Source organism: Alteromonas sp. G4i13 (assembly GCF_054960505.1).
In genome coordinates this window covers 115,344-173,014 of sequence record NZ_JBHNYX010000002.1, presented here as the reverse complement: position 1 = coordinate 173,014, position 57,671 = coordinate 115,344, and the positions used below count along the sequence as shown (strand labels likewise).

General features: G+C 45.4%; 46 protein-coding genes, 1 pseudogene and 1 riboswitch (2 of these 48 cut by a window edge). Of the genes and pseudogenes, 19 read left to right on the top strand and 28 right to left on the bottom strand.

Features of this window, described 5'->3' with window-relative positions; all coding sequences use genetic code 11:
- A protein-coding gene (gene lldD, locus ACFI6J_RS01735; protein WP_014950695.1) for an FMN-dependent L-lactate dehydrogenase LldD crosses the window boundary here: on the bottom strand, positions 1-1,133 show its 5' portion. 1 nt of this gene lie to the left of the window's left edge; the window shows 1,133 of its 1,134 coding nt (coding positions 1-1,133); the start codon lies at positions 1,131-1,133; the stop codon is cut by the window's left edge — 2 of its three bases fall inside, at positions 1-2.
- A gap of 103 nt (positions 1,134-1,236) precedes the next feature.
- Here lldD and ACFI6J_RS01730 point away from each other — a divergent pair, with 103 nt between their 5' ends.
- A complete protein-coding gene (locus ACFI6J_RS01730) occupies positions 1,237-2,136 on the top strand; it encodes a LysR family transcriptional regulator (RefSeq protein WP_014950694.1) in 900 nt (299 codons plus the stop codon).
- A 61-nt stretch (positions 2,137-2,197) separates the two neighbouring features.
- On the opposite strand, the gene ACFI6J_RS01725 is transcribed toward ACFI6J_RS01730, so the two are convergent.
- The 4 genes from ACFI6J_RS01725 to ACFI6J_RS01710 all read right to left on the bottom strand — a co-directional run bounded on the left by ACFI6J_RS01725 (position 2,198) and on the right by ACFI6J_RS01710 (position 8,087).
- A complete protein-coding gene (locus ACFI6J_RS01725) occupies positions 2,198-3,658 on the bottom strand; it encodes a purple acid phosphatase family protein (RefSeq protein ID WP_171338534.1) in 1,461 nt (486 codons plus the stop codon).
- A gap of 52 nt (positions 3,659-3,710) precedes the next feature.
- Entirely contained in the window at positions 3,711-6,221 is a 2,511-nt protein-coding gene (locus ACFI6J_RS01720; RefSeq protein ID WP_015068027.1) for a TonB-dependent receptor, read from the bottom strand.
- A 192-nt stretch (positions 6,222-6,413) separates the two neighbouring features.
- On the bottom strand, positions 6,414-7,442 hold the full coding sequence (locus tag ACFI6J_RS01715; RefSeq protein ID WP_171338533.1) for a FecR family protein: 1,029 nt from the start codon (positions 7,440-7,442) through the stop codon (positions 6,414-6,416).
- Positions 7,443-7,478: 36 nt separating this feature from the next.
- Entirely contained in the window at positions 7,479-8,087 is a 609-nt protein-coding gene (locus ACFI6J_RS01710; protein ID WP_069944938.1) for an RNA polymerase sigma factor, read from the bottom strand.
- A gap of 335 nt (positions 8,088-8,422) precedes the next feature.
- On the opposite strand from ACFI6J_RS01710, the gene ACFI6J_RS01705 reads away from it, so the two are divergent.
- Positions 8,423-10,453, top strand: a complete 2,031-nt coding sequence (locus tag ACFI6J_RS01705; protein ID WP_014950693.1) for a BCCT family transporter — start codon at positions 8,423-8,425, stop codon at positions 10,451-10,453.
- Positions 10,454-10,527: 74 nt separating this feature from the next.
- Here ACFI6J_RS01705 and ACFI6J_RS01700 read toward each other — a convergent pair whose 3' ends face one another.
- The 4 genes from ACFI6J_RS01700 to ACFI6J_RS01685 form a co-directional block, all read right to left on the bottom strand.
- Positions 10,528-11,292: a zinc-dependent metalloprotease family protein gene (locus ACFI6J_RS01700; RefSeq protein WP_014950692.1), complete on the bottom strand. Its 765-nt coding sequence runs from the start codon at positions 11,290-11,292 to the stop codon at positions 10,528-10,530.
- 70 nt (positions 11,293-11,362) lie between these two features.
- Positions 11,363-12,085: a lipocalin/fatty-acid binding family protein gene (locus tag ACFI6J_RS01695; RefSeq protein WP_101565834.1), complete on the bottom strand. Its 723-nt coding sequence runs from the start codon at positions 12,083-12,085 to the stop codon at positions 11,363-11,365.
- A 528-nt stretch (positions 12,086-12,613) separates the two neighbouring features.
- On the bottom strand, positions 12,614-13,489 hold the full coding sequence (gene mmsB / locus ACFI6J_RS01690; RefSeq protein ID WP_258364582.1) for a 3-hydroxyisobutyrate dehydrogenase: 876 nt from the start codon (positions 13,487-13,489) through the stop codon (positions 12,614-12,616).
- A 14-nt stretch (positions 13,490-13,503) separates the two neighbouring features.
- Entirely contained in the window at positions 13,504-15,003 is a 1,500-nt protein-coding gene (locus ACFI6J_RS01685; RefSeq protein WP_020744244.1) for a CoA-acylating methylmalonate-semialdehyde dehydrogenase, read from the bottom strand.
- Positions 15,004-15,101: 98 nt separating this feature from the next.
- On the opposite strand from ACFI6J_RS01685, the gene ACFI6J_RS01680 reads away from it, so the two are divergent.
- The 8 genes from ACFI6J_RS01680 (at position 15,102) to ACFI6J_RS01645 (ending at position 27,150) form a co-directional block, all read left to right on the top strand.
- Positions 15,102-15,986, top strand: a complete 885-nt coding sequence (locus ACFI6J_RS01680; RefSeq protein ID WP_348670568.1) for a LysR family transcriptional regulator — start codon at positions 15,102-15,104, stop codon at positions 15,984-15,986.
- A gap of 277 nt (positions 15,987-16,263) precedes the next feature.
- Entirely contained in the window at positions 16,264-17,580 is a 1,317-nt protein-coding gene (locus ACFI6J_RS01675; protein ID WP_348670569.1) for a methyl-accepting chemotaxis protein, read from the top strand.
- A gap of 180 nt (positions 17,581-17,760) precedes the next feature.
- Positions 17,761-19,020, top strand: a complete 1,260-nt coding sequence (locus tag ACFI6J_RS01670; protein WP_014950686.1) for a sensor histidine kinase — start codon at positions 17,761-17,763, stop codon at positions 19,018-19,020.
- The gene (locus ACFI6J_RS01665; protein ID WP_014950685.1) at positions 19,017-19,694 is read left to right on the top strand and encodes a response regulator transcription factor; all 678 of its coding nucleotides are present in this window, start codon (positions 19,017-19,019) and stop codon (positions 19,692-19,694) included. Before ACFI6J_RS01670 ends, ACFI6J_RS01665 begins: the two co-directional genes overlap by 4 nt.
- Before the next feature lie 142 nt (positions 19,695-19,836).
- Complete coding sequence (exaC, locus tag ACFI6J_RS01660; RefSeq protein ID WP_014950684.1) at positions 19,837-21,354, top strand: acetaldehyde dehydrogenase ExaC; 1,518 nt, start codon at positions 19,837-19,839, stop codon at positions 21,352-21,354.
- A 40-nt stretch (positions 21,355-21,394) separates the two neighbouring features.
- Entirely contained in the window at positions 21,395-23,491 is a 2,097-nt protein-coding gene (locus tag ACFI6J_RS01655; protein WP_287498214.1) for a 4Fe-4S binding protein, read from the top strand.
- Positions 23,460-24,650, top strand: coding sequence for a nitric oxide-sensing protein NosP (gene nosP / locus ACFI6J_RS01650; RefSeq protein WP_014980253.1), 1,191 nt, complete (start codon positions 23,460-23,462; stop codon positions 24,648-24,650). The genes ACFI6J_RS01655 and nosP overlap by 32 nt, the downstream gene beginning before the upstream one ends.
- Entirely contained in the window at positions 24,637-27,150 is a 2,514-nt protein-coding gene (locus tag ACFI6J_RS01645) for a hybrid sensor histidine kinase/response regulator (protein ID WP_014977373.1), read from the top strand. Before nosP ends, ACFI6J_RS01645 begins: the two co-directional genes overlap by 14 nt.
- Positions 27,151-27,206: 56 nt before the next feature.
- On the opposite strand, the gene ACFI6J_RS01640 is transcribed toward ACFI6J_RS01645, so the two are convergent.
- The 15 genes from ACFI6J_RS01640 to ACFI6J_RS01570 all read right to left on the bottom strand — a co-directional run bounded on the left by ACFI6J_RS01640 (position 27,207) and on the right by ACFI6J_RS01570 (position 44,437).
- Positions 27,207-27,866, bottom strand: a complete 660-nt coding sequence (locus ACFI6J_RS01640) for a response regulator transcription factor (RefSeq protein ID WP_287498212.1) — start codon at positions 27,864-27,866, stop codon at positions 27,207-27,209.
- 272 nt (positions 27,867-28,138) lie between these two features.
- Entirely contained in the window at positions 28,139-28,999 is an 861-nt protein-coding gene (locus ACFI6J_RS01635; RefSeq protein ID WP_287498211.1) for a hypothetical protein, read from the bottom strand.
- A gap of 198 nt (positions 29,000-29,197) precedes the next feature.
- Entirely contained in the window at positions 29,198-30,427 is a 1,230-nt protein-coding gene (locus ACFI6J_RS01630; RefSeq protein ID WP_014980250.1) for a porin family protein, read from the bottom strand.
- A gap of 281 nt (positions 30,428-30,708) precedes the next feature.
- Positions 30,709-33,210, bottom strand: a complete 2,502-nt coding sequence (locus ACFI6J_RS01625; protein ID WP_061486521.1) for a TonB-dependent receptor — start codon at positions 33,208-33,210, stop codon at positions 30,709-30,711.
- A 120-nt stretch (positions 33,211-33,330) separates the two neighbouring features.
- Positions 33,331-35,187 (bottom strand): insulinase family protein, encoded by a 1,857-nt coding sequence (locus ACFI6J_RS01620; protein WP_462585623.1) that lies wholly within the window; start codon positions 35,185-35,187, stop codon positions 33,331-33,333.
- An 88-nt stretch (positions 35,188-35,275) separates the two neighbouring features.
- Entirely contained in the window at positions 35,276-36,436 is a 1,161-nt protein-coding gene (pqqE, locus tag ACFI6J_RS01615) for a pyrroloquinoline quinone biosynthesis protein PqqE (protein ID WP_061486519.1), read from the bottom strand.
- Positions 36,426-36,830, bottom strand: coding sequence for a pyrroloquinoline quinone biosynthesis peptide chaperone PqqD (gene pqqD / locus ACFI6J_RS01610; RefSeq protein WP_462585622.1), 405 nt, complete (start codon positions 36,828-36,830; stop codon positions 36,426-36,428). The genes pqqE and pqqD overlap by 11 nt, the downstream gene beginning before the upstream one ends.
- Positions 36,830-37,585, bottom strand: coding sequence for a pyrroloquinoline-quinone synthase PqqC (gene pqqC / locus ACFI6J_RS01605; RefSeq protein ID WP_049588479.1), 756 nt, complete (start codon positions 37,583-37,585; stop codon positions 36,830-36,832). The genes pqqD and pqqC overlap by 1 nt, the downstream gene beginning before the upstream one ends.
- Before the next feature lie 2 nt (positions 37,586-37,587).
- Positions 37,588-38,508: a pyrroloquinoline quinone biosynthesis protein PqqB gene (gene pqqB, locus ACFI6J_RS01600; RefSeq protein WP_014950672.1), complete on the bottom strand. Its 921-nt coding sequence runs from the start codon at positions 38,506-38,508 to the stop codon at positions 37,588-37,590.
- Positions 38,509-38,580: 72 nt separating this feature from the next.
- Positions 38,581-38,652 (bottom strand): pyrroloquinoline quinone precursor peptide PqqA, encoded by a 72-nt coding sequence (gene pqqA / locus ACFI6J_RS01595; RefSeq protein ID WP_071953288.1) that lies wholly within the window; start codon positions 38,650-38,652, stop codon positions 38,581-38,583.
- Positions 38,653-38,756: 104 nt separating this feature from the next.
- The gene (locus ACFI6J_RS01590; protein WP_348670571.1) at positions 38,757-40,616 is read right to left on the bottom strand and encodes a leucyl aminopeptidase; all 1,860 of its coding nucleotides are present in this window, start codon (positions 40,614-40,616) and stop codon (positions 38,757-38,759) included.
- Positions 40,613-41,395 carry an ABC transporter permease gene (locus ACFI6J_RS01585; protein ID WP_348670572.1) on the bottom strand — a complete coding sequence of 261 codons (783 nt, stop codon included), beginning with the start codon at positions 41,393-41,395 and terminating at the stop codon, positions 40,613-40,615. Before ACFI6J_RS01585 ends, ACFI6J_RS01590 begins: the two co-directional genes overlap by 4 nt.
- On the bottom strand, positions 41,395-42,117 hold the full coding sequence (locus tag ACFI6J_RS01580) for an ATP-binding cassette domain-containing protein (RefSeq protein ID WP_348670573.1): 723 nt from the start codon (positions 42,115-42,117) through the stop codon (positions 41,395-41,397). Before ACFI6J_RS01580 ends, ACFI6J_RS01585 begins: the two co-directional genes overlap by 1 nt.
- Complete coding sequence (locus ACFI6J_RS01575; protein WP_348670574.1) at positions 42,108-43,091, bottom strand: PQQ-dependent catabolism-associated beta-propeller protein; 984 nt, start codon at positions 43,089-43,091, stop codon at positions 42,108-42,110. The genes ACFI6J_RS01580 and ACFI6J_RS01575 overlap by 10 nt, the downstream gene beginning before the upstream one ends.
- Positions 43,088-44,437, bottom strand: coding sequence for a type 1 periplasmic-binding domain-containing protein (locus ACFI6J_RS01570; RefSeq protein WP_348670575.1), 1,350 nt, complete (start codon positions 44,435-44,437; stop codon positions 43,088-43,090). Before ACFI6J_RS01570 ends, ACFI6J_RS01575 begins: the two co-directional genes overlap by 4 nt.
- A 184-nt stretch (positions 44,438-44,621) precedes the next feature.
- On the opposite strand from ACFI6J_RS01570, the gene ACFI6J_RS01565 reads away from it, so the two are divergent.
- The 3 genes from ACFI6J_RS01565 (at position 44,622) to pedF (ending at position 48,405) form a co-directional block, all read left to right on the top strand.
- The gene (locus ACFI6J_RS01565) at positions 44,622-45,530 is read left to right on the top strand and encodes a substrate-binding periplasmic protein (RefSeq protein WP_239246627.1); all 909 of its coding nucleotides are present in this window, start codon (positions 44,622-44,624) and stop codon (positions 45,528-45,530) included.
- Between the two features lie 294 nt (positions 45,531-45,824).
- Entirely contained in the window at positions 45,825-47,612 is a 1,788-nt protein-coding gene (locus tag ACFI6J_RS01560; protein WP_348670576.1) for a PQQ-dependent methanol/ethanol family dehydrogenase, read from the top strand.
- A 295-nt stretch (positions 47,613-47,907) separates the two neighbouring features.
- A complete protein-coding gene (gene pedF, locus ACFI6J_RS01555) occupies positions 47,908-48,405 on the top strand; it encodes a cytochrome c-550 PedF (protein WP_014950662.1) in 498 nt (165 codons plus the stop codon).
- 144 nt (positions 48,406-48,549) lie between these two features.
- On the opposite strand, the gene ACFI6J_RS01550 is transcribed toward pedF, so the two are convergent.
- On the bottom strand, positions 48,550-49,482 hold the full coding sequence (locus ACFI6J_RS01550; protein WP_014950661.1) for an AEC family transporter: 933 nt from the start codon (positions 49,480-49,482) through the stop codon (positions 48,550-48,552).
- A 184-nt stretch (positions 49,483-49,666) separates the two neighbouring features.
- Between ACFI6J_RS01550 and ACFI6J_RS01545 the strand changes: the two genes are divergently transcribed.
- The 4 genes from ACFI6J_RS01545 (at position 49,667) to ACFI6J_RS01530 (ending at position 52,921) form a co-directional block, all read left to right on the top strand.
- Complete coding sequence (locus ACFI6J_RS01545) at positions 49,667-49,927, top strand: hypothetical protein (protein ID WP_287498533.1); 261 nt, start codon at positions 49,667-49,669, stop codon at positions 49,925-49,927.
- Positions 49,890-50,294 (top strand): GGDEF domain-containing protein, encoded by a 405-nt coding sequence (locus ACFI6J_RS01540; RefSeq protein ID WP_278346719.1) that lies wholly within the window; start codon positions 49,890-49,892, stop codon positions 50,292-50,294. The genes ACFI6J_RS01545 and ACFI6J_RS01540 overlap by 38 nt, the downstream gene beginning before the upstream one ends.
- Positions 50,295-50,399: 105 nt before the next feature.
- A complete protein-coding gene (locus ACFI6J_RS01535; RefSeq protein ID WP_458726391.1) occupies positions 50,400-51,518 on the top strand; it encodes an adenosylhomocysteinase in 1,119 nt (372 codons plus the stop codon).
- Between the two features lie 197 nt (positions 51,519-51,715).
- Positions 51,716-52,921, top strand: a complete 1,206-nt coding sequence (locus ACFI6J_RS01530) for a M24 family metallopeptidase (RefSeq protein ID WP_342341258.1) — start codon at positions 51,716-51,718, stop codon at positions 52,919-52,921.
- A gap of 26 nt (positions 52,922-52,947) precedes the next feature.
- Here the strand turns inward: ACFI6J_RS01530 and ACFI6J_RS01525 are convergent, their stop codons facing one another.
- Together ACFI6J_RS01525 and ACFI6J_RS01520 are read right to left on the bottom strand one after the other, a co-directional pair.
- Complete coding sequence (locus ACFI6J_RS01525) at positions 52,948-54,651, bottom strand: protein adenylyltransferase SelO family protein (protein WP_348671011.1); 1,704 nt, start codon at positions 54,649-54,651, stop codon at positions 52,948-52,950.
- A 113-nt stretch (positions 54,652-54,764) separates the two neighbouring features.
- A complete protein-coding gene (locus ACFI6J_RS01520; protein ID WP_156086915.1) occupies positions 54,765-55,322 on the bottom strand; it encodes a DUF1439 domain-containing protein in 558 nt (185 codons plus the stop codon).
- Positions 55,323-55,673: 351 nt separating this feature from the next.
- Positions 55,674-55,801, top strand: a riboswitch (yybP-ykoY riboswitch).
- Positions 55,802-55,853: 52 nt separating this feature from the next.
- On the opposite strand from ACFI6J_RS01520, the gene ACFI6J_RS01515 reads away from it, so the two are divergent.
- A complete protein-coding gene (locus ACFI6J_RS01515; RefSeq protein WP_014950655.1) occupies positions 55,854-56,411 on the top strand; it encodes a manganese efflux pump MntP in 558 nt (185 codons plus the stop codon).
- 8 nt (positions 56,412-56,419) lie between these two features.
- Here ACFI6J_RS01515 and ACFI6J_RS01510 read toward each other — a convergent pair.
- Positions 56,420-56,632, bottom strand: a pseudogene (locus tag ACFI6J_RS01510) (TonB-dependent receptor plug domain-containing protein); the annotation flags it as partial.
- Between the two features lie 310 nt (positions 56,633-56,942).
- Here ACFI6J_RS01510 and ACFI6J_RS01505 point away from each other — a divergent pair.
- Positions 56,943-57,671 carry the 5' portion of a TonB-dependent receptor plug domain-containing protein gene (locus tag ACFI6J_RS01505; protein ID WP_239246607.1) on the top strand. 1,158 nt of this gene lie beyond the right edge of the window, so only the first 729 of its 1,887 coding nucleotides appear in the window; its start codon is at positions 56,943-56,945; its stop codon lies beyond the right edge, outside the window.

The window sequence follows — 57,671 nt, the reverse complement described above, 5'->3', positions numbered from 1 at the left end:
TAAGAAGCGAGAGAGTCGAGGTTAAGTTCACTGACTGATTTTGCACCGCATAGTGTCATCGCGACATGCATTTCCTGTTTGTACAGATCGAGTAAGTTCTCTACTCCTTGTTGGCCTTCAGCAGCAAGTGCATAAATAAAAGAGCGCCCTAGTAAAGTACAATCGGCACCTAGTGCCAGCATTCTCACCACGTCCAAGCCGTTACGAATACCTGAGTCTACGAAGATACTTAGATCGCCTTTCACCGCGCTAGCAATCGCTGGAAGAGCCTTAGCGGTAGAAAGCACGCCATCTAGCTGACGACCGCCGTGATTGGATACTACAATGCCTTCTGCGCCAAAACTCAGCGCATCTTTGGCATCTTGTTCAGTTAAAATGCCTTTGATAATCATTGGGCCGTCCCAAAACTCTCTGATCCATTCTAAGTCTTTCCAACTGATAGACGGATCGAAATTGGCGCCCAACCAGCCAATATAGTCTTCCAACTGGGTCGGTTCGCCACGATAAGTAGAAATGTTGCCAAGATCATGAGGCTTACCGAATACGCCTACATCAAATGCCCAACGAGGATGGGTCATCGCTTGCAGTACGCGACGGCTTGCAGCAAATGGCCCACTCATACCGGAGTGTTTATCGCGATAGCGAGCCCCTGGTACAGGCATATCTACGGTAAAAACCAACGTTGTTACACCCGCTGCTTTGGCGCGCTCCAGAACATTCTTCATAAAGCCGCGATCGCGAAGCACATAGAGCTGAAACCACATTGGACGTTCAATGGCTGGTGCGACTTCTTCAATAGGACATACTGACACCGTCGACATGGTAAACGGGATGCCTTTGTTTGCTGCCGCTTTAGCGGCTTGCACTTCACCACGTCGCGCATACATTCCGGTTAATCCCACGGGAGCAAGGGCAATAGGTAAAGCCAATTGTTCACCAAAGACCGTTGTAGAAAGGTCAAGCGACGACATATTTCTCAGCACTTGCTGCTTTAATGCAATGTCAGCCAAGTCAGTTTCATTGCGTTTAAGTGTATGCTCTCGATAGGCACCACCATCAATGTAGTGAAATAGGAACGGCGGTAATATTTTTTGCGCAGCGCGTCGATAATCAGTCGGCGATGAAATAATCATGTCTTTAATCGATTGTAATTAACTTGATAAAAATATAACGTTTCTCGCCTTAGGGATATACGGCAACAATGAAATTTATCTTTTCCAAAAGTGAAGTAATAACGTGAGAGCAGACGATTTAATTCTCTTTGCACAAATTGCGGAGATGGGCAGTTTTAGCAAAGTGGCAGAGGCGAACAACATTACCAACTCGGTAGTCAGTAAGCGAATAGCAAAGCTTGAAAAAGAGCTGGGAACGCAGCTTTTGTATCGCACTACTCGCAAACTCACGCTTACCGAAGCGGGTCAAGCTTTGAAGCAAGGCGCCATGAATGTAAAGGCGTCCACGCAGGAAGCTATCGACACAATTTCTGGATACAGTGAACAAATATCCGGACACATTAAAATGTCGGTTCCAACGATTTCGGGCGACTTACTGTTAGCAGATGCGGTAGCTGAGTTTTGTACACTTCATCCAGGGCTAAGCGTTGATATGTCTCTTGATAATCGATTTGTAAATTTAGTCGAGGAAGGGTTTGATCTTGTTATTCGAACGGGATATTTGGAAGACTCAAGTCTGATCGCGCGGCACTTTTTAGATTCCCATTGGGTGGTTTGCACATCGCCGGATTACATTAGACGAAAGGGCAGGCCCAAAGCACCTGAGGACTTGAGCTTTCACAACTGTTTGTTGTATTCCTACCACACATCCGGTGCAAGGGAGTGGGAGTTTACGTCGTCTCAAGGCAGTTACACCATCACCGTAGATGGCGCATTTTCAAGTGATAATGCAGGGGCGCTTCGCAAAGCAGCTCTTGCTGGTAGAGGTATTGCCTACGTACCTAAATGTTTGGTATTCGAAGATTTATGTAATGGAACACTGGTCGATTTGTTTCCAGAGCGGGTAGGTAAGGTGTTAGGCGTTTATGCCGTTTATCCTTACAGCCGCCAGCCATCTCGAAAAATTAAGCTGTTAATTGAACATATCAGGCAGCGCTATTTATCTATGTCTGATTATTTTTGATAAGCCAACGCTATTGAGTGTTGGCGTTAAAGTAAAATTAGTCTCTAAATTAAATAACCAACTAGTAGAGTGAATTGTGGTGTTTATAGGGCTCGGTATTACTGAAAAGCCTTTCTTTCATAAGGTCATAGGGATATGTCATCACATTACCAGGTTGTGTTTTTGTAATGTCGAAAGCGTCGTAGAGTTCTCCAGTCAAGGTATATGAACGATATGAAAGAGTGTTCTCGTGTACTTTTATAGCTTGGTAAGTCGGCGTATTTTCTCCGACTCTTTCTAACGTAACATTGAATTCTTCGTATTCATCCCATCGCGTTTTCTTTAGTGGATAAGCTTTAGGACTGCTACTTGCCGTAACAAAAACACTATTTACATGCGTGCCCGGCTCGTTTTTTATACTCCCTCTAGAGTAAGCATGATCGTGTCCTTGTAAAACCAGATCAACATTGAATTCTGTTATTAATGGCAATAAAGCACTGCGAACTGCGGGCTCGTCTTGCCCCGGACTATTTAGTGGCATTCCACAGTTTGAAAATATTGGGTGATGAAAGGCGATAATTTTCCATTTTGCTTTACTTTCACTAAGTGTCTGTCTTAGCCATTTTGTTTGCATTGCGAATGCCGTCTCATTGTGCCTGATTTCCGTATTAACAATGAATACGTCGGTATTAGGGTAATGCAAAGTATAAGCTGTCTCTTGTAATTGATTTGATAACTCCGGAGAGGTTGGAAGCTTAAACTGATCTTGCCAAAAGCGGCTTAAAACCCACTGTTTTCCGCCATCGGTTAAATGCTGATGGGCATATTCATGGTTTCCAACCACGGGGACTACTGGAATTTCTGCGTGTATGAACTGCCCTGCAGAAAACCACTGCGCCCATTCTAAGTCCCTAGCTCCATGGTCTACAAGATCGCCAGTATAAAGAGCAAAGTCTGCATCGGGCATCGCCTTAAAGCCCTTTCTCAAGAGTGCTGGAAATTGTTCGCGCATGCCATTTTGTGCGTCTGAAAAGTACAGAAATCGTGTAGTTGAAGAGGAGGGTAGACCGGCCGTTTTCGTCATATACCATTCAGACCATTTACCTAAGCCTCCTCGTACTCTATACGCGTAACGCGTATTTGGTTTTAAGTTTTTAAATGTAACTTCGTGATATGCAACGTCGGCGAGGTGCGTGTTGTAGTGATATTGAGCTCTCTCTTGATTAACATTGTCTCTCGATTGCTCATGAACGTTAGAAGGTATTGAGTTACCTCTGCGCAATTCAGCGCGCTGTGTTTCTGCTTTGTAGGTTTTTGCACCCAAATCGAATCTGGCGGCTGATGTAACAGGTGCAATTTGGGCAACCGTAATTTCAACTTCTTCCGACGTGCGCCAATTAACAGAAAAGCTTTCACTAGGAAGTTGGGTAGGATTAAGTATAACCCTGTCAGGGTATTCGCTTGCTTGCTGCCAAATTGGTGTGCTAGCAAGTGCTATAGTAGGTATGCAACTAAGTAATAGTATAAGCACGAGATGCTTCATATCAATGCCTCTTGTGGGCAGACATCTGCAACCTGCAGATGCCTGCATTAGACTAGAAGGTAGTGCGAACGCCTACGCCGTATGTTGCTGGAGCACCAACGAGACGAGCACCTGCATTGAGTTCTAGAAAATATTCTTCATCAGTAATGTTTCGACCATATGCAAATGCGGTAAACCCGTTACCCAACTCAAGGTCCATATTGATATTAAGCAAGCCGTAATCAGGCACCGTATTGCCAGCACCTGCATTCAATCGGTTAGTTTCTTCGTCGTGGTAGGTATAGGTCAGACGAGTAGAAAGTAACCGGTTAGTTGCAACGAAAATGCTATGATTGAGCGAGATTGAATATGAAAGCTCGGGTGAGCCAGGTAACGGGTCTCCAACTGTATTTTGCACATCATCGACACGGTTAGATGAAAACTCCGTAATTTCTGTATCGAGATAGGTAACAGATGAATTGAACGTTAATTGTTGTTCGCCATTGTTTAACAGCTGGGCGTTGAAGGAAGCTTCTGCACCACGAACTTCAGCCGCTCCAACATTTGTTCGTCCATTGGTGTCATTTGAAAGTCGAGTAGTTGCTTGCATTTCTTCAAAATCGTAAGCAAATAAGTCGACGCTAGCACTCAAGCTCTCGTCGGTATAACGCAACCCCAGTTCAAATGAGTCTACGGTTTCAGAGTCAAATGGCTCAGTCTCTTCTAAAGAGAATATTGATGTACCATCAAACCCCCCTGCTCTGTATCCGTTGCCAATAGAGGCAAAAATATTCAGGTTATCAGAAAGGTAGTATTGGGCGGTTAGCTTACCTGAGACATTATTGTCGTCAAAATCTCTGTCCCAAGAAAACAGGCCAGGGGAGTTGAATACTTCCTCATATATAGAAGTTCCCCAAGGGTCTAAGTCTTGGTTGTAGCCTGAAAACTTAGCAGTATCTTGGGTATAACGAACGCCCGCAGATAATTTCAGGTCGTTGTTTACAAACCAATCAACGTTGGCAAACGTAGCAAAGCTGTTTCGAGTCTGACTATACGGAGAAGTGTACTGGGAGCGAACTGCGAAGCTTGTCCAATCGCTTACGAAGTCCACCGAGTCGCTGACATAGAAGACACCTGCGATCCAATCAATGTCTCCTCCTTGACTATCACTGAAGCGAATTTCTAAAGAGGACTGGTCAAGTGTTTCATCAAATGCATATTTGTAGCGAGGAAATGAGGTTCCGTCACCATTTCCCCCCATATTACGCTCACTTTCTTGGTAGCCAAATAGCACGTTTACGTTCAAATCAGTGTCTATTTGATGAGCTAATTCTCCGTTTACACCTTCGATATCTATAGTGTGTCTATAGTACTCATCCGCGTAAAACGCATATGGGTCGTCGTTTTCGCCTGCATTTCTGCTTATACCAGAGCCTGTCTCATTTTCCAAAGCGATACGATCGTATTGAAGTGTGTCGCCATTATCAGAGCTCATAAAGTAGCGCAAAGTTAAGTCAGTATTGGCCTGGAAGGTATAAACCCCGGTTGCACGAAAGGCAAATAGGTCTTTATCACCAAACCCGTCTCGCTCTCCCGGATCGGTTACGGCTGGAATTACCCCCTCAAAACCTTCTGGCACATAACCAGCGAACAGGCCCGCGCCTTTGCCGTCCATGTAACCACCACCTTGTTCAAATTTCGTAGCGATACGTACCTTTAAATTATCAGAAACGCTTCCGCCAAATGCAGCTTCACCCTGCGTATACTCGTAACTTCCATACTCTACGCTGGCATAGCCTTCGAATTCATCTGTGGGACGCTTTGTGATGGCGTTAATGACTCCTGCTGTTGTATTACGTCCGTAAAGTGTTCCTTGAGGGCCCTTGAGGACTTCAATTCGCTCTAAGTCGAACAAAGGCATGCCAAGATAAGCATTAGACGTTTGGTAGATACCATCAACATGTAATGCGACAGAGGGGTTGCCATTTGGTTTGTAGTCATCAGCCCCACCAATACCACGAATTGTAATGAAACTATTGTTGGCTCCGCCAAATGCAGAGTTAATTGATATGCCCGGCAGTGCATCTACCAATCCTTTGAAATCAGTGACCCCTGCATCTTGAATCTGCTGTGTATTCAAGACAGAAACAGCCGCCGATACATCCATTAGGTTGGTGTCACGTTTTGTAGCTGAAACTACTATTTCGTCGATAGGTGCTCCATTGACAGCAGTGTCCTTTGGGGTAAGAGACATCTGGGGCCCACGTTTCTTTATTACAAACGCCCCATTCGTTTGCTTGACGGCCTCTAACCCAGAATTGAAAAGCAATTTTTCAAGCGCTTCATCTATTTCATAGTTCCCATTTAGCGCAGGAGCTTTAATATTATTGACCAGTCGCCCAGGTGCGATGATCACAATGCCCGACTTGAATGAAAGTTGGTTTAATGCCGATGCCAAAGGAGCTGGCTCAAGTTCAACGCTTATGCTTTCTTGGGCAGCCGCAATTGCAGCGGTATTTAGTGACAAAGCTGTACAAATGGAAAAAGCTAACAAGTGTTTCTTTACACAACGCGACGATGTCATTTTACATTCTCCGGTACGGTCAGTGGTTTACTGCCGATTGAGTTCAAATTAAGTGTGTTGCAGTCGACTGTCGTGAACAAAGAGGCAAAGAGAGGAAATCTTTTTCAAAACTATGTCAGGTTTCATAAAACCTTCATGAATGTAACTAAATTGATTGCGGCACTTTTGCATTCAAAAAAGTACCGCTAACTGCTAATTTTCAGAATAGGTGAATGTAATTGTGCTACTTGTTCTCACCATTTCCAGTGGATAAGCCGCAGGCAAAGAATCGAGCAGTGTGTGAACATTGGAAGGGGTAACTATCGTGTTTATCGTAACAGCATCAGAACTAAAACCTTCAAGAGAGAGGGTTTGCTCTACATAAGGTTGTATTCGATACAAGAACTCTGTAATAGGGGTATTATTAAAAATAAGTTTATTGTCCATCCAAGCGAGTGTTTCTTTATCTGAGAAAGTCGTTATGCTCGTCATCGGTCCCCCAGTTAGTGGTGCAGAAACTCGTTCTCCTTGAGATAGGAACACAGGTGCTTCGCCTTTACCTGAAACTTTAACACTGCCCTCCACAACACTTACTCGAGTGGTTTTTTTGAAGTTATTTACATCTACTTCAAATTCAGTGCCTGTCACTTCTATAGTATTAACACCACTATTTACTATGAAAGGTTTATTGGTCATCGAGACTACATCAAAAAATGCTCTTCCTTGACTCAGTTCAATAGAACGGGTTGTGTCTAGCTCCGTATACGAAACACTACTTGTAGGACCTAGAGTGAGTTTGCTGCCATCAGGCAACGTAATATTCTTTATCTGTGCTGTTGTCGTAGAGTAAGCAAAGACTTGGCTGGGTTGAGAAAATGATTGGTCCTGTTTATTTAGTAGAGTAATAACTGTAATAACTAAAGTCGCAGCGAACGCTACGAGCGCACCAACTTTCTTGTACAGGTCTTTATATTTGAGTTGGGTTGATTTGCCTGTTTCTAGTGTTGAATTTTTTTCGGTCTCATATGCAATAATGTCATCAGTAAAACCTGTTTTATCCCACATTTTAGCAATAGTTTTAAACGCGTTGCGATGACGTAGGGAATGGGTGTACCACTTGGTAAATGCTTCCTGATACTGATGTGCTAAGTCTTCATCGTTCATTAAAGTAAACCAATGAATGGCTTGTTCATTGATAGACTTTTCAGCATTAAGATGGGTGACGTTTGAATTCTGTTTCACGTTCAATCTCTTTGTTCGTTTTTCCCTAAGGCACAATCAATCATTTGCATCTACTGAGCTTGCGAGGATAACCAGTGCACTGTTAAGTTGCCGACATACATCGGCTATACTCCATCCAGTATCGTCAGAAATCTGTTGATAGGTTTTGCCTTCAAGTCGGCTTGCACTTACGATGTATTTTTGCTTTTCTGACAAAGTGCAAAACAAAGCCCCTAGTTGCTGCAAAGCTTGCTGTGAATGCAAAATTTTATCGGGCTCAGATAGTGACAGTAACTCTGATTCAAACGACTCGTCGTTACCGGGTACAACGTTCGCAATCCATCTATCTGATTTCAAAGAACGCAGTGTCAGGTTAATTGAAATCTTGTATAGAAACGCCTTAGGGTTTTCAATATGCTCGCGAGATTTCATCTTTGCCAGCTGGTAAAACGCGTCTTGCGCTACATCCTCAGGGTCTGGAGGACCTGAACCAAAGGTTTTTCTTAAGAAAGCGCATAATCCCTCCCAATGCATATGATAAAACGAAGAAAAATCTGACTTTTTAGTGGGAACTTTCGCCTTTGGTAATCCTTTGCGAGGGGAGGCTATTTCATTTTCTTGTTCACCAACAAAACCAACAGCGTGTACTTTAGATAACGTATTCACATTAATCCCAAACAAATATCTTTCGAAAAGCGGTGTATTTTGGAAAGGAGACTATGTTAATTACTAATTATTACAGAATTAGTGTATGTCCCTAGACAAGCAAACAGTATGTTATTTGAGAGCGTTCAAATGTCGCTGGAAGATAGATAAATAAAACACTACGAACGCTCGCTATATGAAGAAATTGCTTAGTTAGCGCAGTCGGAATCTGAACGTTCCGACTTTATATGCTTACACCAAGCTTGAACCGATTCAAACCTTCACAAGTAGAAAATATAAAGTTTGTTCGCATTACACAGGGTTTCAACTTTCCTGTCAGTGAAAAGGGATTTGCTATGAAAGGCCAAGTAAACAACTCCACCATTCTTCTTCCTGTATTTCTCCCCGCCGTCGTCATTATTTTGCTTCTGGTGATCGGAACCATCAGCAACCCCGAACTTGCCGGCGAGGCCTTCGATAGTACATTGGCATGGATTACAGAAACCTTTGGTTGGTTTTACATGTTGTCGGTCGCTATCTTTTTGGTATTCATTGTATCGGTAGCATCATCTAGCTGGGGAAACATAAAGTTGGGGCCCGATCATGCAGAGCCTCAATATAGCTTTCCCGAATGGTTTTCTATGTTGTTCTCAGCAGGCTACGGCGTAGCGCTGCTCTACTTTGGCGTAGCAGAGCCTGTTCTACACTATTCTTCACCGCCTGCAGGAGCAGCTGAAACTGTTGATGCGGCGAAACAAGCCATGCAAATCGCATTTTTTCATTGGGGCTTTCACATCTGGGCGATCTACGGGCTAGTCGGTTTGGTTCTTGCCTATTTTGCTTTTCGACATGGCTTGCCCTTGTCTATCCGTTCGGCTTTGTATCCGCTGATAGGGGATAAAATTTATGGCCCTATGGGTCATGCGGTAGATGTATTCGCCATTCTCGGTACATTATTTGGTATCGCCACTACACTCGGACTATCCGTTACACAGATCAATGCGGGGCTTAACTATCTTTCTGGCGATATCCCCATTGATATCATGGTGCAGGTAGGCACCATTGCTATCGTAACCATGGCCGCAACAATATCGGTTATCGCGGGCATGGATAAGGGCATTAAAAGGCTATCAATTCTTAATATGGTTCTGGCTGTATCGCTTATGAGTACCGTTTTTATCTTCGGAGAAACGGTTCATATTTTAGAAACCTTTTTACAGAACACAGGAAGTTATATCAACGGCATCATTGAACGTACCTTTAATCTTCAGGCCTACAGTCGCAGCGATTGGATTGGGAACTGGACGCTGTTTATTTTTGGCTGGACCATCGCTTGGGCGCCGTTTGTAGGCATGTTTATCGCCAAAATAAGTCGAGGCAGAACCATTAGGCAGTTTGTTTTTGGTGTAATGCTTGTGCCTACCATGTTCACTTTCCTTTGGTTTTCCGTGTTTGGCGACACCGCGCTAAATGCCATTATGAACCAAGGTGTTACCACACTCATTAGCGATGTGCAGGAAAACGAAGCGGTTGCGTTGTTCAAACTTTATGATTTGCTACCTGGCGCGTCAATCATGTCAGGCTTGACCGTGTTATTGATCATTACGTTCTTCGTGACGTCATCAGATTCTGGGTCGTTGGTTATCGATTCTCTTGCTTCTGGTGGTAAAGAAGAAAGCCCGGTTTGGCAGCGTATCTTCTGGGCGTGTCTGGAAGGAACCGTTGCTGCAGTGTTGCTGTTGGCTGGCGGGCTGAATGCCCTGCAAACGATGACCATTGCGAGCGCCTTACCATTCGCCTTCATTATGCTAGCGTCTGTAGCAGGTCTATGGCGTGCGCTAGTCATTGAAGGCTACCGAAACAACAGTTTGAAGGCGAATACGCTTAATAGAAACCACGGTCGCTCGACTAGCCTAAAAGGCCGACTCGCAGCAATGGTAGATTACCCAAGCCGAAATGAGGTGCATGAGTTTATTGATAAAACTGTGATTGCAGCGATGAAAGACGTACAGGCTGCTTTGAAAGCGCGAGAGTGGGAGGCGTTTGTTAAGCTTGATGAGGAAACGGGAAGGGCCACCTTCACTGTTGAGCGTCACGATCACATGGACTTTATCTACGATATTCGTATGACTGAATATTTAGTGCCAGGGTTTAGCTACGCAGAGCTGCGTTCAGAAGAAGACGAGTCGGAAAAATATTTTCGCGCTGAAGTGTTCCTTCGCCGCGGAGGGCAAGCTTACGATATTTACGGATATGACAAAGAGAGTATTACTAAGGACATCTTAGATCAGTTCGAAAGTTATCTGCACTTCCTCGATACCAGCCCAGGCGAACTGCCTTGGGAAATGGATGCGTATGATGACATGTTGACGCAGCCTAAAGAGTAAACAATCCGCAGGGGGTTAGGTAGAAGGGAAAGCAAGGCTGCTTTCCCTTATTTATCCCCTAATTAATTACTTACTTAGAAGTAGTTAGCAATTTGGTTAATAACCGCATTTACTGCGCGGTAAGCATTAGATTCGTTTTCAACGCCACAGGCTTGGCCATTACAGCCTGACCAGTAAGGGTCAGAGAAATAGTCTAGCTGGGTGGCACTACCGAATGCCTGAGGATAGGCCATGATAGTTGAGAAGTTATTATCAACGCCGTGACCGATACCATCATTATATACACCGCCTACTGAACCTTGGCGAACAGAGTGGCCTAAGCCCATGTTGTGACCGAGTTCATGAACAAATGTGGACAGACCGCAATCAACGGCGCTAATGCTGTACATGCGGCTTTGCGAGCTAGAATACAGTGTACCGTTGTTGCCTTGACCTACCCAGCCAATGCCGCACACGTAACCCACTAGCTGACCGCCTTCATAAATGTTTTCACGATTACCTAAAAGCACAACCATGTCTGCGCCGTTTGAAGATCGTGCGTTTTGCACACCACTGCTATCAGTTAACAAGTCTAGCGCACTTTCGGTAGGTTGAAGGTCGCTAGATGTAGCAGCAGATGACTGAGCGCCCACTAAACGCAACTGTAGATCTACCGCATTATTTTGATAAACACGGTTGGCGTGTGAGATGTATTGGTTAATTTTAGTGTCGATATTAGACACATTGTTTGCAGCAGGTTGGGTGTAAAGCACCATTACATCGATGGTGGCTGCTGTTACTGATGTTGCACAAAGCAGTGAAACTGCCATTGCCGTTAAACACTTAAATGTGTGTTTCATTTTTATTTCCTTCTTGTTGTTTTATTTGAGCTTGTTGAATTTCCTGTGAAGCTCAACAGGCACTAGGGGATTAGTTTTGGCCGAGATCAAAGACTTCTTCAGCGTTGTCGTCGCTAAGCGGGCGTTCGCTGTCGGGTTCACGTTCGATGTGGTTTTGCATCATTGAAGACTTTGGTGCGATCCACGCGTATTTATCATTGCCTTCAAGCACGAACACGTCGCGAGGCGTGGCTAAGTTTCCGTAGGTGGCGTTTTCGCCAAGCGTTATAACGGCGGCGTAGAGAGAACCCGCACCTGGGATGTGGGCCTCTACGGTACGATCGCCGTTTGGATGAGTGACAACGTGGTCAACTTCACCGGTGTAACTGCCGCCGAACTGTGGGATGTATAAATCGAGATACTCGCCAACTTCTACCGTCATTAATTCTTCACGATCAAGCTCAATGTAAGCTTCATCGGTTACGTCAGCGGGAATATAGCCTTCTGCTTCAAGTACCTTTTTGCCATCTTCTGATGTTGTCCAGACGATGGTGTCTTTCTCTGATTTACCGTTAGTAGTAGTTGTAGCCTGAGCTTTTAGCTCGGCTTCATTTTTTGGTTTGAAGTTATCGACACCTGTCGATAACACTTTGCCGTTTCGTTGCCTTTCAACAGCGTTTTCTTTACCAACAGGTTTTGTCTCAGCATTCGCCGCTGCTACCTCTTTTTTGCCCGAGGGGGCTGTATCGATAAAGGCGAAAATACAACCAATAGCTACAATTGCCGTCGAAGCGGCAACAATACGCTTTTTCATAGTGTGTTCCTTTTATTTTTACTTACTGAATTTAGGAAATTGAACGTTAGAAATTAGCGACACTCTGCTTCTCAAAGCGCGCTCTAAGTGAGCGATATAGAGAACCAATGTGTTTAGTGAAATTGCTTAGTGAATTAAGTAAGTCATTAAAACGTATAATATTTTCACGGTTATAAAAGTATCGCTTTGCATAAGGGTGTATAAAATTTAGCCCTTTAATGCAGTGTAAATTTCTTAGGCTAAATATGGGACTGCAAGATGTAGACCGAACGCCGAATTGGCTCGTTTTGACCATGTGAGTGAGAACGAATAGCCACCTAAAAATGGCTTCTGGATGATGAAAAGGGAACACCAAATAACAAAGGAACAATTCCGCTTGGTAAGGGAGCTTGCGAGGTAACAACAGCGCAAAAACAAGCGGGATAGGAGGGAAAAGATAAAAAAGAGCGAGTAAAATCCTTTACTCGCTCAGTAAGAAGGCCACCTCTTCTGAGGGAAAGTAGCCGTAGGAGAACTGTTGGTTTTCTCTTATGCTAGTCGGTTGATTATTGAAGAGAAATCCATCCCTGCATTGCCTTCTTCGCAATGCATTTCAAACCACTTTGCAGCAAGCTCACCCATAGGTACTTGCGCGTTGACGCCCTTCGCGCCCTGCATGGCCAGCCCCAAGTCTTTGAGCATAAGCGCCGAAGCGAAACCGCCAGCAAAATCGTTATCAGCAGGGCTTTGTGGCCCTACACCTTTTACAGGGCAGTAGGTGGTCATTGACCATGTCTGTCCCGAGGCATTTGACGCGATATCGAAGAACACTTGCGCATCTAAGCCAAGTTTTTGTGCCAGCTGGAAGCTTTCACACGTCGCAATCATGGTCGCGCCAAGTAACATGTTGTTACAAATCTTTGCTGCTTGCCCCGCACCATGGCCGCCCGCATGGACGATTTTTTTGCCCATTGCGCTAAGTACACCATGGGCTTTGTCAAAGGCATCAGCGTCGCCACCCACCATAAACGTGAGTGTGCCGCCTGCAGCCGCTGCAACACCACCAGAAACTGGCGCATCCAGCATTTTAAGGCCTTTTTTCTCAGCTAATTCTGACACACTCTTCGCCGTTTCTACGTCGATGGTGGAGCAATCAATAAGCAAGGTGCCTTCGCGGACAGAAGCCAAGATCTGATTTGAATAGATATCTTTTACGTGCTTGCCTGCTGGTAACATAGTAATAACGATGTCGGCCTCAGCAGCAGCTTGCTCGGTACTTTGCGCAATAGTGCAGCCTGCTTCTTTGGCTTTGGACAGTGCCGCTTCGCTTAAGTCAAAAGCCAATACGTTGTAATCGTTCTTAACTAGGTTATCTGCCATCCCTGAGCCCATATTACCTAGGCCAATAAATGCAACTGTGGTCATAATAGTCTCCTCACTTAGCCCATGGTTGGAATAACAAAGGCGTTGTCGTTCGTATCTGAGCCATCAGGCCAGCGCTGCGTAATGGTCTTAACCTTGGTCCAGAATTTCACCCCTTCCATACCGTGCTGGTTGGTATCACCAAATGCAGAGCGCTTCCAGCCCCCAAAAGTGTGGTAAGCAACTGGCACTGGAATAGGTACATTAATCCCTACCATGCCCACGTTTACACGTTGCGCAAATTCGCGCGCAGCATGGCCGTTACGGGTGTACATAGCAACACCGTTACCGTATTGATGATCACTTGCTAAGTTAACCGCTTCGTTGAAATCTTTCGCGCGCACCATTTGAAGCACTGGACCAAAAATCTCCTCTTGGTATGAGCGCATGTCTTTGGTCACGTGGTCGAAGAACGTTGGGCCGATGAAGTAGCCTTGACTGTCGTCTGGGATCTGACTGGTTCTGCCGTCGTAAACAAGCTCAGCACCTTCTTCTATGCAAAGGTCGATATAGCCTTCAACGCGCTCTTTGTGAGCAGCAGTAACCACAGGGCCATAATGAGCGTTAGGATCTTCACTATGACTTACCATAATGTCTTTAATAGCCGGAATAAGCTTGGCTTTCAGTTTTTCAGCGGTTTCATCGCCCACTGGAACAACAACTGGCAGCGCCATACAGCGTTCACCGGCACTGCCGTACGCAGCACCAACTAAGTCGGTTACCACCTGATCCAAATCAGCATCAGGCATTACGATGCCGTGGTTTTTCGCGCCGCCCATGGCTTGAACGCGCTTACCAGCACGCGCGCCACGCTCGTATACGTAGTTAGCAATATCAGAAGAGCCTACAAAGCTCACTGCCTTAATAGTTTGATGGTCTAAAATACCATCGACCACTTCTTTGTTACCGTGTACAACGTTAAGCACACCTGCAGGAAGGCCAGCTTCAATCATAAGCTTTGCCAGTTCAACAGGTACTGACGGATCGCGCTCTGATGGCTTTAAAATGAACGCGTTACCGCAGGCAATTGCCACACCGAACATCCACATTGGGATCATTGCCGGGAAGTTAAATGGCGTAATACCTGCCACTACACCAAGTGCTTGGCGCATGGAGTACACATCGATTCCTGGGCCTGCGCCTTCGGTATACTCACCTTTTTGCGCATGAGGGATACCACAGGCAAACTCGATAACTTCAAGGCCACGCTGAATATCACCTTGCGCATCAACCAATACTTTTCCGTGCTCGCTTGATAATAGTGCCGCTAAGCGATCGCGGTTTGCTTCAACCAACTCTTTAAACTTGAACATAACACGAGCGCGTCGTTGAGGATTTGTTGCTGCCCACTCAACCTGTGCAGCTTGAGCTGTTTCAATCGCATAGGCCAAGGTTGAAGTATTAGCTAAGCTTACTTCAGCCTGTACTTCACCGGTGTTAGGCGCAAATACCGACGCGGTATTCTCGCTGCTATCCTCAAAATCTTTACCTGCAATAAAGTGAACAATCTTTCTCATGACATAGCTCCTGTAATTTTTAACAATATTGAAACCTTGTGTTTGCAAAGGCAATACATATACTTGCAGTATGGTGCTGTAAAAATGCAGGTGTTTAAGTGAATTGGGACGACATGCGTTTGTTTCTTGGTTTGGCAAGAAATGGTCGTGTAGCTATTGCAGCTAAAGGCTTGAAGGTAGACCCTACAACATTAATTCGTCGTGTAAAAAAACTGGAAGACTCATTAAATTGTAAGTTGTTCGAGCTAACAAAAAAAGGGTATGTGCTAACCACCCATGGTAGTGAGTTAGTCACGTATATCGAAAAAGCAGAACATTATTTCTTAGAGGCACAAAATGAATTAGGTGATGAACGCTCGCATTTGGCAGGTACGATAAGGGTGAGTGTTTCGGAAGGTTTCGGCAGTTGGTTTTTGGCGCCGTTATTACCCGATTTCAAAAAGCAGTATCCGGGAATAAGTATTGAGCTTGTTGCTACCAGCGGCTTTTTAAATCTGAATAAACGAGAAGCCGATATGGCTATCTTGCTTGAAAAACCTAGTAAAGGCTTACTGGTTACACAGAAACTAACCGACTATAACCTTTATCTTTATACCCATCAGTCCCTTATCAGCGACAACAAACCAAGAACATTAAAAGACCTCACCGCGTTTAATTTAGTGAGCTATGTGCCCGATTTGGTTTACGCCCCCCAGTTGAAGTTCATTGAAGAGACCGCGCTGTCACAGTTAAGTGCCCTTCGCAGCACCAGTATTAATGCGCAGTATCAAATGCTTGTAAATGGCGCGGGGGTAGGCATTTTGCCTAAGTTTATGGCTGAAACTCAGCCAGGCTTAGTTAGACTCATTGAAAACGAGATTCATATTAAGCGTACGTTCTGGCTTGCTACACACAAAGAGACTCATTCTCAAGCACGCTTTCAGGTATTTACAAAATGGCTTACAGATAAAGTTACACAATACCATTCAAAATTTCTCGACTAAAAAATTAGACATTTATCTACTGTCTTTTGCAGGGTAAATATGTAAAAAATAGCGTAGCAGCGTCGAAAAACTCTCCACGCTTTAATGCAAGTGGCTGAATGTGGTCTAGGCTTTACATAGTACATACCAAAACTAGGACAGCACCCCCTGGCGAACAGGCACATTTTAGCGTGACGATTGCTTAACCTTGTATGCATTTATCAATTTATCGTTAAGGCAAGGTTGGTTACTGCCGATATACGGCATATTACTGTAATTCTCTGTCAGGGAAGGCCCTATGTTCAATAAACATTTAGTGAAAGAAAATCAAGCGCTTCGCGAGGAGCTACACATACTCAAGCAAGTGCGTGACGGCTTGCGCGAAGACATGATCTTTCTTCGTCTTAACGAGCGCGGTGAGATTGAGGCCGTCAACGAGATGTTTGAAAGAGAGCTTGGTTACTCACTTTCTCAAGTTAAAGGGCATCGCTTCTTTGAATTTGTTCCCGAGATTGCCAGAAACACGCCACACTTCAAAAAACTAAAAGATTCAATTGAGCAGCGCGTCCATTACTGGGGGGCGATTGAATTTCTTCGTGAAAACGGCGAGGAAGCGTGGTTAAGGGGTGTGGTAGAGCCGATTTTTGACATTAACGGCAATATTTACAAATTCTCGGTAAACCTGAATGACCTTACGCGAACCATTGCTAAGTCGAAAGAACACGAAGATTTAGTTGCCGCGTTACACAAGTCAAATGCGGTGATTGAATTCGATTTAAACGGAAATATTCAGGACGCAAACGAAGCTTTCCTGAAAGCCGTTAAGTACCGCCTTAATGACATTAAAGGTCAGCATCATAGAATCTTCTGTGATACGGAGTATGCGAATTCCCGCGAATATAAAACGTTTTGGGAACGACTTACTCAGGGAGAATTCGTAGCAGGAAGATTCGAACGTTTCGATGCTCACGGCAACACTATTTGGCTGGAAGCCACCTATAACCCGATTTGTGATTCTCACGGTCGTATGTATAAAGTGGTTAAGCTGGCTACTGATATTACTGAGCAGGTGGCACGAGAAAATGCCGTGTCCAGTGCCGCTGATATCGCCTACCGTTCTTCAAACACAACGGATCAAATCGCCGCGCGAGGAAAGGAAGTCATTAGCGAACTGCTTTCTGAAATGTCTTCGCTGTCGCAACAAATGGATAGGGCAAAAGAAGGAATTAACGCGTTGGACGCTCAATCTCAACAAATTGCCACGATTATCGGAAGTATCAGTGCGATTGCCGAGCAAACCAACCTACTTGCTCTAAATGCTGCGATTGAGGCGGCACGTGCTGGCGATCAGGGACGAGGTTTCGCTGTAGTTGCTGACGAGGTGCGTCAGTTAGCATCGCGTACAACCGAAGCCACAGAAGAAATCATCAATGTGGTTAAACACAACCAGACATTGGCCACCGACGCAGTAAATTTGGTTAATGAAGGTGATGAAAAGGCGCAATCAGGGCTCAACTACGCCAGAGAGGCGGGTGAAGTTATCGAACAAATTCAAGACGGTGCAAAAGAAGTCGTTGATGCAGTCGGCCAATTCAGCAGTCGACTGGGAAGCTAGTAGCACACAGAAACAGACCTACCAATAAGTGTAAAACAGTCTACATTCTTACCAAGAAACACATCTTTAAAATTTAATTCATCCTACCTTGGTAGGATGAATTCACCTCTAATGCAGGATGTGCTTTTTAACACAGCCTGTATAGCATAACCCTGTAATAAAAGGCTTGCAGGGGCGGTTATGTCAGGTTTTACGAAAATATCTACAGCTATAGTGGCCGTATTCATTGGCTGCTTTTTGGTTTTTACCTGTCTGGTCTACTTCCATATACAAGATAACATTGAGGAAGAGATGACGGGCGCGCTTAATCAAGTGCGAGAAATGGTCAACCTCAATATCCCTGTTGCTGATATCGAAGCGATTGTAGAGCCTAGCCCTCACTTATCCGCCCATTATTTCACGGGGCGCCTTCAGGCAGAGCAGACCTCAGTGATGCCGACAACCGAACGTACTGCACTCACACCTGTTATCATCCCAATTCAGGAAAATCAGTATCTTATTGTTACGCCTTTTGATGCTACTGAACTCACCCAGAATCTCACTTTTTTTGCCTTGGTGGCGGGACTGTTTTTCGCAACTTTTGTCCTGTTGCTGTTTACGTTAAAAGTGGCGGTTAAGCAAAGGTTAGTGCCGCTAAATCAGCTCGCTGACGCGTTATCTGAGCTACGAGAAGGCAAGGAATCACAGCCCCTGCCACATTCAGATATCACCGAAATGAACAGGGTATTAGACCAATTTAAGCATCTGCAAAATGCACTTAAATCAAAAGAAAAGCAGCTCATAAAAATAGATAAGCAGTTAGCCCTTCTTCAAGAGCAAGAGCGTAATTACCTTGCCAGAGAGCTCCACGATAATGTGGGGCAGTTGCTGACCACGATAAAAGCCCACGCCTATATTTTGGTTAACGCAAAAGAGCGATCTGTTGTTGAACTGTCGGCGCAGAAGGTTCAAGTGATGTCACATCAAATAAGCGATGCAATTAGAAAACTCACTGCTCACCTACACCCGCTTGTTTTAGATAGAGTCTCTCTTCAGTCGTCGCTTGAGCGACTGGTGTACGAACAAGAAGTAGCACAGCCCGATACGCAGTGGGACGTGTCAATTAATCTAAAGCGCTATCAAGAAGATAATGAGCGAGATATTCATCTTTACCGATTTGCTCAAGAAGCCATTAACAACGTGATTAAGCATGCGAAGGCCACCAAGGTTAGCATTCAAATTTATGGCGATACTCACCGTGTTTCTGTGATGGTCAAAGACAACGGTCGGGGATTAGGGAACCACATTGTAGAAAATATTGGCATGTCTTCAATGCGCAGCCGAGCACGTTGTATAGGAGCAAATTGCAGTGTGACGTCACCCGATGATGGCGGCGTTGCTGTATCGCTGTCCCTTACCCTTAAAAAAATGCCTCCTCTTATGGGCGCTAACGTCGCATGAATATTCTAATTGTCGACGACCACGCTGTGGTGCGTGAAGGATATAAGGCTTTACTCAATGCGATGATGCCCGATTGCCGTATTTTTGATGCTGAAAACGGCGCGCAAACCCATCGTTTATTAGCCAGTAGTGACATTGAGATCTTAATCCTAGACATAAACCTTTCAAATGAAAGTGGCCTTGTTTTAGCCAAGATTTTTTTGAAGCGACATCCAGATTTAAAAATTATCTTTTTCAGTATGTTCGAAGACAGCGTCATATTGCACCGCGCCATGCAGACCGGTGCTATGGGGTACATCAGTAAAAGTAGTTCGCCTGAAATATTGATCTCGGCAATTAAGGTCGTCGCAAAAGGGCAAAAGTATATTGAGCGAGGCCTGGCGGTAAATTTAGCCAATCAACTTCTCGATACCAATGTGGACATTGCTGCCAAATTAACAAAACGTGAGTTCGAAATATTTATTGCGATAGCAATGAATAAATCCCGCTTCGATATTGCTGATGAGTTGGGACTATCGGCTAAGACTGTCTCTAACGCGCTCACAGTCATTAAGCGAAAGCTCGACGCGGTGCCCTCCCAGTTTTCAGCCATTGCGGCTAAACACGGTTATATCGGTGATGCAGAGCTTTCAGCGTCTCAATCGGTGTCTTTTGTCGAGAAGAGTGAGAAGTAGCCATAGGTTTCCCCTCCTAAAGTAGGAGTCAAATCGGTCTATCGCATCATGGTAGGTACAACGTAAAAGTACCATTATCAAACTACACAACAAACCAAGTTAGTGCGCGTGGTACGCGCAAAGTTATCAAAAGGTACTTCTTATGATTTATGCAAAGCCAGGTAGTGAAGGTTCGGTCGTAAGCTTCAAAGAAAGCTACGGTAATTTTATCAATGGCGAATGGGTAGCACCGGTTAAAGGTGAGTACTTCACCGCAACATCTCCAGTAGACGGCAGCGACATCGCACAAATCCCACGCTCAACATCTGAAGACATTGAGCTTGCGTTAGATGCCGCTCACGCTGCGAAAAAGGGCTGGGCAGATACGTCAGTAGCTGAGCGTTCTAACATTCTTCTGAAAATTGCCGATCGCATTGAAGAAAACCTAGAGCTACTTGCCGTTGCGGAAACATGGGATAACGGTAAAGCCGTTCGCGAAACGCTTAATGCAGACATCCCGCTGTGCGCAGACCACTTCCGTTATTACGCAGGCTGTATTCGAAGCCAAGAAGGCACCATCGGTGAAATTGATAAAAACACGGTGGCGTATCATTTCCATGAACCTTATGGTGTAGTTGGGCAAATTATTCCATGGAACTTCCCGCTACTTATGGCTGCATGGAAACTTGCGCCAGCACTTGTTACCGGTAACGTAGTGGTGCTAAAGCCAGCAGAACAAACGCCAGTATCTATCTTATTATTCGCCGAACTAATCCAAGACCTACTACCACCGGGTGTACTAAACATCGTTAACGGGTTCGGGGCAGAAGCCGGACAGGCTCTTGCAACAAGCACAAGAATCGCAAAAATTGCGTTTACTGGCTCTACACCTGTTGGCGGACATATCCTTCGCTGTGCTGCTGAAAACCTTATTCCATCTACCGTTGAGCTTGGCGGCAAGTCGCCAAACTTATTCTTCCCAGACATCATGAATCACGAGCCTGAATTTATTGATAAGTGTGCGGAAGGTTTAGTGCTTGGATACTTCAACCAAGGTGAAGTATGTACGTGTCCTTCTCGAGCGATTATTCACGAAGACATCTATGATGCATTCATGGAAAAAGTGTTGGAAAAAATTCAGAAGATCAAACGTGGCAACCCACTAGACACAGACACCATGGTAGGTGCACAGGCATCTAATGAGCAGTTCGAAAAGATCCTTAAATACATCGATATCGGTAAGTCAGAAGGGGCTCAGGTTGTCACTGGTGGTGAGAAAGAGCAGCTACCTGGCTTTGATGGAGGCTACTACATTCAGCCGACTATCTTGAAGGGTGAAAACCACATGCGTGTGTTCCAGGAAGAGATTTTTGGTCCGGTAATCGCTGTTCAAACCTTCAAAACCGAAGAAGAGGCGATTGAGATTGCCAATAATACAAGCTTCGGACTTGGCGCTGGTGTATGGAGCCGCGATGCGAATGTAGCATTCCGCGTGGGTCGAGCGATTGAAGCAGGTCGCGTATGGACGAACTGTTATCACTTGTATCCAGCTCACGCTGCGTTTGGCGGCTACAAGAAATCGGGCATTGGCCGCGAAACCCACAAGATGATGCTAGATCACTACCAGCAGACAAAAAATCTATTGGTAAGCTACGACATCAACCCACTTGGTTTCTTCTAAGTAAACCTGAGGGCGGCGCCTACCGCCGCCCGCTACTTTTATGCGCATCGCATTTTCCTCAATCATTTTCTTGCTGTTTCTCAGCACCAATGTGTTGGCGCAGTCTGACGCGACAGACATTCCACAAGACATTTACAAAATATTTCCCAATGCTACACGCGTGGGGGAGATGCACACTGACATCAAGGTAACCCCGGTCTATCAGCTTCAGCAACTACTCGGATATGTTTTTGAGTCGAATGACTTTGTCGACTTCATAGGCTTTTCAGGCAAACCAGTTAATGTAGTGATTGGGCTAGACACACAAGGCAATGTGGTCGATCTTTTCGTCAAGCAGCATAGCGAGCCGATTTTTTTGCACGGGCTTGGCGAGAAATCCATGTTTGATTTCGTTGCTCAATATCAAGGGCACAGCGTCAAAGAACGTTTTATCATTGGTGGTAAAAGCAATGTAGGCAAAGACGCTACCTACTTTGATGGGGTTACGAAAGCCACCGTATCGGTGCTGGTTATCAACGATACCATCGTGACATCTGCATTAGCCGTTGCCAGAGCTAAGCTCGATGGCTTTGTTGCGCCTAGCAACAATATTATCAATCCAGACTTTTACGAACCTCTTACTTTTAGCGAATTGGTGGACAAGGGCTACATTCAAAAGCACCAGATTACTCAGCAAAATACCGAAGGGCTTTCGAGAGAAGTGGTTCGGGCGGTTGACGATATTCAAAGCGAGTTTGCTCTTGATGGTGACATCATTGCCGAACACTACTATGCGTTTTTAAGTCTTCCTGTTGTGGGGAAAAACCTGCTGGATGAAGAGGAATTTGCTCGGTTACAGGAAAATCTAAATCCAGGAGAAATGGCACTGATGGTACTGAATACGAAAGGGTTCAGTTTTATCAGCGATGAGTTTATTCCCCAAACCACACCTGAGCATTTACGGGTATCTCAAGGCGGCTTTCCCACAGCTATCCGCGATATCGATTTTTATAGCTTCTATGACCCCGCATTTTCACAAGCATTGCCCGACTACAACGAGATCAAAGTACTTCGAGTAAAATCGAAAGGTGGGCTGTCACTTGACCAAGAAATGGAAATAGCGATTAGTGTGCCGTTTAAGCCGAGTTTCTTCGAGCAAGATGAGCATCTGTTCCCTTTGAAAGTGACACTGCCTAGTGCACTATTTATGGAAAATCCTGAGGCTCAGTTAGCGAAGCCCATTCCGTTGTGGCAGAAAATTTGGAGGGACAGAACCTTAACGATAAGCATCACCGTTGTTTATCTTGTAGCGCTGTCGTTGTTTTTTGCATTCCAGCAAAGGCTGACGCCTTACACCAAGTTTGTGCATACAGTGCGGGCATTTTCCCTTGTGTTCGTGCTGTTTTTTATTGGCTTTTACGCTCAAGGGCAACTGTCTGTTGTCAACATATACACGCTGCTACTGGATATTGTCGACGGATTTTCCTTAGAGGTATATCTTCTCGACCCGGTCATTTTTATTTTGTGGAGCTTTGTATTTGTCTCGTTGTTTATCGTTGGGCGGGGACTATTTTGCGGCTGGCTTTGCCCCTTCGGAGCACTCCAGGAAATGATGGGAATACTGGCTGAAAAGCTCAGGATAAAACAAATTAGAATTAAGCCACAGCACCACAAACGGGCACAAAAAATTAAATATGGGTTGCTTATAGGGCTTGTTGCGTGCTCATTCTATTCGCTAAACCTTGCAGAGAAGCTCGCTGAGATAGAGCCGTTCAAAACGTCCATAACCCTACACTTTGTTCGATATTGGCCTTTTGTACTGTATTCGGTTTTATTGCTGCTACTTAGTTTAAAAATTCATAAAGTGTACTGCCGCTATTTATGTCCGTTGGGAGCGGGGCTAGCCATTTTGGGGCGTTTCCCTTTAGTTAAATTGCTTACACGTAAAGATGCCTGTGGTAATCCGTGTCAGCTGTGCAAACAAAAGAAATGTGGTATTGATGCTATAGAACAAGACGGCAGCATTGACTATGCTGAATGTATTCAGTGCCTTGAGTGTGTGGTTACGTTAGATAACCCTGACTTGTGCAAAATCGATAAATATAAAAAGAAAAAGGTGCCAACGCGTGTCAAAAACCTCAATCCTGTCCGCACTTAGTCAACCTGCTAATAGCAAGGTTAACGATGACAACCATTCTAGTTTATACGGTGCTAAAGAAGCCTGCCGTGATGTGGCCAATGAGATTTTAGCCAACGTTAAGTGCGATGAAATAGAGCTATTACTCTTTCATACCAGCACGCTGTTTGACTTAGACACCGTAGCAAAGGAAATCTCCGCACGTTTTCCGCACGTGAATATTGTTGGCTGCACCAGTGCTGGAGAGTTTAATAAAAATGGGTACGGAACAGAAAAACTTTTGGCCGTCGCGTTTTTGAAAAACGAATTTTCTATTGCCACAGCATTGGTGCCTAATTTAGGCGAAGTAAACTTTGATGAAGCCCACGATATTGCCAGTGGTTTGCGCCGAGCCTTACAGGGAAGGGAGCGTCGTTACGATACAGAGCAGCACTTCGTTATTTCTGTGCTCGATGGACTTACCCGCCATGAGGAACATTTTCTAGAAACCTTTGCGACTGCATTTGGCAATATCCCACACTTAGGCGGTAGCGCCGGCGACGATTTAAAGCTTGAAGCCACCTATGTGTTTTACAACGGTGAATTTCATCGAGACGCTGCAGTATTGCTGCTTGTTGGCACGGGAAAGCCCTTCACCGTATTCTCCATTGATCACATTAACTCTCCCGTATCGAAGCTGGTGGTCACCCACGCCGATCCTGAGTCGCGAACCGTGTATGAAATAAACGGTGAACCTGCTGCGCAGTATTACGCCAGTTTATTGGGAATGAAAGCTGAAGACTTAACGCCTGATGTGTTTTCCATGTTTCCCCTTGCAGTGATGGTAGGTGGCAAGTACTTCATCCGCTCTATTCAAAAAGTAGATTTGGCCACTAACGCCATTACCTTTTACTGCGCGGTAGATATTGGCATTATTCTTACGTTTGTTCAGCTGGGTGACTGCATTGAAGCATTAGAAAGTAAACTAGACAAACTGCGCGCTCAGCTTGGCGAGCCCGAATTTGTCTATGCTTGCGATTGCTTTTTGCGAAGGCTCGAAATTCAACAAGGCAAAAACGACCACGAAATAAGACGGCTACAGCAAAGGTACAATGTCGCGGGCTTCAATGCCTATGGCGAGCATATTCACTCGGTTCACTTGAACCAAACGTTTACGGGGGTGTATTTTGCAGCCCAATAATCAATTTACCGACGTGGAAGCGCTCCAAAAGGCCCTTTACGAGCAACGGCGTGAAAACGAAAAGCTTGAGAAAATAAACGCAGCGCTGATGTATCGCATGGAAGAGGGCGGTTTTAATCATCACAGCTACCGCGCCTTCGAACATTCGGTTCAACTTTCTGAAAAAGTGAGTCAGAAAACAGAGGAGCTACAGTCAGTACTGCAAAAGCTGGAGCAGTCAAATGCCGAGCTAGTGCGGGCTCACGAAGAAACCCATCAGGTTAAACAGCGTTTACACGACGCCATTGAAAGCACCAATCAGGCGATGGTGTTGCTAGATAGACTGGGCGGGATCATCTTCTTTAATCGGCACTTTGAAACTGTTTGGGATGACCTTTCCATTACCCCTAAAATTGGCGATAACTATTACGATATCACCCAAGCTGCCAAGCATTCCGGGGTTATTCGCCGTGCCCTGCCTGCTGATGTCGAAGGCAGGATGATCTATCAGTTGTCGAACCGGCGATGGTATCAGCTGACCAATCGACCCACGCAAGAAGGCGGGAACGTTATTCTGTTTAACGACATCACTGAAGTAAAACTGCTTGAATCGAATCGTTACGAGCAAGTCATTAAAGAGAAAAACAAGCTGTTGCAAAGCCTTATCGATAATATTGATGTTGGAATATTGCTCATTGATAAAGAAGGTGGCATTGCGTTTTGGAATAACACGTTTTTGACCCAGTCAAACGTGCCCCAGCACGTACTGGTAAACAGTAAGAATATTTATGCCCTTCAAAATAACCGTCACTGGAGCGGGCTCAACCTAAACCCGGTGGGGCCAAGTACCCAGATTATACACGAGCAATTGGTGGTTGAACGCAACATCACTACACTGCCCGACGGCAATACGCTGTGCACGTTCACCAATGTTACATCGCAGCATCACTACGCAGAAACGCTGAAGCAAAACGAAAGCTGGATCCGCATGATAACCGATAATGTACCGGCGCTTATTGCTTACATTGGTACCGATAAAAAGTTTCAATACACCAATAAAGGTTATCGCGATTGGTATGGCGTTAGTGAGCAAGACATTAATGATATGCCTATGGATCGAAGCCATCTGAAAGAGGTTTACCCCAATCTTATTCAGTACTTGCGCCGTGTTAACCAAGGCGAAGTGGTGAGCTTTCAAAGCAAAGAAAAAAATGCTCATGGCGACGTTGGCTTTTTACAGAAAGTTTATTTGCCTCATTTCAATGAATCTGGCGATATCACCGGGCACTTTGTCTTGGCAACAGACGTGTCGCAGCAGGTAGAAAGCCAACTCCAGCTTAAAGCGGCTAAAGACCAATTAGAATCGAATGTAGAAAAGCGTACCCGTGAACTCAATCACGCCAACATCGCCCTTCAAGAAGCGATTGATTCAAAGAGCAAATTTTTGGCTGCTATTAGCCACGATCTTATGCAGCCCCTTAGCGCTGCCATCTTGTTCAACGAAACATTGAAAGATCAAGTGGATAGTTCATCCAGCCCCATTGTTACCGCCCTCGATAATTCACTGTCTGATTTACATGGCCTTATTCGCACGCTTATTGAAACATCCAAACTGGACGCTGGGGTGTTACAGCCCGATAAGCAGCAAGAAAATGTATTGCCGTTACTTATGCAGCTAGCCGAAGAGTTTACGCATATCAGTAAAGACTACAGTGTAGATTTTCGCTATCGCTTGAAAGAAGCTTTCGTGGTGACAGACGTGAACTTACTTTCTCGAATATTGCGAAATTTACTAATAAATGCAATGAAATACGGTGCCAACGGCAAGGTGTTACTGGCAGCACGAAAGGTGAATGAGAACCTAGAAATTAGCATCTATGATCAAGGTGTGGGTATAAGCGAAGACGATCAGAAAGTTATTTTTAAAGAGTTTTCCAGATTAGAAAACGATTTTAACTACTCTTACAGTTTGGGTCTGGGATTATACATTGTAGATAAAATGAGTAAGTTGCTAGAGCACGATATTCGAGTGCGCTCGAAAGAGGGCGTAGGCGCATGTTTCACGGTGACCATTCCTATTACCGAAGTGTGTGATACGAGTCAGGAACAAGACTATCTTTATACTTTGGAGCCATCGTTACCAGATTACGTTTTGGATAAGCATATATGGCACATTGATAACGATGCGAATATGCGCATTGCTATGCAAACGTTGTTCGCAAACTGGGACATGGAAGTAGACACCTTCTCAGGTTTTGAACAATGCAGTGCCGTAAATAATGGCAGCTTTGACGAGTGCGACATGCTTATTGTCGATTACCACCTAGATGAAGAAGAAACCGGTTTAGACATTGCGAAACGCGTAAGAAAAATCGCGCCTTCAATGCCCATTATGATTTGCACCGCTAATCACTCAAAAGCGTTAGCGAATGAACTTGAAGGCACCGACATTCAGCTGCTGCACAAACCTGTTAACTCCTCGGTGCTTAAGGCGGCGCTAGTCTCAAGCTTGAATGGCTAAAAGTAAACGTGTCTAAGACCTGTTAATCTTCGGTGCATAGCAAAGAGCAACAGGTCTTAATTAAAGACGTATTGGTTAAAGTCGATATTCGCGGCACTGGCCACAACCTTTACTCGGTTGCTGGCGCCTAATTTTTTAAGAATAGATGAGACGTGAGACTTAACCGTGGTTTCAGAAATATTAAGCTCGTAGGCAATCACTTTATTGGCTAACCCTTGAGTTAGATATTTCAGTACGGTCAGCTCTTTTCGTGTTAATGAACGAATTTGCTCCGGCGAAATACCGTTGTCATTGGTCATGCGTGTTCTGGTAGACGGCGTTCTCAATATCTCTGATGGTAAACACACGTTCCCTTCAAAAATACTCTCGATAGATGTGGCTATTTCTTCAATTTTGCTGCTTTTTGAAATAAAGCCAACGGCACCATAAGAAATGGTTTGCAGTATATTTTGCTTTTCCGTTTCAGCGGAAATAATCACTACAGGTACGTTAGGGTGTTGGTTTCGAACTTCTAAAAGTCCGTTTAGGCCACAGGTTTCCGGCATATTTAAATCAAGCATGATTAAGTCGAACTTCGCGTCTTGCTCTAGCAACGTTAACGCTTCAGAAATTGAATTGGCTTCGAGGGTTTCTGAGTCGGGAAACTTTTTCCCTAAAATGGTAATCATTGCGTGACGAAAAATAGGGTGGTCGTCAATTATCAAGATACGGTGCATGGTCTTTCCCTCAGCTAAAAAAGCGACATTTGCCGCTGGCCTTGTGACTTATTTGGGCTGGCGTTTTATTCACACATAAGCCTTTTAGTAAGACAAAATTATGGCGTAAATGAAACGCTTCAAAGTGACCAAGTTCCCCGAAATATTAAAAGCTAAACAGTCACTTCACGTGTTTACAATGTTAACATTAATATAACATTAAATCAGGCCTAATAAGACCAATGGCTTATAATAAAAAAGCACGTAAGACCAGTACTGACGGGACTTTCGTTCTATAACTCGTCAAGTAACTGCCTTCTTTTTTCGGCGTATTCTGTTTCGCTAATTAGGTTTGCCTTTTTTAGTGCGTCTAACCGTTTAAAACGAGCAACGATATCGTTTTCTGCTGGTAAGGGGGCCGAGCCTGCTACGTCTTTCTTACTGGGTGTGTTTTTCCTATTCGCTGGGGAAAGTGTTTCCTTTTCTACAGGTGCTTCAAATGCCAGCTGAGTCGGTGCGACCACCCAATCGAAGCGATTTTTCGTTTTTAGTTCTATACCAGGTGCGGAAAAAGAGAGTGGGGAATCGAATGAGAACTTTGCTTGTTTCCGGTTACCAAAATCAAAGTCGTATTTTACCAAGCCCTGAGAAGTAGGATCATAAGCCATTTCGTAGGCTTTATTGGCTACTTTATCGAACTCGCCAATAAGAATATTGAGCTGGTCGTCTGCAACGAAAATACTGCCTGCAACGTAATACGTTTGGGTTTTAAGGCCTGCCAAATAGCGCTTCTCTTTACTAAGGGCAAAAATTACGTCTTGCTGAGCAGTCGCTGTTCGCAGCGCCTCAGGCAGATAGGCGGCAAGTAACGCAACCTGTTCGTTGGAAAAAAGCGGTGTTGACGTATTTTTGTTCTTAACCACCTGAATAGCGCTAAGTATGGCGGATACATCCTGCTCTTGCAGCGTAAAGGGGTGCTGGTTGGCACGCATGTCACTGTCTGTTTCGTTTTGCTTTTCAACAAGGCGAATAAAATTGTTTTTGTCCTCCTGAAATATGACCTGTGCGTCTGCGATATGTACTGTCGTTATGAAGAGTAGGGCTAACAGAATGGGTTGAGCTGAACGTAATGAAAATAGAGATATATTTTTCATGATCTTTCCTTTTTTAATAGGAAAAGCGAGAGTGAATCTCGCTTTTTATGTCATATCTTTAAGCTTAAGTTTAATTTCTTATTTAAGTGTAAAATTAATCAGTTTTTTATCATTAATTAAATGAGTCGAGTAATTTTAAATTTCAGAGTAATTAGATATAAGTTCAATGTTAAAATATGACTGATTTTTAATTCTCAATTAAAAGAACACAGTGCCACCTAGTTGAATTAGGGTTAAGTCTTCTGCGCTGTTATAAATTCCTTGCGCAGATTCTGAACCATCAATATCTAAACTTAGATTTTCGTATTTCGCGTACACCAAGAAGCGCGATCCAAAATATTGTTCTGCTGCAACGCCCCACTGACTAAGCTCTGAGCCGGTAACGCCATCTAAATGAGCCATGCCGTATTGATCGTTATAACTGGCATATTCAGCATAGAACGCAGAATCACCAAAGCGATTAAACTGTTTTCTTATGCCTGCTTTAAAGTAATAAGCATCTGTATCGTCACCCGACCCAACAATCGCATCGTCAGCTTCTTCCATCTGATAAGTGGCTACCCCAAATACTCCTGACTCAATATGCATGAGCCCTGCTTGCAGTTGCAGCGTAGTTGAACTGTTGCCCCCAACATTGCTACCGCCATCTTTATTCACTGAGTAACCTGCATGAAGGTTAGTTTTGAAGCCTTCGTGCTCAGCCGCATACTTAACCGCAATATCGTAAATTTCGTCGTTTGCATAACCTACTGCAATACTCACGTTGCCCATTTGAGGGAGATCGTAGCGCACACCGTTGCGATATATGCCGTTACAGTCAATACCAATACCCAAGCCAGGCGTAGCTAAGCACTGAGCAAATTGACCCCACGCGACATTGGTTGAACCTTCTTCTACGCCTCGAATAAAGAAGCCATTTGCTCTAAATAATGGAGAAATTCCCGACCAGATTGTGCCAGAAGGATCGGCTAGAACGGCAATGTTATCGGTGGGAAGGCTTTGTAAACCAATGGTGATTTTACCCCAGTCGCCACCAAAGTAGAGGCTACTGCCCAACAGGCCTATGTCGCCGCCGTTGAAGGTGTCTAAGTTATCCTGATTGGCAAACAAAAGCGGGGTTTGATGGCCACCACCGGCGTAGTTCGGTGCGCCTGAAAGAGGTTCAATAATGACCTCAAAGCCCACGTCCATGCCTTGTTCTTCCAGTTTATAATTTCCTGAAAGCGTAATACGGCTGCCTAGCGTTGTACCGTTGTCTGAAAGTTGTGCCACATCACTACCCACACCGTCGTCGTAATAGGTTAAGCCTTCATTTATCCATCCAGAGATATTCCATGAATAGGGCTCGTCTTGGGCAAAACTATGGCTACTGACTGTGCTTAAAATGGCAATAGATAAACAGGTTTTTGTAAATGTATTCTTTTTCATTTTACTGTCCCAATTTTGGTAGTGTTGATTAATTACAGTGGCTTTTTGTTTTTATTTTTGACTGGTTTTAATACTTTCGGTGTCCAGTAAATTGATAATAGGTTCTATTGAATTTTGAACCATCGGCCGTAAGGCGTGTTAATCTCCTTCTTTAGTAGCGGGAAAATTAAATGTAAAAATCATAAAAAACGCGACTACTGTGAAAAAGTAAGTCGCGTTTTTTTTATTTTTTAGCAGCTTTTGTGTGGATAAAAGCGCGTGTGGTAACAACTGCTATCTGATCAGAATCTCGCTTTTAGATTTACACTGACCATTCGCGGTTGAGCGGGGCCCACGAACTCTGCACCTTCTACGTCGGGATAAATGTCTTCTAATACCTCATCAGCCTCGCCATACGTGCCAAAGGTTTCATAGTCTTTGTCGAACACATTATTCACACGTAGCGATGCGGTAAATGTGTCGTTGAACCGGTACGATGCATAAATGTTTGCAATAACGTATCCGTCAATCTTTTCGTTTTCGTTAGCCTCATCGCCCCTAAAGTACTGACTAGATGCTGAAATAACTTCTGCCCCCAAACGCGCTTTATCCGTTAAGGCGTAATCTGCATAGAGCTTGACTAGATGCTCTGGCTGGCCTGGAATTTTGTCACCTGGTGTTACGAGTCTGTCTGGACCCTGAGGGTTAAAGGGGCTAAACGACGTGAATGTCGATTCGTAGGTTGCGTTAAGATAGTTGTAGTTTAACCGGTAGGTTAGTTTTTCCCACGTTGAGCCTACGCTGAATTCTACGCCCTGACGCTGGGTTTCATCAACGTTAATAAAGTATCCGCGAGAGGCAACAGAGCCTGCTTGTTGGAAGATAATGTCGTCCTTACTTCTACTGTGAAAAACATTTAGCATCAGGTCGATGTTATCAATGCGTGTGGTGTAGTTCGCTTCAATAGTTTGGGTGACCACCTGATCAAGAGGAGGATCGGCCACAAAACCGTTCGGTAAGCGGCACGGGTCGTCTTCATCTGCACAGCTTAACTCTGCTGGGCTTGGCGTTCTTGAAGACTGGCTGATTGCAAGATTCAACTGGCTTTGCTCATCAATAGTAATGTCTACACCTACCGCTGGGTTAAATTGGGTAAAACGGTGATTGCCGTCCAATGAACCTTCACCGTCATCAATCAGGTCTTCCATAACAATATGGTCTCGGTTAAAACGTCCACCAAGATTGAGTGATACGGCTGAAGAGAGCTGTGTACTATTCATGAAAAATAGCGACCATGCGGTGGTGTCTACATCTAATCTAACCCTGGCTTCTTGTGCTATGAGCCCGTCGATGGGTAAAACGGTGCGTGAGTCTTGTGCAGATTCGTTTTCCAAAATACCAAATGTAGTATCAGCGGCGTAGTTAACATCTCCTTTGGTGTAGCTGGCACCAACAATTAACTCTGAACTGAAGCCGCTTAAGGCATATTGTTTTGCTAGCTGAAAAGATAACCCAGTAGCTTTGGCGTCTGTCCGGCCCGTATTGTATGTTCCATCAAGTTCATCTGCGTCCACATCTGATATTTCGGCAAGCGCGGTGTCGTCATCAAAGCCAATAAATTCAACCGCTTCTATATCGTCGCCTTCTCCTACAACAGGCAAATCATCGTCATCATCGTCGTCGCCATCATCATCACTATCAAGCGGAGCATCATCATCATCATCGTCGTCGTCATCATCTTCAAATTCACACAGTGTTACGCGTCCATCAGCGAACTGGCAGGCACCAAAATCACTGTCATCGCCGTTGATTGATTGAGTTTGTGTGTCGCGATAAAACATATTGGCGGTTAAAGATAAGGTGTCAGTTAAAACGAAGTCACCGGTTATATTAACGTGCGTAAGTTCGTTGTTGGTCTGATCGGGGTGGGTGTAGACCGCTTCTCTTCCTTCAATATCCAGCAGTTCAATAGGCGACGCACCATTGCCGAGTAACTCGTTATCGGCCATAAAGAGGTTCATGTCGAGATGCATTTTGTCACTTTTATAGGCAAGCGATGTAAATACTTGCTGCACTTCAGATGGCGAATAGTCACGCCAGCCATCTTCCTCATAATGATTCAGGTTCACGTAATACGCCCAGTGATCGTTATGACCACCTGATTCCACAGACGCGGCTTTCTGGCCGAATTGTCCAGCCTGTAAATCTATTTCGTTGGCGTTGAAGCTAAACCCTGTTTTCGTTCTTAGCGCAAGGGCGCCGCCTAGCGTGTTTTGGCCAAACAGAGGGTTTGAACCAGAGTACAAAGAAACGGTATCTATAGCATCTAGAGGCATTAGGTCCCAATGCACAGTATCGCCAAACGCTTCATTAACCCGACCGCCGTTTAAGTACACCGAAATGCCCTGAGGTAGACCAAGCAGCGGAGAGGCAGTAAACCCGCGGTATTGCAGATCGGGTTGAAACGGATTGTTTTGAACATCGTTTAGGTTCACGCTTGCCAGTTGAGTTTTGAGTAGCTCCGGTAGTGAACGGTTGACGCTCCCTTCAATATCGTCTTGAGTGAGTGTCTGAACGTTACCAAATACAGCAGAGTTATTGCTGTTGGCGCTAAGCGGTGTCGCTCCCTGTACCTCTATAACCTCGTAGTGGTCCATTGCATCGTTAGCTTCTGCAGCAGAGCTAAACGCATAGGTTACAGCGCTTGCAATAATCGCAAGAGCAAATGGTGAACGGGCAAGTTGATGTGTTGGGGATTGTGCAACGTTTTGGCTAGAGCTTTTAGTAGAAATTCGCGTAGGCATGGTCTTGACTGCTTCGTTATTATTTATACTTTCAGTATTGCCTTAACCATTCCCTAAAAATATCCTCCTTAAGTGGGAGGAAGTATCATAAATTGGTAGCAGTGTTTTTTCCCGAATTCCCTACGAGAGAATCGATAAAACCTTATGACACCAGTTTTCACGCTCTGTGATATTTGTATCGCTGGCACCAAATAGAAAAAGGTTATTTTCAAAGGTTGCAGCGCCCAGTGCGTAGCATTCCCCCGAGGTTCTTGGTTGCCAGAAAAGGTGGTGTGCAAGTACCGCTTGTAGTCTTGACTGTTGATAGAACGCGATGCGATACACCCAGTGCGAGGCTAAATAACCAGAATCAGAATTTAGAGAAGCCGACTCTAGAGTTATTGAGGGCGATGGAATGGAAAACGGCGTTAAGTGCGAAGCAATGTGTTCAGCGTTAAAGCGTTTCAAATTGGTGGTCTTGTTGGCGAGTGGCCGCAATAAACGTGGAAGTGCAGGCAAGTGCTCTAACGCAATAAAATGTCGGTATTTAGAGGTAAGACGCGGCACTAAAAGTGACTGGTCGCTATTGGAAGCGCTGGCTTGCGCGGAAAATCCCTTACGTGCCTTTCTAATCCGCTCGCGAGCGATTGACTTTTCAGGTGAAGGTAGAGGCCGCAAATAGGAGAGCGATACCTTATTAGCACTCGCCAAATAAGCGCTTTTGGTGGCACAATCTTTGGCGGTACACTTGTTCGAATCCAACGCATCTGTTAGTTGCGCAAAATAGCGAATAGCCGCCCCCACACCCTCTGCGTGTTTATCAGTGTCTGGCATTGGCTTTGAAGGTCTAATATCAAATGAGGCAAGACACGCGGATACCACATGTTTTAGTTGTCGCAGCCTTTTATCATAATCATCGCTCACGAGCTTGTGTGTTAGATTCTGTGAAAGCTTTGGAAGTGCTTCTATCGAAAGCTCGCTTGCTACTTCCTTCATCGCTTCGTTTGTGACGAGGCGAATTGCAAAATTGCCTTGTTGATTGATTTCGGGGTCGATAAATAAAGTGTTTTTAAGGCCTGCTACGGTGCTAAGTGTTGCTTCTTGCTGTAGTAAACCATTTAAAAAGCACTGAGGAAACCACCAGGTTAATACATGCCTTATTGATTCGTTTTCGCCTTTTGTCATTTGCGCATCAAGAGAGGCTTCTTTGTCTGAGTGTGAGTCTTCGCGTTGAGATGCGTGCTGACTCAGAGAGGCGTTTCTGTTCAGTGTTGATTCTTCGCTCAAAGCTGCTTTCTCGCTCAGGGCTGCTTTCTCGCTCAGGGCTGTTTCCGCGCTCAAGGCTGTTTCCACGCTCTGCGCTTTCATTGCGCTCAGGGCTGTTTGCGCGCTCAGGGCTATTTCTTCGCTCACGGCTGTAACAACCTCCTTGCACTGCTCAAAAAAGTGGGCTGAATTACTATAAACCAGCGTGGTGATATTGCTTGGCTGATACCACTGGCGTTTGTAGTCTTGAAGCGCTTGAATGCTGTTGCTGCCTATGGTTTGTGTAAAACCACCCGCGTGTTGATAGGCATTTTTATTGGTATCGGTTAATCGAATAGCGGCGTTTAATGCATAGTCGCTGTTGGTCTCTAGCATGGCGAGCTCGTTAAAAATAACCCCGTCACGCTCTAAGATAACCTCATCGGTACCGTAATCCCGGTTAAGCAGGCCACAGTACAGGTAATTTACAGCATCAAGCAGCACGTTCGCTTTTTCAGACGAAGCGAAAAAGAAGGTGTACTCGGCGAGTGTGGTAGCGTTAATAGTGACGGGCAGAAGTGTATTGGCCGTAAAAAGTTCGTGGGCAGTTGGGTATTGGTGAGAGCGTCGAAAGCTCATGTGCTCAGCTAAGTGAGACAACCCAGTGTGGCCTGCTGCAGGGGTTTTTAGCGCAAAAACAACGCTATGCACTTTTGACCCAGAGCCGGCATCAATGAAATGAAATTCAGACATACACTTTTATCATTGCGGTTTAACGGTATCTCTTTTTGTTTTGTACTTATCGCAGCGCACTCATTTCGTATTACTTGTCTCGTAGTGCTTACCTCGTAGCGCTTACTTCTAGAATGGGAATCGGCTTTTCCACCTTCCGATACTGTAGTGCCTTCGACGGTGCAGTACCTGCTTTATCGGTAATGCCTTTCATCAAATGGTGATCGGGCGACTTGCTGCAAACCGGATCCGTTTTATACATATCACCTGTTAGCAGGTAGGCCTGACACCGGCAGCCGCCAAAGTCTTTATCTTTTTCATCGCAGTCCCTACAGGGCGACGGCATCCAACTATCGCCACGGAAATGATTAAAGCTAAAGTCTTGGTGCCAAATATCGTGCAACGAGCGTTCTTTCACATTAGGAAAACGAAGGGGCAATATCTTTGCACTGTGACACGGAAGGGCACTGCCATCTGGCGTTACGGTTAAAAACGTTGTGCCCCAGCCATTCATGCACGCCTTAGGGCGAGATTCGTAGTAATCGGGCGACACAAATATGAAGGTTGGCCCTTTACCGTTTTGCTGCGCTCGGTAGCGGTTCACTGCGGCTTCAGCTTCCTGTAGCTGCTGTAAGGTAGGTAACAGATGGTCTCTGTTTTCATAGGCCCAGCCGTAATACTGTACGGTAGCTAGCTCGACAAAATCAGCGTTCAGCTGCTCGCTGAGCGCCATCACGTCTTCTATTTCGTGAATGTTCTGCGCGGTAATACAGAAGTTAAGCACCATAGGGTAGTTGTATTGTTTTACCAGCTTCGCAATTTTTAGTTTTTGTTCAAATGAGTGACGCTTGTTGCCTATTAAGTCGTTTACTTCAGCATTGGCTGCCTGAAAGCTCAGCTGAATGTGGTCAAGGCCGGCTTCTTTGAGTTTGGCAATACGTTTTTCTGTCATGCCAATGCCAGAGGTGATCAAGTTGGTGTAAAAACCCAAAGCCCGCGCATAAGCGACCAAGTGCTCCAAGTCTTTTCGAAGCAATGGCTCTCCGCCAGAAAAGCCCAATTGCACGGCGCCCATTTCCCGCGCTTCACGCAGCACTCGCTCCCAGTGCTCAGTAGAGAGCTCATTGAATGTTTCTTCCATGTTTACTGGGTTGGAGCAATACGGGCAATGCAATGGGCACTGATAAGTAATTTCGGCTAGGAGCCACAGCGGAGGCGTTATGCTATTTTGTACGTCGGTTTGTAAATCAACGTCTGTATTATTCGTCATAGCGGATCCACTTCTTTTGCTCGGCATGAACCAGAAATGCATGAACATCTTCTTCTAAATCTTCAGGTGCATCAGGGAACGCCTGGCGAAGCTCAGCACAAATGGCATTTTCCGTATTGCTGCCATCTACTCGCTTAAGAATTTCTGCCGCAGAAGGATTAAGTTTAATCATTCCTTCGGGGAACAACAAAACATAACAACCCTGAGCTTTCTCGTACTGCATGCGAAAAAGCGGATTTAAAGACGCTGTTTTGTCTCTTGTGCCGCAGCCCTCGTTGTTGTGACTGCTGCTATTTTCAATGTTGTCTTCCGGGGTATTTGAACCAATGTCATCATCACCGACGCTATCAGCATCTAAGTGGTGTTCGGTTTGTGATTGTAAATTCGACATCATTAAAACCTCCCTTTATGGCACACCCGCTGGTCGGCAATACCATCAAACGGCTTTCTCTTATATTCATAGGCAAAGCAAATGGCATCAGCAATGCTCCACAAAATATCAATTTTGAACTGAAGTATATTGAGCGCATGTTCTTGCTGTTGTCGGGTAACAAAGTGGTCAAGGGTAATCTGCAGGCCATGCTCTACATCACGGCGCGCCTGACTTAACCGCATTTGAAAGTAGGTAAAGCCTTCACTATCAATCCATGTATAGTGCCCAGGCCAGGTATCTAATCGGCTTTGATGTATTTCAGGGGCGAACATTTCAGTTAACGATGAGCAGGCAGCCTCTTCCCACGACGCACGGCGGGCAAAATTCACATAGGCATTTACTGCAAATTTAACCGCTGGCAACAGGTGGGTTTCATCAAGTAATTCACTGCGGTTCAAGCCTACCGCTTCGCCTAACCGCAACCAGGCTTCTATGCCGCCCAGTCCGTCTTCACCTTCCCGTCCATCGTGATCGATAATTCGTTGGATCCAAGTTCTGCGTACCGATTGATCTTCGCAATTCGCTAAAATTGCCGCGTCTTTAACCGGTATCGCCATTTGATAATACAGTCGGTTGGCCACCCAACCCTGAATCTCATCAACGCTGCAGTGTCCTTCATTCATGCGTTTATGAAACGGGTGATGAATATGGTAGTAAGCGCCTTTTTCTCTCAGTTTTTGTTCGAATTCTTGTCTAGACCATGCGTGTTCTGTCATTACTACACCTCAATTTCCATACCGTCGTAAGCCAATTCAATGCCTTGCTCACACAGGCTGTGATAAGCACTGGAGTCTTCGTCAAGCACGCGATTAGTGTTGTTGATATGAATAAGTACTTTACGCTCAACGTTAAATTCATTTAGCAGCGCAATGGCTCCGCCCTTTCCATTAACCGGCATGTGTCCCATATCAGTGCCCAGCTTGTTGCTAAAGCCGTGATCTATCATTTCTTCATTGGCCCACAGCGTACCGTCAAATAGCACGCAGTGAGATTCGCGCATCACCTGTTTTACTGTGTCGTTTGCCTGCATACATCCCGGCGCGTAAAAAAGCACGTTGCCCGTGGTGTCGTCAGTTATCTTCAGGCCGATATTGTTGCCCGGCACAATGTTGTCGCGATACGTCGAGTAAGGGGGCGCATTAGACTCTAATACCACGGGTTGGAAAGTCAGGCCTTCTGCCCCCTTTGGTACAAAGCGTTGATGATAATCGGTATTAATTGAATGCTGTTGTAGTCCGCCGTGCCAGTGTTTTAATACGGTAAAAAGCGGGAAGCTGGTGGTTAGGTCTTCGGCCACAACATCGGTACAATAAACGGGAAGGGGTAAGCCTTCGCGCAATGTTAGCAGGCCTGTAGTATGATCTATTTGACTGTCGGTAAGCACAATTGCGCTTATGCGTGTGCCGCGAGAAACATGGGCGTCGGGCCACAGCTGCGGATGGCTATTTATCTGCTCCCTTAAATCGGGGGAGGCATTAATGAGAACCCAATTTTTACCATCGCTACTGACAGCAATGCTCGACTGTGTTCTGCCTTTCGCCTTTATTTTACCTTCGCGTAAACCCTTACAATTGGGGCAGTGGCAGTTCCATTGCGGAAATCCACCCCCGGCGGCAGCACCAAGAATCAATACGTGCATAACAACTCCATACTACAAGTAAAAAAAGGCTGCGTCGGCAGCCTTTTTGTTCATCATCCCAGAGGGCGTTGCCTAGCGGTTATTGATGTAAAGAGTTACTTCAAAACCAAGGCGCATTTCTGTGTATTGGGGTTTAGTCCACATAATTGTTCCTCTTCTTTATGATTAAACGCATGACTGAGTATATGTTGAATATGTGTTAACAGATATCCTCCTAAGGGAGGAGAACTGTCATGAATTTTGATGATTTATTGATTATTTTTGATAGCACAGCTGCTTAAGTAAGATAACAGCAGAGGAATAGGGCGGCCGGTTGCCGATAAAGATTTGGTGTAGGTAAAAGCGGTTCCTGCCACATCGAGGTGAGCCCACGGGGTGCCGTCAGCAAAGCGAGAGAGAAAGCAGCCTGCCGAAATAGCACCGGGAGAGTTTATACCCGTATTCATCATATCCGCGTGCTGAGAGGTAATGGCGTCTTGATATTCTGGCCAAAGTGGGAAAGGCCAGCACCTGTCGTTAGCCAGTTCACCCGCTTCAACTAACGCACTTTCAAGCGCTGGAGCGTTGCTAAAAAGTGCAGTGGCTTTGTGCCCCAGTGCGCTAATGGTCGCGCCGGTTAGGGTTGCAATATCAATAATAACCGAGGGGGAGAACTGTTTCGCGTAGCTGATTGCATCGGCCATAAGCATACGCCCTTCTGCATCGGTGCTCATGACTTCCACGGTTTTTCCTGAGTGCATAGTAATGATGTCACCCGGGCGATAGGCTTTGCCATCAATCGCATTATCAGCGCTCGCCACAATACCAATAATATTTATATTTAACCCCAGTGTGGCAACCGCCTGAATGACGCCCAATACACAGCCAGCGCCTGCCATGTCGTAAATCATATGGCGCATATCAGGGCTGCGTTTTAACGTTATGCCGCCGCTGTCAAAGGTTACACCTTTGCCAATTAACACTACTGGCGGTGAATTCTCTAAACCTTTGGCTGTGTAGCGAAAAATAGGCATGGTGGCAGCGAACTGTGAACCTGCGTTTACCGCTAAATACCCGTTCATGCCTAACTGCTTCAGCGCACTTTCATTGAGTATATTGCAAGACACCGTATTAAAGGTTTGCGCCAGATGCTGAGCTTGTTCGGCCAGGTAATCTGGCGTACATAAGTTGGCTGGCATGTGGGCGAGATCTTTAGCCCACGTCATCGCGGAATTCAGGGCTGATTCATAGCGGATAGTGTGTGAAACGAGACGCTTTTGCGCGTTATTAAAATGCTTGGCATCTAATGCAAGAGACAGCGTGCCCCTAATATCAGTTGCTTGGTTAATTGCTTCATTAGTTGCGGCGTTTTTTTCAACACTAGTTGCGTTGTTGTTGCCATCGCGGGCTCGACTGCTAGAAACCGAACGATTATTCGTCTTATAGCCCTTAAAGTGATAACCGTGCTTGAAATAGCTTCTAAGTAGCGCACTCAGAAATGGTGAGTGGCTTGCAATGGTGTTAACAGGGTCACTGCTTGCTGTTTCAGTGGTAGAAAGCGCCATTAACGCCAGCTTTTCCAAGGTTACCGACAAGCTTTTAAGCTTTTTAAACAATGCATCGAACTGCTGTTCTAAGTAGCGAAATGCTGGCGCGTTAGTTTGCTTCAAGTCACTAGTGCTTTTCGAATAAAACGCGGAGTTTGAATCGCTAGCGTAGCTTGAGCGGTTAACCATGGAGGGGTCATTAGTTTTAGATAAAGTCGAGGCACGGCTAGAGACGTTGGGTGCATCTGACGCTTCAAAAAGCGCAAAATCGACACCATAAAACAGTACCCGTTTTACTTCAGCTAATTGTTGGCTAATTTTGTTTTTTCCGCTGTTTTCAGTGTCTGAGATGTAACTTGTTTTAAACGCCTTAAGGCCTTGTACTAATACACATTGGCCTTTATTTCCTGCAAAACCTTCATCGTCAAAAACCTGCTCAATGTATGTCTTAGCGGGTGTTGAAAAGTGAAAGAGTTGGCTCGCTAATAACTCGGGCGTAGTTAAAATAAGTAAGCAGTCACTATCGTCTAACGTTTCAGCTTTATTGCTTTCATTAGCCCAGGTTAGGTTTGCTTTTATCACGAGAAGCGCCCTTTTGAGGCTTTGGGACGAAAGCTTCTCACAGCGAAAATAAAAGTGATAGCCGTAAGACAAAGTACAACGGCTAGCGCGTTGTGTTCGAGTTTTTCATAGAGCGCAAATCGCAGTAATTCTACGCCACTACTAAAGGGGTTAAAGGCACAAATCTGATACAGCCATTCGCTGGCCTCACGCATTTTCCAAAGCGGGTATAGGGCGCTTGATAGAAAGAACAACGGGAAAATGACAAAATTCATGACCCCGGCAAAGTTCTCTAGCTGCTTAATATAGTTTGCTAGTAATAATCCTAACGAACCTAAAAACAATGACAGTAGTGCAATAACAGGCAACGCATAAACGTATCCCAACGCAGATAGGCGTACATCTAGTAAAAGCGCAAAGGCAAAGAAGATGTACACCTGAATAGCGCTTACCAAGGTGTTGGCTATAAGCTTACTGCCTAGCAGAAAAGGGCGGGGAACCGGGCTTAACAGCAGTACTTTCATGCTGCCCATTTCTCTGTCGTACACCATGGACAGTGAACTTTGCATACTATTAAAAAGCACAATCATGGCGGCAAGCCCAGGTACAATGTACTCTTCGTACAAAATATAACTCTCGTAAGGCTCGGTCATTGAAAGACCGAGGGCCGAACGAAACCCTGCGGCAAAAACAAATAGCCAAAGCAGCGGGCGCACCAATGCACTTAACAGGCGTGTACGTTGCTGCCAGAACTTCAGCACCTCTCGGGTAAGTACGCCCACAAAACAGCGCCAATACATCAGGAGCCTTCCTGCATCAAATGCTGCCAAAGGTGCTCAATATCTTGTTGATGATACTTGGCTAACAAGGCTTCACATTGGTTGTGGGCTAACACTCGTCCTTTTGATAAGACTATCAAGTTGTTGTTGTGCTTCACTTCTTCAAATAAATGCGTGGCCCACAGTACACTTACGTTTTGCGAATGAGCGAGTGCTTGTACTACCCGCAAAATAAGATGACGGGATTCTATGTCTAAGCCAACGGTAGGCTCGTCTAATAGCAGCAAGGATGGCTTGTGAATAAGGCAGCGAGCTAACTCGACCCGACGTCTGTGCCCGCCATTTAAGTTGCGAATTTTTGTGTTGAGCTTAGTTGTAAGATCGAGCTCGTCGAGCAGGCCTTGAATATGAGATAGCGCGCAAGTGGTAGTTATGCCGTGGAGCGAAGCAAAGTAGGACAAATTTTGTTTTACCGACAGGTCGATATCTAAGGTACTTTGCTGAAATACCACGCCCATTTTCGCCATAATACTTGTGCGAGATTGAGACAGTGTAGCACCATCAAAGGTAATGCTGCCTTGCGTGAGTTTTTGAAGGCCCGTAATAAGCGCAAATAAGGTACTTTTGCCTGCGCCATTTGGCCCAAGCAGCATGGTTAAGCCAGGTTTTAGGCAAAGGCTTATATTGTCCAGCGCGTGGTGGCCGCCGTACTGATGTGAAACCGCTTGAACCGCTATTTCCATTTAACCGCCACGCCCCAAGGGTAACGCCCCACTTTTACCGTATGCTCTACGTTTAACGTGTGGGTATTGATGACAGAAACATCACCGCTCACACCGTTAGTGGTCAGCAATAAAGACTGATCTTGATTAAACGCTAGTTGCCACACTCGTCGCCCAACCAAAATGTAGTCTTCCACTTCAAAGGTATCGGTATTGATGACCGCTATGCGATTCGCAGGGCCAAGCGCCACGAAGGCGTAGGGCTTATCTTTCATAAGCACAATACCCACTGGCTGAACCTTGTCGCGATAAACGCCTTTAATCGCAAAGGAAAGGGTCTTCACTTTTTGCTTAGTAGCAGTATCGAAAATACTAACGGTGCCACCTATTTCCGAGCTTACCCAAAGGTACTTGTCATCTTTGGTAAAGTGAGCATCTCTGGGTCTTGCATCAACTAAGCTATTTGCAACATTTTCATGCGTTTTGGTATCTATCCAGTGCACCATGTTAGTGGTTTCTGATGTGACTACCATCATGCTGCCGTCGTGACTCACAGCCAGCCCCTCAGGCTCTACGCCCACATCTATCTGAGAAATGACCTGAGCCGTTGGAATGTCGATAACAGTAAGAAGGGCATCGTCTTCATTAGCTGTGTAAATAGTGGTGCCGTTAGGATGTAATGCTATGGTTTCAGGATCTGCACCTGAGGGAAGATCGCCCACTATGGAATGGGTAGACAAATCCATAATTTGAATGCGATCAGCATCAGAGGCACAGATATACGCGTGGGACTGGTCTGCACTTAAAATAAACCCTCGGGGTCGCTCTCCAACCTCGATAGTTTCAACCACATCAAATGTCGTCATATCAATGACAGATAGCGTGTTGTCTTTTTCGTTAGTGACATACGCTTGAGGAAGTGCAAAGGCTTGAGGAAGTGCTAAGGCAAAGGCTGCCATTAAACTGCCAAGCAAGAGTGCAAAGCGATAGCTCATAACTTGTCCTTACAGGTAGTGTGTGTTGCGCCTAATGTGTCTAGTTCGTTGGTTTGATGCAAAAAGCCTTCAAGGGGCGCATGAGTCACCAGTGCGTCTTCATGGGCCAGCGCAATAGGCTGACGAAATTGGTGGGTGTGGGAGCGAATAGAAAGGGGACGACCTTTATAGGCACCTAGCGTGTAATGATCGCTAAGCAAGGTTTTAAGTATTCCCCGCTGCGTTAAATCGCTTCCTTGCTGTGCAGCATTTGCCACCGCCGTTACCGCAAGATACGCGGCGAAGTCGACTTCATTCATGTGTCTGTTAAACGTATCGTTAAAACGGCTTTGAAGCTGACGGGCGCCCCATTGTTCGTGGGTAAAATGCCAACCTAGTGCTTTTAGGCCGGCAGCGCCTACCACAGGTACGGGATAATAGGTGTTAAAGGGTAGGCTATACGCGAATTGTGCCGCGCTATCAGCGGTAAAAACAGCCTGATAAGTTTCTCTTGTTCGCGTAAATTGAGGAATTTCAGCAAAGGCAGCCCTGCGTAAATCAAAACTGTCCTGCCACTGTTTAGTTTCAACAAGTGAAAGCTTAAATTTTTTAGCGCTGCGTTTAAACGCGGCTAGGTATGCAGCATCGTCAGCGGTTTTTCCGTAAACTGCAAATATCTCGTCAATTCGCTTAGTGCGAAACCACTGGGCTAGCGCGTCGGCTTTCATCTGATAACTGGGGATTGTATGAAACAAGGGCAGGCGACATGAATTTTGTCTCAGCAAATCATCGCTATTAGCTACGTTAAAAAATACGGCATTAGGAAGCGTGCTTTGAATAGTGGTAATCAACTGCTCAATTGAGGCAGCCTTTACCTTATCACTGCTTTGCATATCCAGTAGTACAACAGGTGCAATGTTGCCTTGCTGATTGCTGCTTATTTCTTTGTGATTTGTGTTAGTACTTGAAGCAGAGTGCTGGCGTGTTTTAGCTAAAGAAGCTTGGAGTTCGCCGATAGAAGGCACACTGATTTCAGTTAACTCAAACTGATAACCAAGAAATTTTCCCGTGATATTGGCATCCTCTATCGCCACACTTGCGCCAGCTGTCCCCTCATTGCTGGGGGACTTTAAATAATCTGGTGTGCCTGGTGGAGATGTGCCCGCAATTTTTATGTAAATGACCACAATAGTGGCAAAAGAGGCCTGAGGTGCAGCTTGTTGGGCCTGAGAAGATCGCGCTTCATTAAATGCGAGCGCGCTGTTTAAAAACGATAACAGAACGCAGCAAAAAAGTGACGCTACACACTTTTGATAACGCTTACCGGTTAATCGTCTTTCAACCGTGCTTTTTACACCCTTTGCCATATACCACCCCGAGCTCAGCTGCATGCTTTTGCTGATATCTGTTTGTCTGACATAAGGGTATATGGCAATTTTCCCGAAGAACATCCTCCTAAAGGAGGAATGCTATGGCGCTAAAGTAGCATTAGTAAAATCACGCTAACCCCTTAGTATGCTTAAGAAGTTCGATTGAATAAGTGGGTAAGCTGTGCAGTTAGTTAAACCTTTTCGAGTTATTTTCACTTTACTCTGCCTGATAACGGTTTCTGCGCTTTCTGCGTTCGGAGAAGCAAGATCGTTAGACGATATTAAAGACAGCGGTTTAATTAGAATTGCGGTGTACACCGACTATCCTCCATTTTCATTTATTGAAAACGACAGCCCCACAGGTATTGATATTGATATCGCCCGTGAAATCGCGAGCGCCCTTGGTGTTGAGCTAGAACTGATATGGATGACACCTGGTGAAACGACAGAGGACGATTTCAGAAATTACCTATGGAAGGGCCATATAATTCACCGCATTAAGGCCGATGTGATGATGCGCGCGCCTTACGACCCAAGCTTTTCTCAAAAACGTGACGACGTGGGCTTGTTGGTTAATGAGCTCGTTCATATGTTTGCCCCCTATCAGCGTGAAAGCTGGCAAATCATTCACAACACGCAAACCTTGCCCGAAGTGGAAACCATGGGCATGTTTCAGTATCACACGATTGGTGCGGAAATAGACAGCATTCCCCACTTTTACTTAACGTCAGCGTTTGGCGGCCGATTGCGAGAAAAAACATCGCACTATGGCTCAAACGCAGAAGCGATTGACGCGATGAAAGCAGGAACCGTCGAAGCGGTAATGGGATTGCGCTCGCAAATATCCTACCTCAGTCAGTTTGTTGATAATGAGCAATATCGCCTTGCAAGCAACGCGTTTCCGCTTATTGGAAAGCAAAAGTGGGACATAGGACTTGCTGTTCATACTAATTATCGCGCGCTTGGCTATGAAATTGGTGATGTAATTACGCGAATGGTGGTTGAGGGTGATATGCAACGGTTATTTGAGAAATACAAAACCATTTATGAGATGCCGCCTTATTTTGCGGGGCAAGAGCTTTCAGAATAAGCGCACTCTGAACAATAGCGTTCAGAACGAAAGCACTTTAGGCAATACTTCTGTGGCCATCAGCTTTATTATCTTAAGCACTGCTATCAGTATTGGAAGAACGCATTTCTTTAAAAAGACGTGAAAGTGTAAAGGCATTGATCAAAAGGGAAAATAGCCCTTCATTCCTCCTCCTAAAGGAGGAGTCAAATCACTCCGCTGTTGCATAGGCATCGACATCCCCCCTAGCTATGCTAATCCTAACGAATAGTCTGAAACAGACCATTTATGGCCTACATGCAACTAGGAACCGTTATGAATAATAATATGCCAATTAAAAAACTTGCCCTATCTATGCTGGTTTGTGCAAGTGCGTTAACTCCTGTCCATGCTGTTGTCACCGACAAAGATATTCAAAATGACCACGTTACTACTGATGACATAGTGACGTATGGAATGGGCTTGAAAGCTCAGCGCTACAGCCCGCTAACCGCCATTAACCGCGATACAGTGGAAGAAGTACGTCCTGTGTGGGCGTTCTCACTAGGTGGTGAAAAGCAGCGGGGTCAAGAATCGCAGCCTATGGTAAAAGATGGTGTGATGTATGTAACCGGATCTTACTCTCGTGTGTGGGCCATCGATGCAAGAACTGGTGAAGAATTATGGCAATATGAGGCGCGTTTGCCAGATGGCATTATGCCTTGCTGTGACGTAATAAACCGTGGTGTTGCGCTTTACGATAATCTGGTCATATTTGGCACCTTGGATGCCAAGCTAGTAGCACTGGATAAAGACACGGGCAAAACCGTTTGGAAGAAAAAAGTTGAAGACTACCGAGCGGGCTACGCCATTACTGCGGCGCCTATTGTTGTTGACGGAAAAGTCATTACAGGGATTTCCGGTGGTGAGTTCGGTATCGTCGGTAAAGTGTATGCTTACGACGCGAAGTCTGGCAAACAGCTATGGGTTAGACCTACCGTTGAAGGGCACATGGGGTATCTGTGGAAAGACGGTAAGAAAACCGAAAATGGTATTTCAGGCGGCGCGCCAGGCAAAACATGGCCTGCTGATTTATGGAAAACCGGTGGTGCAGCAACGTGGCTAGGCGGCACTTACGACTCAGATACAGGCTTGCTATTCTTCGGTACGGGTAACCCTGCACCGTGGAACTCTCACCTACGTCCGGGCGATAACTACTTCTCGTCGTCGCGCTTAGCTATCGACCCTAATACAGGAAAAATTGTGTGGCACTTCCAAACCACACCACACGATGGCTGGGACTTCGATGGCGTAAACGAGCTTATCTCGTTTGACTACCAGGAAAACGGCAAGATAGTAAAAGCAGCGGCAACCGCCGACAGAAACGGCTTTTTCTACGTCCTTAATCGCGAGAACGGTGACTTTATCCGCGGCTTCCCGTTCGTTGACAAATTAAACTGGGCAAAGGGACTGGATGAAAAAGGTCGACCTATCTACGTTGACGAAAATCGCCCAGGAAGCCCAGCGCAATCAGCTGATGGTAAACAAGGTGCACAGGTTGTCGCTCGCCCTGCGTTCTTAGGTGGTAAAAACTGGATGCCAATGGCCTATTCAAAGGATACTGAACTCTTCTATGTTCCTTCAAACGAATGGGAAATGGATATCTGGAACGAGCCAACCTCTTACAAAAAAGGTGCAGCGTACCTTGGTGCTGGTTTCACCATTAAATCAGTGAATGAGGACTTTATTGGCGTACTTAAAGCGATTGACCCCAAAACAGGTAAAACCGTTTGGCGCTATAACAACTTCTCTCCACTTTGGGGCGGCGTGTTAACTACAGGTGGTGGTTTGGTTTGGACCGGTAACCCTGAAGGTTATCTTATGGCCTTTGACGACAAAACTGGCGAAATGGTTTACAAGTTCCAAACTGGCTCAGGTATTGTTGGCTCTCCAGTGACATGGGAAATGGATGGTGAGCAGTACATCTCTGTACTATCTGGATGGGGCGGCGCAGTGCCATTATGGGGCGGTGAAGTTGCAAAACGCGTGAAGCACTTCAACCAAGGCGGCACCGTATGGACGTTTAAGTTGCCCAAGCGCTATCAGCAGGTGGCAAAAAACTAACCTTAGCTGAGCAGTATATAGTGATTAATACATGGCCAGCGCCTAGGTGCGCTGGCCTTTTTTTCTTCACCTATTCATTTACCTGTTAGCAAGGTAAGTCTTCATCATTCTTATGGGCGTTATTTCGACTCTGACTTTAGCACTAACGTTGAAGCAGCTATTGTAAAGCTTGCGCTTTCAGTGGCTATCATTGTGGCCTCCTACCAAAGGAGGAGCCTTTCAAAACCAAAGTAGAGTTACCCCTTATTTCCTCGTACGTATACTTAATTCATAGTCTTTTGAGGATGTATGAATTATGAAAACAAAAATATCGATGTTGTTTGCGGCACTCGTGGTGACTGGCTTGTCTGGCCACGTGCTTGCACATGGAAATGTTATCCCTCAAGGAGCAGATAGCTCAGCTATGCCGCCAATCACTGATGGCGATGAGTCTGAAAATGGCTGGGTGTTTGAAAACCCATATCGAAGCCTTGATGAAGAAACCAAAACGAAGGTCATCAAGTTTGGTGAGTCAGCTTATGCAAATAACTGTGCAGGTTGTCACGGCTTGCACGCGCAGTCTGGCGGAATAAACCCAGACCTTCGTGAACTCGACCCAGAAAGTTTTGAAGACGACGAATGGTTCGTTGAGCGCTTGCGTTTTGGCTCGGCGAAAGGCATGCCTGCACTTGGCGGTATTCCTGAAGGTCAAACCGATCCTATCTTAGACCAAGAGACACTTTGGGCTATTAAAACCTACGTTGAAGCACGTCGCGTTGTGGCCATTGAAGAGGGTGAGATCGAAGCAGATTAGGGCGACGTCTGTTACGCCTTTTTCGCCGGGTTAACGTCGAGTTACCCGGCGCTTTTCGTTTCCAATACCGTCTAACAACACATCAATAGCTTCACTCTTCACTGTTTATAAACTTAAAATGCGCTTAACAAAGGCGTATTTTCATCACACCAGCTGTAGTTTACTTAATATTCCAAAGGCGAGGGCGGTAATAGGCAGAGATGCCAATGTGCTCACTGCGATGATACTTGCCGCCAAACGATAATCACCGCCTAAGTTTCTAACCATGACATAGCTTGCTGCAGCAGTAGGTGAAATGGCGAGAAGAAGAACAATGCCCAGCTCCATACCTCTAAATCCAAAAGCATAAGCAAACGCGACTAATATGGTGGGATAAACCACGCATTTACTGGTTGTGCTAAGCACAATGTTAAACCAGTCACTGGAGAATGAGCGGAACTGTAGGGAAGCTCCGGTACAAATAAGTGCAAGTGGCAGTGTTAGCTGCGCAAAGTATTCACCGGTTTTTATCAAGGTGGTGGGCAATTGCCATTCGAAGTAAGAGAAGGGGAGCGCTGCCGCGATAGAAAGAATCAGCGGGTTTTTCGCCATGCCAGTAACTTGACCCAACAAAGAACGCGACGTGCCTTGATAAAAATTAAGAACAAAGACAGACAATACGTTAAACAATATAGTAATACACCCCATATAGACCGAGGCTACAGCAAGCCCTTCTTGCCCATAGGTATTGGCACAATAAGCAAGGCCAATAATGCCCATATTGGCTCTGAAACCGCCTTGTACAACCACACCTCTGGCTTTGTACGGATGTACGGTCAGATGAGAGGTAATCATCAGAGCGGCAAAAACAATGAGCGTGCCCATAACTCCAACGCCTATCAGCGATAGGTTGGCGGCTTTAGAAAAGTCTGCTCGCGCTATCGATAAAAATAATAGCGCAGGGAGCGCAACGTTAAATACCAGTTTAGATCCAGCTTCTATAAATCCTTCATTGAGCCATTTAATGCGAAAAAATAGCCATCCCATTAACAGAAGGATCAAAACAGGAATCAGCGTGCTGGTAATAAAACTAAGCATAAAAGATACGTAAGCCTTTACATGTGGAAACGAAACAACATAAAAACGCATTTGTAGAATATTGATGAATTTAACCTATTCACAAACGGTTTTGATAAGCGTAACTTAATATTTATATAAGAAAGGGTTGCCGATACAAAAGCTTGCCCTGTGTTTAAAAGCCCCTATTCAAAAGAATTGATGTATGAAAGCACTTCTTTTATTTATTGGTTTTGTAATAGTTAATTGCTTGTGGGGCGGCCTCTCTCACGCTTACGCTAAAAATACTGCGTCTTTAGATAAAATGCAGTTAGTTAACGACAAGCTGTGGATGTATTACGAGGAAGGTAGTCAGCTTACTGCTGAAGACATCCTGACTAAATATCAGCAGAATACACTTATAAAAAATACTAAAGGGCGCGTTAGTTATGGGTTCACTGGTAACACGGTTTGGGGGGGCTGTTGAATTAGATTCATATAGTGTTCTTGTTACTCATATTGCTAAAAATAGCCCAATAAAAGTCGCTGAAGAAATTAAAGGGCAAGTTAGGGGCTCTGACATTACCTTTCGCTGGGGCGGAGAAGAGTTTTTGGTATTTTTGCCCCATACTCGGGTGCATTACGCCAAGCAAATTGCCAAGAATCTCCGCGTACACCTTTTCACCCACGACATCAACAAATTCATACGAGTGACAGTAAGTATAGGTGTGGCAGGAACCTCGCCAGGCGAAGAGGATATAAATGTTCTCATTAAACAGTCAGACCAAGCCTTGTACCTAGCGAAAGCAAAAGGTCGAAACAAAGTGGTGATTTGGGAGGAAGATTCAGAATAAGAGGAAATAACCAATAGGAGAAATAAAGGGAAGTATCTAGCTGATTTATAAATACAGCATTCTCACGTATGATTCTGCTTTTCATTTTCTCAGAGTATCCTTTTCATGTACCAAGATTTTCAAGCAGAGTTGGCGTGGGCTAGCCTTCATATGCCGCGCACTCGTAATGCCATTGCATCACTTCCCGATCTGTCGAACGTTAAACTTGCTTGCAACATGCATTTAGATTTGAAAATGGCGCCTTTGGTTGAAGGGCTACTTTCACGAGGATGCGACATTTTTCTTACCACGTGTAACCCCACTACAGTGCAAGATGACGTGGTGTCTTACCTTGTTGATAAAGGCGCAACGGCCCATGCATGGCGTGATATGAGCGAGGCTGACTGGTCTGAGTCATTCGATAAAGCGCTGGCGTGGCAGCCTACCCATTTGTGTGAAATGGGCGCAGATCTGACAACTCGACTTCACGAAAATATAAAAGCAAATAAACCAGTACCGAGCATTGTATCGGGCTTAGAAGCAACGGGCTCTGGCATTAACCGTTTAAATGGTATGGCGCCAAACTATCCAATATTTAACTGGGATGATTTGCCGGTAAAAGAAGGGCTTCACAACAGGCACATGGTGGGCTTAAGCGCATGGCAAACCTTCTTCCAAACCACTCATCTAACCCTGCACGAACAAGTAGTAGTTGTTATTGGTTATGGTCTGGTAGGGCAGGGCGTTGCTGCCTCGGCTAAAGCGTTTGGGGCACAAGTTCAAGTTGCAGAACTTGATCCAGCAAGAGCGCTTCAAGCGAAGTACGACGGCTGGCCAGTGGTTGATTTAAATGAAGCGGCTAGCCAGGCTGATGTTATTGCCACTGCAACTGGTGCGTATGGCGTGGTGAATTCGAGTCATCTAGACAACATGAAAGACGGAACATTTATTTTAAATGTAGGCCATGTAGCCCAAGAAATTGATGTGCCTTACCTTAAAAACAACGCTACTCACAGTGAGCCAATGCCTTATGTAAATGCCTATAAACTGGGCGATAAAACACTGTATCTTCTAGCCGATGGCTCTATGTTTAACTTAACTGCGGGCTATGGTGACAGCATCAATGCCTTCGACGTAACTTTGGCCGTTATGGCGGCGGGTATCGGCTATATCGTGAATGAAGGCGCAAAAAGCGAAAGAGGCTTGTACTTGCTACCAGAGGCTGCGTGGAAAAGTGCACTGTGAAGCACAGCGAGTCATAAGCGAGTGTTTATCTTTAGGTACGCTGTACAAGCTGTACAAAAGGTCTAGCCATCTCTGCTTATCTCGACATTTCTATTGAATGTTGTACAGTGAGCCCGTTTTAATAAATTCATATTTAAGGCGGGCTGATGACCATTCCAACAGGCAATCAGTCTTGCGCCAGTGTAGGGACGAAAAAAATGGGTAAAATAATAGGTACAAAAACACCACAGCAGGCTTTAGATAGCCTTGCCAACATGACAGGCGATCTGCGCCCCATAGAACTCTCTGAATACAAAGCCCGAATTGCCAAGGCGCAGCATTATATGCAGGAAAATGGCATTGGTGCGCTCTACTTAAACGCGGGTACTAACTTAGCGTATTTTACAGGTATGCAGTGGTACGCCAGTGAGCGTTTAGTCGGTGCGCTTTTGCCTGCAAAGGGTGACGTTGTATATCTAGCTCCTACCTTTGAGATCGACTCTTTAAACGAACGCAAATTAGTGGAAGGCAACATAATTGGCTGGCAAGAGCACGAGAGCCCATATGCGCTTGTCATAGCTATGCTAGATAAACTAAATACCGCTGGAGGCGATAAGCTGGGGGTGGATGAGTCGACCCAGTTTTTTATCGTAGATGGTTTGAATAAGATGCTTGGCCAATCTTGGCAAATTATTAATGGTGCTGAGGTAACAGCACACTGTCGCATGCACAAATCTGAAAGTGAACTCACGCTTATTCAACGCGCTATGGACATGACACTTGCTGTGCATAAAGCGACTGCCAGTATGCTTTATGAAGGTATTACTACTACTGAAGTTGAAGCATTTATTAACGATGCACATAAGAAAGTGGGGGCCACTGGTAACTATTTTTGCATTGTACTTTTTGGAAAAGCCACCTCGTTTCCCCACGGCGTTAAAGACCCTCAAGTTTTAAAGAAAAATGACTTAGTATTGATTGATACTGGCTGTAAGGTGCACGGCTATCTCTCTGATATCACGAGAACCTATTGTTTTGGTGAGCCAACCGATAAGCAAAGAGCATTATGGGAAAGCGAAAAACGCGCGCAGCTTGCCGCATTTAACGCTGCAAAAGTTGGTGTTTCCTGTGGCGATGTGGATAAAGCCGCGCGAGACAGCTTAGCTAAAGATGGCTTAGGACCAGACTATAACTTACCAGGTTTGCCTCATCGAACCGGGCACGGCATAGGCATGGATATTCACGAATGGCCTTATTTGGTGAAAGACAATCCTCACCCGCTAGCATCTGGTATGTGTTTTAGTAACGAACCTATGATCGTAGTACCAAACGAGTTCGGTATTCGCTTAGAAGATCACTTTTATATGACCGAAGATGGCCCGGTGTGGTTTACTGAGCCTAGCGAATCGATTGACTCTTTGTAAGTAAACTAAAATGAAGCTGCTCTTTGTTACGAAGAGCAGCTGTAGTGAGCGACCCCGCCCGCACTGAAAAATTCAAGTGGGCGCAGCTGGTAGTACTTATTCTCTACCTCTTTTGATTGCTCATCATAAGGCGCAGTAAGTATCTTCTGAAGTTCGTGAATTGGCGTAAAGTCACCTTTCTCTGCGGCTTTATAGGCAGGCACAATTAACCATTCGCGCCATGTGAATTTAGGGTTCGCTTTGCGCATATGCTCTGCGGTAGCAGCAATAGCGTTTGTAACATCACCTTGTGTTTCGGCGTCCTTTTCAATGCGCTCACGCCACGTTTGTAGCCATGCTTCCCATTCTGTCATGACCTCTGCTTTAGGCGGGTAGTAAAAGCTTTTCGTCAAGCTCGCCATATCTTCAGGCATTGACGATAGCTCTCGGAAAAACAGATTGTAGTCCACGCCTGTGCGCAGCATTAATTGCAGCAGCTTAATCAGCAAGTCGTGGTTGTAGCTGGCAATGCCAAGCTTTGTTGCCCACATACTCTCCATGGCGCGTTCCATCACGCCAGAAAAACCGTCGTTGATCTCGTTAAGCTTAGAGAGCTGTTCACTGTTGCCTTCAAGTAGCGGCATCAGTGAGCGACAGAACATATCAAAGTTCTTTTGCGCAGCAATGGGCTGGTTTAAAAACGAGAAGTGACGACCGCCGCCTGTCCAAGGTTGGTAGTCTGCTTCAAAAAATTCACAAAAGCCGAATGGTCCATAATCCAGCGTAAAGCCTCCTGCGGCGCAGTTATCGCTATTAAAATTGCCCTGGCAATAACCGACGCGAACCCAACCAGAAACAAGACGCGTTAGCCGGTCTCGAAATAGTGCAGCCAGCGTTACCAATTGCTCTTCAAACAACGTGGTTGTGTCAATTTCACTTGAGTACTCTCGCTCAATAAGGTGCTTAACAATGGCTTCTAGTTCGTTTAACGCTTCGCTGTGTTCGTTACAGCGAGCTCGCCTAGCAAAAAGCTCTATTTGGCCTACGCGCAAAAAGGAGGGCGCCACGCGGGTAGAAATAGCCGTTATATTTTCTACCATCACTTCAGGTTCATAGGAATGAGACCCTTCGCGATACCACGGCCTGTCTACCGTGTTTGATTCAGACATAAACAAGCTCAGCGAACGTGAGGTCGGAATGCCAAGCGCATGCATGTGTTCTTGCACTAAAAATTCGCGCACGCTTGAGCGCAATACGGCGCGCCCGTCTGCGCCGCGACAATAAGGCGTGCGACCCGCACCTTTTAACTGCATTTCCCAACGCTTGCCGTTTAATACTGCTTCAACGATAGAAATTGCTCTGCCGTCGCCGTAGCCGTTACCTGTTCTAAACGGGCACTGCTGTGTGTACTCCGTACCGTAAATAGAAAGTGCGTAGCCGGTTGCCCAGCCGAAGGGCTTCATTGGAGCAGGTACATCCGACATGTCCCCTGAGAACAGCTGGGTGAAATCTTTAGATGTTGCCAAGCTATCGTCTAAGCCTAATTCGGCAAACAGCGTTTCGCTATGAGCAACGTACGTCGGTGCAGTTAATGGGGTCGGAGTAACTGGCACATAGTGACCTGAGAACACTTGGCGCGGGTCATGGTCGTCACCATCGCACGTCGACTGCGGGTCTGGGGTAAGGGTATTCAGCAAAGAGTAATCTACGTGCTTTGCGAATTCATCTAGTGTTTTGATACGTTCTGTCACTATGCCTGCCTATTTCACTGAATGGGAAAATCTGTTTGCGAGCATCGAGGCTCAGGTTACTTTTGCACCTTTAACCATTAACAATCTCGACACTTCATACGTTTTTTCAATGATTATTGTTTAGGTCGAAGTGCAAGCTGCCCTTGCTCTACAGTTAGCTGTAAAGGTACCGTTGAAAGCATGCTTACCGCTTTGTTCGCAGGATCTAGGCGATAAACAGGGTTATTGGCTAAATAGCCATTGATGAGCTGCATGAATTCGCCACTTACAGGGGCTAAATTACCCTTAAAGCCGCCAGCATCAATTGTGCTATCAAGTAGAGACAATGAGCGCACAAAAATCGCTTTTTCTTCACTGTCGTAATAAGGCGTGCCTTCCAAAGCAAGACTTACTTTTGCAGGGTAGTTCAACCCAAATGCACTAATACGCGCAGTGGCAATAGCGCCTAGCTGAACCACGTCTCTGCCATCTGGGCCTATGGTTGCTGTCATATCTTCCACGTCTAAATAAAGAGGAATACCAGCAAGTGACGTTTGCTTCTGCAACTTACTCACTTGGCTATCAAGCACTTGTTCTAACTCGGCATTAGATACAGTGTAAACTGCCAGTTGAGAGAGAGTAGCGCAGCCTGCAAGAATGGTAGCGAAGGCAATGGAAAGTAGAATTCTCATAAAAAAGTCTCTTTTAGCAATGAGTTGTCGAATTACACCGTGCGAGCCGGAAATACTGGCGCTGCAACAAAGAAGTGCCTCTATTGTACGGGCAGAGGAAAGGGATGAACAATGAAATCGTTAATTCGCTAAGACAACGGCTTATTCAGGGAGTCCATGAGTAGGAGAGAGGCGCAAAGCGTAACGCTGGAAAAAAATACTTGGTTGCCGACACTTAATAAAATTGTGTGTATGACCACTGTTGGAATACGTGCAATCGAAAGAGCGTGAACATGGCGTCATTTATATCTCAAGTTGGACAGTTTGTCGCAATCAACTTGATTAGTTTATAGCGGCTGTATTACCGTAGGCCCCTCGGTTGGGGAGTAGCCTGTTTCCGTTTCGAATGGAAAAGTTTGTATCAACATAATTGGTCACATTACCATGGTACAAACACCTCTTGGTTGGCGAGACCATCGATAAGTCCACGCGTAAAGGTCAGGCGTGCGGATTTGTCGTGGACTCAATTAGCCTGACCGGAGTTCTAAAACTATGAGTATCTTCGCTCTTATCTTGCTAGCCTTTGCTATGTCAACAGATGCGTTTGCCGCCGCGATAGGCAAAGGTGTCAAAATCAATCGCCCTCGTTTAAGTTTTGCCCTCAAAATTGGCCTTTTGTTCGGACTTATAGAGGCAACAACTCCATTTATAGGCTGGTTCATTGGTCGCGCGGCGTCTTCATACGTTGAAGCATGGGATCATTGGATTGCGCTAATAATTCTTTCTGGTTTAGGTATTCATATGGTACTCGAGAGCCTGAAACCTGCCGAAGAAGAGTCGACGTCTCAAAAACAATCCTTTATTTTGTTGTGTATTACTGCGTTAGGCACAAGCATCGACGCAATGGCAGTGGGTGCAAGTCTCGCGCTAATTGACGTGAACATTGCTATTGCTGCGACGTTAATTGGGATAGCCACTTTTTCTATGGTAACTATTGGCATTATGTTGGGCAGTGTTATGGGAACATTGATAGGTAAGCGAGCAGAGACATTTGGTGGCATTGTGCTTGTTTCGGTTGGTACTTGGATCTTTGTGAGTCACACACTCTAGAGCGTGTTGATCTTTGTGGTTTGAACGTTAACCGTGCTTCTATTACCGCTATAGCCACGCACGTTGAAACCGTTTATTAGATAACCCGATGGGTTATTTTCATCGCCAGAAAAACCTCGGATCGCAAAGCTATCGAACATGCCGCCAGAGTTGTTTTGTCTAACAATGGTGGGCGCAAAATCTAGTGCATCGATGAAGCGCGAGATCCCTTCTTTTAAGATCAAGCATAAGCAAGGTATTACGTGTCTTTGGCAGGTTTTGTAGAGGTCGCGAATGTTATGTTATCTCGTTTCTTTTGGCAAGGAAGGTAAGCAAACAATAAGGTGAGATTGATGATTATTGCGGGCTGCTACAGATACATACAGGCTGTTTATATTGATAAATGGAAATGTGCAGAGCTGTGAGTAAAAATAAACTTACTGGTCTAAACTGACCTGCGCAGCGTTTTCCTCGGTCTACTAATGCTATACACTTCGCGTTTTTATTACTCTTGCCTGCAGGCTGAACCTAAATTTTTAACTAGGACACTGAATGCGTCACACAACCCTATCTTTGCTCTTTTGTACTTTACCTTTTGCCGCCATGGCCGCTGAAAGTGTTGATTCATCAAACGCTAACGCTGGCGTGGACAGCAACGAAAAAGGCGTAGAAAAAATTACGATTGAAGGGGCGGCGACGGCGAACAACAAGCCGGTAGGGACGTTTAATTCACCTATATCTAACTTAGAATACGATCCGCGAGTCGATTTGCAATCAAGGAACATGGCAGAAGCGCAGGCTGACGTGACTATTCGCGGCGGTATATTCGAAAACACGGGTTTTCGCATAGGAAGCGCAACGCTGATCGACCCGCAAACGGGGCACTATTTCGCTGAAATTCCGATTGCGCCAGAAATGTTGACGAAGCCGAGTATTTTCACGGGCGTCGATAACGCGCTTTACGGCGTAAATAGCTCTGTAGGTACGGTGTCTTACGGCTGGCGTCCCATCCAAACAGCAGGCAGTGTGTCAGTGGGAATAGGTAATAACAACTTCAATTTGCAGCGTGTACACGGTGCAGTAAAGCACGCGCTTAGTGATTTACCCGGTTGGTCTGTTGGCGTTGAAGGAGAGTATTCTCGCTCTGAAAGTGATGGCACTATTGCTAATGGCGATCATAATTTCGAACGCGCGTCAGGGCGTATTCAGCTGGCAAGTAATGACTCACAAACCGACGTGTTTTATGGCTTTCAGCAAAAGTTTTTTGGCTGGCCTAACTTG

What these genes read in the sequence shown, in the direction of transcription:
- ACFI6J_RS01725 (WP_171338534.1), bottom strand. Translation starts at nt 3,658, where the DNA reads ATGAAGCATCTCGTGCTTATACTATTACTTAGTTGCATACCTACTATA.
- ACFI6J_RS01720 (WP_015068027.1), bottom strand. Translation starts at nt 6,221, where the DNA reads ATGACATCGTCGCGTTGTGTAAAGAAACACTTGTTAGCTTTTTCCATT.
- ACFI6J_RS01705 (WP_014950693.1), top strand. Translation starts at nt 8,423, where the DNA reads ATGAAAGGCCAAGTAAACAACTCCACCATTCTTCTTCCTGTATTTCTC.
- ACFI6J_RS01700 (WP_014950692.1), bottom strand. Translation starts at nt 11,292, where the DNA reads ATGAAACACACATTTAAGTGTTTAACGGCAATGGCAGTTTCACTGCTT.
- ACFI6J_RS01695 (WP_101565834.1), bottom strand. Translation starts at nt 12,085, where the DNA reads ATGAAAAAGCGTATTGTTGCCGCTTCGACGGCAATTGTAGCTATTGGT.
- mmsB (WP_258364582.1), bottom strand. Translation starts at nt 13,489, where the DNA reads ATGACCACAGTTGCATTTATTGGCCTAGGTAATATGGGCTCAGGGATG.
- ACFI6J_RS01685 (WP_020744244.1), bottom strand. Translation starts at nt 15,003, where the DNA reads ATGAGAAAGATTGTTCACTTTATTGCAGGTAAAGATTTTGAGGATAGC.
- ACFI6J_RS01675 (WP_348670569.1), top strand. Translation starts at nt 16,264, where the DNA reads ATGTTCAATAAACATTTAGTGAAAGAAAATCAAGCGCTTCGCGAGGAG.
- ACFI6J_RS01670 (WP_014950686.1), top strand. Translation starts at nt 17,761, where the DNA reads ATGTCAGGTTTTACGAAAATATCTACAGCTATAGTGGCCGTATTCATT.
- ACFI6J_RS01665 (WP_014950685.1), top strand. Translation starts at nt 19,017, where the DNA reads ATGAATATTCTAATTGTCGACGACCACGCTGTGGTGCGTGAAGGATAT.
- exaC (WP_014950684.1), top strand. Translation starts at nt 19,837, where the DNA reads ATGATTTATGCAAAGCCAGGTAGTGAAGGTTCGGTCGTAAGCTTCAAA.
- ACFI6J_RS01655 (WP_287498214.1), top strand. Translation starts at nt 21,395, where the DNA reads ATGCGCATCGCATTTTCCTCAATCATTTTCTTGCTGTTTCTCAGCACC.
- ACFI6J_RS01640 (WP_287498212.1), bottom strand. Translation starts at nt 27,866, where the DNA reads ATGCACCGTATCTTGATAATTGACGACCACCCTATTTTTCGTCACGCA.
- ACFI6J_RS01635 (WP_287498211.1), bottom strand. Translation starts at nt 28,999, where the DNA reads ATGAAAAATATATCTCTATTTTCATTACGTTCAGCTCAACCCATTCTG.
- ACFI6J_RS01630 (WP_014980250.1), bottom strand. Translation starts at nt 30,427, where the DNA reads ATGAAAAAGAATACATTTACAAAAACCTGTTTATCTATTGCCATTTTA.
- ACFI6J_RS01625 (WP_061486521.1), bottom strand. Translation starts at nt 33,210, where the DNA reads ATGCCTACGCGAATTTCTACTAAAAGCTCTAGCCAAAACGTTGCACAA.
- ACFI6J_RS01620 (WP_462585623.1), bottom strand. Translation starts at nt 35,187, where the DNA reads ATGTCTGAATTTCATTTCATTGATGCCGGCTCTGGGTCAAAAGTGCAT.
- pqqE (WP_061486519.1), bottom strand. Translation starts at nt 36,436, where the DNA reads ATGACGAATAATACAGACGTTGATTTACAAACCGACGTACAAAATAGC.
- pqqD (WP_462585622.1), bottom strand. Translation starts at nt 36,830, where the DNA reads ATGATGTCGAATTTACAATCACAAACCGAACACCACTTAGATGCTGAT.
- pqqC (WP_049588479.1), bottom strand. Translation starts at nt 37,585, where the DNA reads ATGACAGAACACGCATGGTCTAGACAAGAATTCGAACAAAAACTGAGA.
- pqqB (WP_014950672.1), bottom strand. Translation starts at nt 38,508, where the DNA reads ATGCACGTATTGATTCTTGGTGCTGCCGCCGGGGGTGGATTTCCGCAA.
- ACFI6J_RS01585 (WP_348670572.1), bottom strand. Translation starts at nt 41,395, where the DNA reads ATGTATTGGCGCTGTTTTGTGGGCGTACTTACCCGAGAGGTGCTGAAG.
- ACFI6J_RS01580 (WP_348670573.1), bottom strand. Translation starts at nt 42,117, where the DNA reads ATGGAAATAGCGGTTCAAGCGGTTTCACATCAGTACGGCGGCCACCAC.
- ACFI6J_RS01575 (WP_348670574.1), bottom strand. Translation starts at nt 43,091, where the DNA reads ATGAGCTATCGCTTTGCACTCTTGCTTGGCAGTTTAATGGCAGCCTTT.
- ACFI6J_RS01570 (WP_348670575.1), bottom strand. Translation starts at nt 44,437, where the DNA reads ATGGCAAAGGGTGTAAAAAGCACGGTTGAAAGACGATTAACCGGTAAG.
- ACFI6J_RS01560 (WP_348670576.1), top strand. Translation starts at nt 45,825, where the DNA reads ATGAATAATAATATGCCAATTAAAAAACTTGCCCTATCTATGCTGGTT.
- pedF (WP_014950662.1), top strand. Translation starts at nt 47,908, where the DNA reads ATGAAAACAAAAATATCGATGTTGTTTGCGGCACTCGTGGTGACTGGC.
- ACFI6J_RS01550 (WP_014950661.1), bottom strand. Translation starts at nt 49,482, where the DNA reads ATGCTTAGTTTTATTACCAGCACGCTGATTCCTGTTTTGATCCTTCTG.
- ACFI6J_RS01545 (WP_287498533.1), top strand. Translation starts at nt 49,667, where the DNA reads ATGAAAGCACTTCTTTTATTTATTGGTTTTGTAATAGTTAATTGCTTG.
- ACFI6J_RS01540 (WP_278346719.1), top strand. Translation starts at nt 49,890, where the DNA reads ATGGGTTCACTGGTAACACGGTTTGGGGGGGCTGTTGAATTAGATTCA.
- ACFI6J_RS01535 (WP_458726391.1), top strand. Translation starts at nt 50,400, where the DNA reads ATGTACCAAGATTTTCAAGCAGAGTTGGCGTGGGCTAGCCTTCATATG.
- ACFI6J_RS01530 (WP_342341258.1), top strand. Translation starts at nt 51,716, where the DNA reads ATGGGTAAAATAATAGGTACAAAAACACCACAGCAGGCTTTAGATAGC.
- ACFI6J_RS01520 (WP_156086915.1), bottom strand. Translation starts at nt 55,322, where the DNA reads ATGAGAATTCTACTTTCCATTGCCTTCGCTACCATTCTTGCAGGCTGC.
- ACFI6J_RS01515 (WP_014950655.1), top strand. Translation starts at nt 55,854, where the DNA reads ATGAGTATCTTCGCTCTTATCTTGCTAGCCTTTGCTATGTCAACAGAT.